The following is a 57,671-nucleotide window of genomic DNA, read 5'->3' on the forward strand; positions in this document are numbered from 1 at the left end:
CGTTTGAGCTTTGGTTCCCTCTGAAAACACAGTCAAGAGGAAAACAATTAAAAATGCCTTTAAAATTAGTTTCATAGTTTACTTATTAATAGTTGATTAGTATTGAAAAGCAATTGCCATTGAATCTGTTTCGCTGGATATTCATATCGAGATTTTCGAGCACACCATTCATATTCAAATCCCGTGAAGAATAGACGTCTAAAATTCCCTGATTAAATGAATTCCTGGTTTGATTGATATCTTGATTCTCTACCGCGAGGTTCTGATTGGGATCTCCATTGATCATGCACCAAACTCCATTTACAAGTTTCATTTGATCGGATGCAGATCCATCATTGTAAGCCTGCGCAAGCGCCGTAGTAAAATCATAGCTTACTGGCCCTACTCCGAATGTGGCGATGCTATTACTCATGATCGCAACGTGGTTCCGATGTTTGAGAACAATCCTGACCGGCTCTGCCTGGGGCGTAAACTTCGGGGTAGTGTTATCCGCATTGGTGATGAGACCATTGGGCCGTAAAAACAAGCTCTGACTTTCAAGTATTGCTGTCGGATTGGCTGCACTGCGTACTTCGACCCTAATCCAATCCACTACCTCCGCTGATATGGCGATGTTATTGATATTCGGTACAAAAAGCCCGCTACCATAAGGATCCGTTTCCGGTATTAAACCCTGATTGTTACCAAAATAGGTTTGCAGGTCATTGCGCATTTGTGGCAAGTTGGCATGCATCGCTCCCTGCAAATTCACTTTAACACTCAGCTGAACTTTGTCGGCACATGGATTAATCACTACCGTGATTTTTGCCGTGGAGTTGTCTGTATTCCAGCAATCATTCGGCATGTCGTAGAAAAATGCATAGTAATCTCCTGGGCCCGCTGTCTGTGGCGTTGGGTATGGATTACCCGAGTGATTGGGATTATCAAACCACACAACCTGAGCTAACGGAGGATAATTGACTCCAGTCAGCGTAGTACCAAGAGCGGCCGTTGTAGCCGGACATGAATTGGTCAGCGTAGTAATTGAAATCAAACCTACCTGTTCGGTGCCTGCATTACATACCGGCAAGCAGTCATCTATTGTTACTGTAACTTGTCCGGTAGAGTAATCTGTATTGAAACAGCTATTGATCTGATCAAAGAAGAAAGCATAGTAGGTTCCCGATACGCTTACGTTGATTTTCCCCTGTCCATTGATAACAACCTCCGGCACCATGGTTCCCGGCTGATGATCCTGGGTAGTGTAAAATACGAGTGTAGCTCCGTTAGGCACTGCGTTCTCGTACAAAGGTTTGAGGTTCACAACCTTCGACGGACAAATATTTTTAATCGTTTTTGCACTCAACACTACCTGATCTGTCGTGGCATTACAGGGCGGACAAATTACGTTTGTGAGAACGACTTTTGCGCTGGAATTGCTTGTATTATAACAGTTATTTACAGCATCGTATAAAAATGCATAGTACGTACCTGCTCCTGCCGAAAGCGGCGTTGGATAGGGAGATCCAGTGTGATTAGGATTTGTGAACCATACCACCGACAGACCATCTGGAATCACACCTGTCAGCAAAGTGTTAAGATTGAGTTTATTAGTGGGGCACTTGGTTGACGCTTTGTCACTAAATAACACCACCTGCTTGGTCCCTGCGTTACAAGGCGTCGGACATGGGTTGACAACTGCTGTAACCTTTGCCGAAGAGTTGTCTGTATTATAACAATCATTTACCTCGTCGTAAAAAAATGCGTAGTAAATACCCGCTTCCGCAAATGTGGGGTTGGGGTATGGCAATCCTGTATGATTTGGATTTGTAAACCAGACAATAGACGTCCCTTGAGGCGGGACACCGGCGATTGCCTTAGTGATATCTACCTTATTGGACGGACAGATATTATTTTCCAAAGCTGCGTTCAACGACACCTGCTCAGTACCTGCGTTGCAGGGAGCCGGGCAGGGGGTAATCGTTACAGTAACCGCGGCAGTAGAATTATTCGTATTGAAGCACTCGTTGATCTGGTCATAAAAGAACGCGTAATAGGTACCGGAAGCGAACACATAAATCTTGCCGGTCATCTGTACTTCCGGGATCATTGTACCGGGAGCATGATTTGGTGTACTGTAAAAAACAATTGCTGACCCGGGAGGCGCCACATTGGTCACCAGCGGTTTGAGATCAACAAGCGACGCGGGGCAGATGTTTTTGATTTTGTTGGTACTTAATGTTGCCTGCTCCGTACCCGCGTTGCAAGGAGGACATAACATGGCTGTCACCGTAACCACCGCCGTTGAATTGTCTGTATTGTAGCAATTGTTGACTGTATCATAAAAAAAAGCATAATAAGTCCCAGGTGCCGCTGCCTGTGGCGATAAATATTTAAATCCAGTATGATTAGGATTCGTAAACCACAGCACTTGTATGTCTGGTGGTATTTGGCCGACCAAGGCATTGTTCAGATTATACTTATTACTCGGGCAAACTGTTGATGCATTATGAGTAGAAAGACTTACCTGATCCACTCCCGCATTACATTGCTTCAAAGCATCAACTCCACCAATGTCGAGACCAATGATTCCCATCTCATCTGCATCACCCATAAAAGTGACTTTCGCTGTCGTCGCAGCTGCAATAAATGTCAAAGACCGGGATATCCATTGATTTGTGTTAATACCTTCGGTAAAATTTGTTGTATGGAGAGTGTTGACTCCATTATTTGTCAATCTTAAGATAGCATTTCTCGCGTATTTCCACACGTCAGGTTGATTCTTAAATCGGGGTGCTATGACCCTATATTTTAATGTGTAACCATTTCCTGGCACGAGTCCCGTTATTATTGTCGAAGCCTCTTCGTTAAGGACGACATTATTGTGTACAACCAAGGTTAAAAAAGTGCCGTTGCCTGAGGGTGTCGGAGGAACGATCAAATGCCATTTATAATCATCTGATTGCTCTCCCCAGTAAATATTATTCGAGATGTCCGGTGAGTACTTCTCAATAGTCCAACCACTCGGAACGCAAAATCTGCAAATTGGGCCCCCACCAGACGGACTTATGGACTGAGACATTACAAACGTCAAACCAATCAATAACAAAAATATCGTAGATAGAAGTATCCTTTTTCTCATAACTCAAGTGTGTTTAAATTTCATTTCCACAGATCAACCTCAACTGTGTACTTCAAATCGGTTTTTTAAAGGTGGTGTCCGTTGCTCCGGACAGATGAATGTTTTTCATGATGTTTTCATAATGTTTAAGTTTTGAGATTTATAAAATGAGTTATTCATTCGATGACTGCAGGTTCAAAGTGTCAATCCTTTCATGCCCAAGGTGGTCCCGTTAGCTAGGGTTCGATATGTGTAATTATTTTAGTTGAAGAAGAAAGATTAAACGCCGATGAATCACCAGCGTTAATCTGCTACACACAAAACCCTATACTTTATTTGGCAATTACAATTTTGTGATCACTGGTTGTATTATTCTTCTGCGTCACTTTAACCACGTACATCCCTCCTGCCAAATGTTTGAGGTCAATATGCCTGGCAGGTCTTTCTCCGGATTCATAAACCTCTTTACCCCGCATATTAAAGATCTGGATCCTTTTAACCTTGCTCCAGTCTTCGGGAGTTTTGATACTTAGCTGGTCGCTTAGCGGATTAGGAAACATGGTAAAATCGGTTTTCAGGTCAAACCTCACGCTCTGAATTTTACTATAAGCACTGGTTTTATCTTTGTCAATCATGTGAAGCCGATACAAGTTGTCACCATTCAAAGGATAGGGATCAACAGCGGAGTAGAAATGTTCTGTTACACTTTCCCCTGTTGCCGCCACAATTTGAATTGTTGTCCACTGCTTTCCATCCCTGCTTCGCTGTACATCGAAGTGATCGCTGTTTGTTTCTTCGGTTGTCGACCAGGTAAGATTAGTTGTGTTGCCTTCTTTCGCAGCTTGAAATTCTTTTAGTTTCACTGGAAGATTTATTTCTACCGGTACAGAGGTAGTACTGTTATCATTAGCCGTTAAATTTCCAGGTGTTTGAGGTCCCTGAAAACCTAATGTTGCGGTAACGACACCTGTCCCAACAGCGTTACCCTCAACATGAATGTAAAAAGTAAAACATTCAGCATTAGGTAAAGGAGTATTATTCAGCAGACGTACTGTATGATTTCCTGTCTCATTAGAAAACTGCTGTATTGTAAAGTTAGTAAGATCTGAACCATCTGGATTCGTTACAGATAATAGGGTCAAATTGTTTGGAAAGCTTATTTGAGGTCTCAATTTATTGGCTGGTGCAGTGACATTGTTAGCATCAACATTACAGATAACAACTTCAACAATCCCTTCTTCGTAGTTAAGAATGGAAGGTTGCAGACCTAAGATATTGATATCACAATCTTGCGCAAAGACAGGATTAGCTAAATTGCTTCCAATTATAAATAATGTTCCAAGTAAAAGGTTCTTTGATTTCATTGTTTGGGCTATTTTGATTGAAAACTGATTTAAGTCGCAGGATAATCACCTGCCGCGTTAAGCCGCAGATGATTTCCATTTGTAAGATTCTTTAACTAATTGGTTGCAATTGAGGTAACACTCGAGTTGTTTGCTGTATTTAATTCTCCGCCACTGCCTCCAATTATCGTAGCAGTAATATTTTGTTTGGTTCCTGATGGAATTCCAGCCTTTCTTTTTACATTAAACCCAATTACCGCCTGCCCATTTGCTGGCAATACTTTCGTTGCCGTGGCTGTTATGAAATTGGCGTTTTCCGTAAATGTCCAGTCTCCGTTTTCATTCGCAGTACCGCCAAACACATTTGACTGCCCACTGGTAGTCGGGTAGGTTATTGTAAAAGCGTTGATTTTGTTTACGCGAAATGATACATTTCCATTGGTCGGCAAACCATTGATTTCAAATAAATTGATGACGAAATCCCTACTTGCATTGTCATCAAAACTCAATCCGTCTATGTCGAGCGTCGGTGTCAGATCTGGTTCTGCATCAAGCGGACAATCGGTAATCGTCACGCTTACCATGGCCTGCGAATTATTTGTGTTATAACATCCTCCTCCATAATGAAAAAAAGCATAATAGGTACCGGCAGGAGCCTTCGACGGATCAGCAACTGGCGGGCCGCTATGATCTGATGTGCTATACCAAACCAGCGTCCCGCCCACAGGAATTACACCTTGATAAAGTTTAGTAAGGTTCGTTGTCGTCCCTGCACAAATTGGCACAGATTGCCCAGATAGAATGACCTCGGCGGTAGAATTTATCTTAACCGTAACTTTGGCACTTGACGTCGCAGTATTATAACAATTATTCTGACTATCGTAGATAAAAGCAAAGTAATCTCCAGCAAAGGCCACCTTTGTTGGATCTTTTACAGCTGGAAGGGTATGCATTGCATTGCTATACCAAACCAGCGAGGTTCCAACCGGCAAATTACCTGAGAAATAGCTGTTGAGATTTACCGTTGAACCGGAGCAAATAGTGACTTCCTGCTGATTTAACGCAATCTGGGCACTACCTGCTTTACAAGGCGGGCAAGAGGGATTCGCGACGGCTTGAACTTGTGCCAGTGAAGAGTTGGCTGTATAACAAGCATTTGCCACATTATATAAAAACGCATAATAGGTAAACCCGGTCGCAGCTACTAAGGGATCTGCGACAGGTTCACCGGTGTTATTATTACTTGTAAACCAATGTAATCGATAGCCCGAAGGAGCCGATTCTGAGAGGGTTGAATTCAAATTTACCGTCTGTACTGGACAAGTATTTGTAATCGAGGATACAGTTAAGGTTGGCGTCTTCCTATTAACTGATACTGTAGCATTTGAATTAGCCACGTTATAACATTCTGCATTCAAATCCTTGAAAAAAGCATAGTAAATGCCCGGGCCCACCGCATTCGGATCGGCAATTGGTTGACCTGAGTGAGAAGGATTATTAAACCATACTACCTTGGTACCAGACGGTGGACTACCCTGAACATATGTCGTTAAATCCGCAGTTTGATCTGTACAAATCAAGGTTTTATTTGCTGATCCATTTACTATTGGTACCTGATTCGGACTCAAATCACACTGTTGTACCAACGCTGATGACCCAGCCAAGTCTAGGCAAACAAAGCCTCCCGGAGTTATCTCATTATCATATGCTTCTCCAGTGAAAGTTATTCTAACCTTATCGCTTGGTGCAACAAAGGTTATAGTTTGAAGAATCCATTTGTTAAAAAGGCCAATACCAAAAGTCACCGTTTTTTTTGTTATCACATTAGCGCCGTTGGTAACCCACAAAGTTGCAGTTTTGCCATAATCCGTGTAAAAAATATCATCAAAGGTTTGGTATTTCGCTTTTCCGGATAATACGTGGTATGACAAGTTATATGTCTTTCCAGCCGTGAGGCCCGAAATCTCTGAGAAGGCCCCATTGTCTTTGTTTTGTATCGGCGTTGTCGGCGGGGGAACGTGAACGGTAAGCCACCTCACACCAGCCCCGCCGGACGGAGATAACGGCTGAGACAGATCTTCTCCTGCACCGTTTATCCAGCTCATAAAACAGTCATCAGGACAAACCGGATTTCCAATTGTATATGGATATGCTACATTTGGTGCGTTTGTCCATCCGGGGATGTTGCAGTTTTGGCCACAATTAGCCTGGGCGTTTGTCGAATAAACATTTTGCGCTTTCGCCCCATTTTTTAGTATTACTAATAATAATAATAATAATAATAATAGCGATTGAAAATATATCTTCCTCATAACTCAAGTGTGTTTAAATTTCATTTCCACAGATCAATCTCAGCTGTGTACTTCAAATCGGTTTCTTAAAGTTGGTGTCTGTTGCTCCGGACAGGTGAATGTTTTTCATGATGTTTTCATAATGTTTAAGTTTTGAGATTTATAAAATGAGTTATTCTGTCGATGACAGCAGGTTGCGATGTCATCCATACAAAAATTGAAAACAGAAAAACAGAATTAACAAAGCGATGAACTAACGGCAGGAGAAATAAACTAACGGTCAAGAAAAATAGACTTTGTACAATATTTTTGACCAAAAATCCATTATTGGATGGTTTTGATGACAAAGTGTTGTGAAATTATTGCATCCCACTGTCGCAACAGTGGGATGCAGCTGATCGCATTTTATCGCCAGCCAGGCTTGAACAAAATGATCAGCAGGATAAAGACCGCTGTCACAATCAACGGAACGGCGCTCATCCAGACCATAATGGTTGCTGGCTGCAGATTATCGTACCAAACCAGAAAGCCCGATACCACGATAACCAGGAAGAGGGCCACCCCTACTATGATAAGGGCCCGTTTTTCAAAGCGGCTCATCAGCTTGCCCCCGGTAAACTCGCTGTAAGCAATGTACCCCAGGATTACCATGAGCGAGAACAAGTCTATTGTCAGTCCTAAAAAATATGTTTGCATAGATCAAATTGTTATGAGGTTTAGTTACTGTGATGAATACCAGAAAATTTCCACGCGCGCAAACTATTTGCTATATACGTAGTGAAATTGCAGCGTGTTTTTTACTTTTATTTACCACATGCAAATATGATCCGTTAAATGGATTTCAACGAAAGCAATGAATAAACGGTACAGCAGGTTTTTCAAAAGGTAAATCGGCTGGTATTTCGCTCTGGAGTAGCAAGCAGGAAGCAGGCGCGGTGATTATTACCGATGGTTAGCTGAAACCAGCCTTAGAGTAATTTCATTTCCGTTTTTTACACGCCATTAGTAAATTATAACTTGTTTGAAGGTATACCTATCTGAATTGGACCATGTATCCAAGATTCCTTTGCCGATTGTGTTTTCTTTTTTTGCCATCGACGTTATCTGCACAATTCATTTTTCAGAATTTCAATCAGGAAGACGGCCTCAGCGCAAATCACGTACGATGTCTTTATAAGGATCAGGAGGGGTATTTATGGATCGGTACAACCAACGGGCTGAACCGTTTCGACGGCAGCCAGATCCGGCGTTTCAGAAGCAGCAAAGGCGAAAAAGACGATTTTATCAATGCAATCTACCCTTTTGACGACTACCGGCATTTATTGATCGCGACCAGTAAGGGAATCAAGATCTTTGATAAAGAAACCGGCACGTTCCGCTCCGACAAACGTTTTACTGTCTTGGACGGGAAAGTGGTCCTTGCCTTCCGGCCCGACAGCCGCGGGCGGTTGTGGGTTATCGCCCGATTTCAATTGTATATATATACCGAGGGAAAACTGGTCCAGGCAGATTCCATTATTCCCGCCCTCAAAATCATGGGTGATCAGGACTTCACGCATTCCGGGTTTGCAGCGTTCTGCTGGGACGCTGTAAGGCAAGGGTTCTGGGTAGGTGGAACCAGGAGCTTTTTCATTGACTGCAAAAAGGATATCGTTTTTAGCAAGGAAAATAATCCACATAAATATCCTATACTGGATTATTCGGATGTTGTTTCGATAGCGGTCGACAAAAAACAAAATCTGTGGTTCAGCTCTGGTACCGAACTGGGTTTGTACTTCTGGGATTCGACTAAAAAATCCGTTAAAAAATATTCGCAGCTTGACGGTAAAGAGCTAACAGACAGCTGTAACCGACTTTATGTTGACAGCTACAATCGGCTTTGGATTTCTACTTACTTACAGGCTGCGTACTACAAGCTGCCAGGTCACCCGATCAGAAAATTAGTATACGATCAGGATGAACCGTATTCGATAGGCTACGGGTATTTCCGCGAAATCATGGAAGATGCAGACGGGAATCTGTGGTTTGGGACGATGAACGGCGTCAGTAAGCATCTTAACGATGAGCCTGTCCAGGCTATTTACAATCTGCCCAGTTTCAAGTTCTTCCTGGAAGTCAACTTTGCCCCTGCCAATTCCATCACAGTGGACAAAAATGTGATCATGGCAGCAAAAGAAGAGGGCATGATCTCCTACAATATGGAAGACCATACCTTCAAAAGATATGCAGTTACTACCGATAGCAAGGAATACATACGCAATAAATTCCTGATGTCCCTAAAAGGTAAAGACAGATGGTGGTTCGCAGGGTATGATGGTGTGTATTATCTGAAACATGGAGAAAACAAGATCAGAAAATTTGACCGGGTCAAACCGGGAATGGTGTCAACTTCTGCCAATTTTATTTTTGAAGACAGCAAAGGAAAGATCTGGTTTCAGATCTACGATGACGCTTTGTATCGTTATGATCCGGTCTCCGACCATTGCGACAGATTTGACGGGACCCAGCCTGAAAGAGGTTTGTTCACTTATGCTTTCTGCAAAGCTTTCATAAAACTTAAAAACGGAAATCTGCTCTTTACAATTAATGGTGTCGGTTTTCTGAAATTCGATGCGGTTACTGAGAAATTCTCGATAGTACCCGTTGCCGACGCCCGGAAATTTGATGTGGCGAAGATGGTCGAAGACGCGCAGGGCAATATCTGGTCTGCGGTTTGGGGTAAGGGAATTGTCAAGCTCACTGAGTCAGGTGCCGATCTTGACAGTCTGAACACCAGTCACGGACTGCTCTTCGATCATATCGTTGGGCTATGCATTGATAAGAGGGGTTTTATATGGGCAGCCAGCAATGAGGGATTAATGTTCTTTGATCCGGCCACGAAGGCTGTTACCGAGGTAAAAGTGCAGTTTGGCAAAACACTTCAGGATTTCTGGAAAGATGTGATCATTGACGGTGACAAGGTATATGCGGTGATGATGGACCAGGTGGTCGTTTTTAATCCTGCCCATTTCCTGGCAGTTCCCATCAAAAAGCCGCCGCACATCACCTATGCAAAGATATTCGGAAAACAGGCTTCCCATATCAGAGAAATTACCGATTTCAACGACATTGCTACATTGACGCTTTCTCCTCACCAGGACTTTATTACATTTCAATTTGCTTCCCTTAACCACAAGGATGTACCTTCCCTGCAATACAGCTACCAGCTGGTAGGGAGTGACCAGGGGTGGATCAATGCAGGTCGGCTAACTACCGTTTCATACAACAACCTCACCCCGCGAACATACATTTTCAAAGTCCGGAGCACGGACGAAAAAGGGCGTTGGATGGATGATGTGACTGCATTAAGGATCCGGGTTTTGCCCCAATGGTGGCAGCGTTGGTGGTTCCTGCTGATCGTCGCTATGTTATCTGTAACATTTCTGATGCTGATTTTCCAAAGTTACCGTCGACGCAAGCAAAAATCGGCTTTCGCCCGGACGATCAACTACTTTGCGAACTCGACCTATGGTGAAAATTCGGTCAATGAAATATGCTGGGACATTGCGAGGAACTGTATTTCGCACTTACATTTCGAGGACTGTGTGGTTTATTTGTTGGATAAGGAGAAGAATAAGCTGGTACAGAAAGCCGCATACGGCCCCAAAAATATCAAAGGAAACGAAATAACAAATCCGCTCGAAATAGAAATGGGTCAGGGTATTGTGGGTACTGCCGCCGCCACCAAAAGACCATTGATCATACCGGATACCACCAAAGACCCCAGGTACATTGTTGACGACTACAGAAGGTTTTCCGAACTTTCCGTACCGATTTTGCACGAAGGCAGGGTGATCGGTGTGGTGGATTCCGAACACAGGCAGAAAGACTTTTTCACGATGGAACATGCCCGGACCTTACAGACCATCGCTTCTATCAGCGCCAACAAAATTGCCGAAGCACAAGCTGAAAAGCAGGCACAGGACAAAGAGATCATGCTCCTCGAAATTAACAAAATGCTTGCGGAGAGCCAGTTGATGGCCCTTCGTGCGCAAATGAACCCGCACTTTGTATTCAACTGCCTCAACAGCATTCAGGAATGCATCATTACCGAGAAATATGGAGAAGCAAGTGATTACCTCGGTAAGTTTTCCAAGCTGTTCCGCAATGTGCTTAACAACTCAGATAAAAATCTGGTGACTATTGAGGAAGAAGAGGATGTGCTGGAACTATACTTACAGCTCGAACAAATGCGTTTCGGGCGAACTTTTGACTACCAAATCACTACCGACGACGATCTGGAGAGCGAGGATATACTGCTGCCCTCCATGCTACTCCAGCCTTACGTAGAAAACGCATTATGGCACGGCCTGATGCACAAAAATGGCAAAAGAGATCTGCTGATCGCATTCAAGAGGATCAACGACGAAGTTTTTGAATGCAGGATTGAAGACAACGGGATCGGCAGGAAGCAGTCATTTGAAATCAAAAAAACAAACATCAATGCGAAGCGGCATAAATCAAAAGGTATGCAGATTTCAAAAGACCGGCTGAACCTGCTGCAAAGGCAGGGACAGCACGCATCTGTTGATATCATCGATAAATACAGTCCTGAGGGCGACCCGCGGGGAACTCTGGTGGTGATCAGATTATCTACATTTTTACAAAACACATAACACGTTATGATCAAAGCACTCATTATTGACGATGAATTGAAAGCCCGAAACGTTCTGAACCATTATCTCCAGAAGCTCATTCCAGAAATAAACGAAGTCAGACAGGCGGATTCGGTCACCGAAGCACTTACGATACTTGAAACCTATCAGCCCGATATGGTTTTCCTGGATGTGGAAATGCCGCATCAGAATGGCTTTGATTTCTTAATGGCCCAGAAACAACCGACTTATGATATTGTTTTTACAACAGCTTACAACCAGTACGCGATCCAGGCGATCCGGTTCAGTGCACTTGACTACCTGCTCAAACCGGTAGATCCAGACGAGCTGAGGGTGGCAGTTGACAGGCATTTGACCAAAATGAAACAAAAATTCCACGAGCAGAAGCAGCAGCTATATGATAATCTCGTTCAGAATATCGAGAAAAAAGATGTGCGGGATTTCCGGCTGGCTGTTCCTACGAGCAGTGGCGTTCATTTTTTTACTTTGGATGAGATACTTCGCCTGGAAGCAGACAAAAACTACACATCTATTCACCTGATCGGGAGAAGACCTTTTGTTTCCAGCAAAACGCTCAAACATTTTGATGAAATGCTGGGAGAATTCAATTTCATCCGGACGCACAAATCCCATCTGGTTAACCCGCGGCATATTACGCAGGTAACACACAATAATCAGTACGTACTGCTTACCGACGGTTCCAGAATCGAAGTGTCCCGAAGAAAGAAAGAAGAGGTGCAACAGCACCTCAACATCCGATAAAATTACCTGACTAACTGATCGAACAACTTCAAAAGTGTACTCCCCGGGTCCTTACAAAAGCCCGGGTGCACCTTTGATGCCTGGATAACGGTACTGCGCGTAGCAGTAAGCCAGCGAAAACGAGACGCCGGTGGCAGGCCTCCGATGGCTCCGCCAGCCGCCCCGCCAGTGCATATCTTCTCCAGTGCATGCAATGATGCCTCAACTTCTTCAATGTCAATATCTTTATAAAAGGCAGAAAGCCGGTTCCGGTCAGCTTCAAAGATAAATTTCAGGTAATTCTGCCTAGCACAATACAAAATAACCCCAACATTCATAAATTCCTCACGCTCTACCCTGGGCATAACGCGGATCACAGCATACTCAAATAAGTGATTTTCTTGCATCCTGCGCGCTGTTTACAAAGACCTCAGATACTGAGATCCGTGATTCCAAAAATTGACCGTAAGCCCGGCGGTGTTCCTTCGGCGACTCGAAAGGAGAATCCGCCGAAAGCCACTCGTCCGGTATCAGCGAAACAATGGAAGCGATCTTTTGTGGCGTTAAAACCGCCCGGAATTCTTTATCAACCTCATCCAGTTCGGAAGCATATTTTAATAACACATGGTCCTTAATCTGTGCAAAAGGCCTTTTCGCCTGTTCTTCCCAATTCTGCCATGAATGATGAAAATACAATGCCGCACCATGATCGATCAACCAAAGCTCTTTGTGCCACATCAGCATATTGGTATTCCTGACAGTCCTGTCCACATTGGTAATCAGGCTATCCAGCCAGACGATTTGGGAAGCCAGCCGGGAATCTATGTCATTGAGAACAGGATCAAATGTGATGGCACCTGACAAATAATGAACAGCCAGATTAAGGCCTGTACTGGCACGGAGCAAATCCTGGATTTCCTCATCGGGTTCGGTTCTGCCAAATGCCTCATTGAGATTAGCAAAAACGATTTCAGGAATCCGAAGACCCAGTAAACGGGCAATTTCTCCGCCTATGAGTTCTGCAATCAGCGCCTTTGTCCCCTGCCCTGCCCCTTTGAATTTGAGTACATACAGAAAATCATCATCCGCCTCGGCAATCGCGGGCAAAGAGCCCCCTTCACGCAGCGGCGTCACATACCGGATCACATTGACATTGCGAAGGTAAGGTTGAATATCAGTCATAAATTTTGTCATTAATTTGACCCGTCGGCAAAGTAACGGATTTTCTTTTTATCCCCTGCCGCCGGGCGTGACGTATGTGCACTTGACGTTTATCAAGCATCGCCTTGCTTTAACTTATTCGATGGGTTCCCGGCGATGAGCTGAATTTGGTTGGAACGGTATTTTAGTCCTCTTTACAAACATATATCAAACCATCGCATCAACTAAAATCTGAAAACCTATGAAATTCATGAAAACCATTCTGATCCTGGCCATAATATGTGCTCCTGTTGTATCGCAAGCACAATCCCGTTCCTCGCGAAGTGAAACCACTTACCAGAAAAAAACATCCAGCCGGAAAGTAACCACAGATACCTCCGACATTGGCACGATCCTGAAAGATTCTTCCAATGCAGAAACCGGGCCGATTCTGAATGATAATGGCAGCATCAGTACCACCGGGACCATCGACGGCAGAAGCAGCACCGGCCGCCCTGATGCCGATTCTACCACTTCCTACACTGCTAAAAGAACAAAGAGAACAATCCGTACCGGTGGGGCAGTTATGCCCGATACTACAAAAAGAAAACGCAGCAGGCCATAACTCAAGCCAAAAATCCCAACTCGGGGTTCGTTGTGTTTCCCTCCCGTATTGACTCCTTTTGAGAACACAGACTCAGGTTATGAAACACACATTTCAATTAAATACGGGAAATCTCAATTCAAGTTTCGACCGCGATCGCAGAAACTTACTGCACGGAACTTTATACTTTCAATGGTTTGGATTTAAAAAGAATTCAAAACCACAAAATACTCGTAATCAACATATTGTAACAAATCTCGTTTCCAGCTAGCACGAAATATCAGAATCAGTTAAAGTAAAACAGCGCCACTCTCGTCCTTGTTAATCAGGCGTATATGCATTCTTAGGCCTGCCTCAATTCCGAAAATTTCATTTTCAATATGTACCCAATTCTGCTATTTCTGCACTCGGTTGTACGCTGGCTGGTGGTGATTTCCCTTTTCATTGCCATTTATAAAGGATTCAGAGGGTGGAGAAAAAACCTCCCTTTTACCAAAACTGACAATTCCGCCCGCCATATTGCAGCCACATTTTCGCATATCCAACTGACGATCGGCTACCTGCTGTATTTCAACAGCCCGTTCATCGCCTATTTCCGGTCCAATTTCAGCGAGGCCATGAAACAATTTGACCTGATGTTTTTTGGCATCATACATATCACACTGATGACCATATCTATCATCTTAATTACAATCGGCTCCTCGCTGGCGGAAAGGCAGGAAACAAATCCGGCCAAATTCAGGACCATGACCATTTTTTATCTCATTGCCCTGATCCTCATTTTTATCGCTATACCATGGCCATTTTCACCACTTTCCGCAAGACCGTATTTACGGACGTTTTAACATGAGGGTAGATTTTAAAAAAGGGCGAATTGTCATTTGTAGTCAGATGTTGCCATTGGTAGTCATTCGGTCGTTTATATACCATAGTAACTATAAATGACCAACTCATGACTAAGAGACCTTCCCTCACTAACACATGACAATACGCAACCTGAACTGCGCAACACCTTCTCTCTCTTTTCAGACATTATTTCGACGGGTTGACGTTTAACCAATTAAGTTTCTTAATTTTTCGATCGGATTGATGCGGATATCGAAAAATGATATGGATACTTTAACAAATGAACTCAGACTGGCAGTACTCATCGACGCCGACAATGTACCCTACTCCAATATCAGGGAGATGCTGGAAGAAATAGCAAAAAACGGTACGCCTACCATCAAAAGAATTTATGCCGACTGGACGAAACCAACTGTCTCCGGCTGGAAAAATGTGCTGCTGGAAAATGCGATTACGCCCATACAGCAATACAGTTACACAACAGGGAAAAATTCGAGCGACAGCGCACTGATTATCGATGCGATGGATATTTTATACTCTGGAAAAGTGGAAGGTTTCTGTATCGTATCCAGCGACAGTGATTTCACCCGCCTTGCCACCAGGCTGCGGGAAGCAGGTATGAAGGTGATAGGCATAGGTGAAAAGAAGACACCGACGCCTTTTATCAGCGCATGTAACAAGTTCATTTACATAGAGATACTAAAAGTGGCGAGCGCTTCACCGGCAGAACCGGACGTCAAAACCAAAAACAAGCCAAAACCAAAAAGTATCCCGTTAAATAAAGTTGACAGGGAATTATTGAAACTTCTCACGGAAAGTGTGTCAGACCTGGCCGACGAAAGTGGATGGGCGTATCTCGGAGATCTTGGTAATTTTATCCTGAAAAAGAAAACCGATTTTGACTCAAGAAATTACGGATTTCCAAAATTGCTTCCGCTGATCAAAAGCCTGGACAAACAATTTGAAATCGATGAAAGGGAAACAGGCAGGAATAAGATCCGGCATATATATATCAAGATTAAATAAGCCAGGAACCAGTTTAAAGATCCATTCCGACCCAAAAAAGCGAACCCCGCCGGACTAGCTGTCTGACGGGGAATGCCTTCATTTAACGTTGAGAAAAAAATCAACTTAAATTATGTGGGGGATGGTAACTTATACCATCTAATACTTCCCACGATCCGGATCGTACTATGCAAAAGAAAATTTACTTTTTCTGCTGCGACAGGAAAGTGATCAAAGAGGCGAATTCTTCATAAGAAAGCTCATTGGCCAGTCCCGGAGGCATCATGGAGGTTTCGAGTTCTTTGCGGGAAGTGATATCTGCCACTTTGATCGTATAAACCTGTCCAATGATATCCCTCATCACCAACTTTTCAGCCGACTCTTCCGAAACAAAACCCATGTAACTTTTGTCGCCTTTTGCTGTAATCATGACCGATGCAAAACCCTGGGAGATAGAAGCATTGGGCTTCAAAATAGATTCCGCAATCTGCTCCCGGTTCATGATAGAGCCGATCTGGCCCATAAACGGCCCTTTCATCGTTTCTCCTTTGGCAATGCTGTGACAAGCCACGCATCCCTGTTTTGTAAATAATGTCTTACCGAGTGCAGGGTCCCCGTTGATTTTTGCCATAGCCAGCATTACATCTTCAATCGAAGACTCCCCTATCTGCCCCTTTTTGTTTCGGATTTTATTGAGGTCCACTTTCACCTCCTCTTTTACTGCAACCACTTCTTCTCCTCCGAATTCGGTTATTTCCAAACGATTACGACCATTCAAATCCGCATAAAACTCTTTACCCGCGTCGTCCGATTTATTGAATTGCTCCATCAGAAACTCCCTGATCCCGGGAGACGATTCCCAGGTTACAGCTTTGTAATACGGGCCGTGGGTATCCGGGCGGGTACTCCACCACCACGATCCGTCATAATCCGCCTCTTTTTTATAAATACGCGCGAGGGTGGTAATAATTTGCTTTTTCAGTGTTTCGTCCGGGCTTGTTTTATAAGCATTCATCAAACCCCTAACAGCTTTGGGATCATGCATATACCGCAAAGCCCAAAGTGCTATTGTGGAATTTTCAGAACCAATAGCAGCCACACAAGCATCTACGGCGTTTAATGCTACCAACGCGCGGACTGCAATGTGGGCGGGTACGATGGCAGAGTTGGGTGTAGCATGCGGCCCCTCGGTGCCCTTGGCCGGTTCTACAAAAGACGCAGGCACCTTTACTTTTAACAACTCTGATGCAACTTCCGGACGCCCCAGGCGGCCAAGACCAACGGTAGCAGCAACCTGTACACGCGGTGACGGATCAGTAAGTCCTATCAGAAAGGGTTCTGACGGCACAGTTTTCAAATAACCCTTCCGATCTGCCAGCGCACGCAAAGCATATTCCCTGAAATCATTTTCGGCCGTCAGCTTCACCAGATTTGAAACCCCGTTTTCTTTTGCGATTTGCGCATAGGTGTACATGCCGGCAACCCGGGCGTAAAGTGGCAGAGTTTTATCCGAAGCCACAGTCCATGAGGCTTTTATAGTTTTTTTGGCAGGACGAATAAGTAATTCCTGCTGGGCAGCAAGGCGTGCAGCAGCACTCTGGGATTTCAGAATCGTTATTAATTCTTTAACTGAGGCTTTTTTCAAATCCCCGAATGCCTTGTACTCCCAATTTTTAGGCACGACCCGCACCACAAACCCTTTGTCAGGATTACCCGAATAACCGGCCCCGTCCCAGGCAGATAGATAAACCCGGCCGGATGCATCGATATCGATGTCTGTTATTTGTGCCAATTTGATAAACTCCTCCTCTTTCTGTGTAAAAGTGGCTCCGTCCGGGGTCACGCGGTGGAGATAGAGCTGGCTCCTGCCCCAGTCTGCCATCATCGGTACATGATTGTATTTTTCGGGCCAGGTCGCATCATCCATATACAACGCGCCGGTTCCTGAGCCACCGCCAACATCAACCAGTGCAGGGATAATTTCATTTGTAAAGTGCTTGAAAAGAACCGGATACCCATATTCACCCGATTGGATCTGATTACTGAACCGGATATTCCAGCCGCCGCCGTCGTTGGTATTGTCCCTGGTAAAAATATTCATGTAAGGATCAATGGCCACATCATATATATTGCGCATCCCGTGGGTATACACCTCCATTTCCGTTCCGTCCGGACGTACACGTACGATCCCGCCCCCCAGCATCGTGAGTTTTTTACCTGACCGGTCAACCGCATCATGAAACCCAAAATCTCCCGCAGCAATATAGATCCAACCATCTATACCCATCCTGATTCCATTGGTAGCGTGGTCGGTACCGCGGCTTTGCAGGAATTTCGGAGAACTGATGTTTTGAATAAGCGGCTTGGAAAGCCCGTCGGCTACACCGTCATGGTTTTTATCTTCAAATACAACCAGGTCCATGCCGCTGGCTTTACCAGTTTCTTTGGAAAAAGTCGTATGAAGTACAAAGAGCTGATCTCCATTAGAGATGATCCCGCGTGGGTTATCGACCATTGCGTAGGTAGTATGCTTGTCTACTTTACCGTCATTATTTTCGTCGGTTAGCCGCACAATACTCCCTTTTCCAGGATCTTTTCCCAATGACCCGATCATATCCACACCAACATACACCTCGCCGGTGGCGGCAACCGCAATACATGCAGGGCTTGGATTAATGTCCGATCCGGTAAAATGTGTGATATTCAGTTCTTCCGGCCAGCTGGTTGCATTAGGCAAAGAATCGATCCTGCTTAGGGTTTTGGACGTTTTCGGAATTTGGGAGCCTTCGTCGGTCCACATGTTCCAGACCAGAATAAGAAAGGCAGAAACCAGCCCCAGCGTAATTTTCGACATAAATGAGCGCTATTAAAGAGGAATTGTTTATTAAAAATTCGGGATCAAAAGGACAAAATTATGAGAATCCGGCAAAATAGAGCCAAAAGCAAAACGATGTTCATTAAAAAATCGCAGCGATATCGGCAAAGCCACGCCGCTCCGCCCAGGCTTTGGGAAGCGCCCAGGGTTCGTCGCCGGGCAAATTGGGATTTGCCCCTTTTTCCAATAGCCATAGTACCATTTCTTTCTTTCCATTGCGGGCGGCCCAACCGAGGGGGGTAGCAGAAGCATCGGTATCTATTGCATCGATGTCCGTCCCAAACTCAAGAAGAACTTCCGCAAGAGCAATGTTCCCCTGAGACGCAGCCCGGTGCAAAGGCGTTGCGCCCAGCCAGTCCGCAAGTTTCGGATTGAGACCGCGCTCCATCAGCCAGCGCGCAAACTCCGGCGTACTTACATCGCGAAAAGCAAAATTTTTCAAAATATCAGGTTGAAACCGAAGAATCAGCTCTATGATTTGCTGCTTTCCCTCACTGATCGCGGCACCTAGTCCGCTGGTAAGGTCCAGTTTCGGATTGGCAAATAACATGGCTGCCAGGGTTACAGCATCCCCGTCGTAAGATGCCAGCTCCACATTGAGCGCCCCGCCATAAGAAGCGATCAGATTTTGCATTTCTATAGGTGCCCCTACCCGTTTTGCTATATAAAGACAGTTTCCCGATGATTCAACATCCGCGTTGGGGTCGGCGCCATGTTCCAGCAGCAATTTCACAACTGCGTTATGCCTACCCTGGACCGCGGCGTGCAGGGAACTGCCCCTCGGCGCTATGCCCGGCTCGGGTTCGTTAGGATTTGCGCCACGTGTCAGCAGGAATTTTGTGACCTCATAATGTCCGGCACCTGCCGCACAGCGTAAAGGAAGTCCTGCATAATATCCATAGTAATCCGGCAACCGGTTAACAAGCCCTGGATCTTCATCAAGCAATTCCTTTACCCGGTCCAGATCACCCACTTTTGCTGCCACGGTAATATCATAATATGCTCCTTTCGCGATCAGGTAACCGACGAGCACCTCGTGTTTGCGGAGTGCTGTCGGAGGTAAATCGCGGTAGGAGCTGCGGTAATGGTAATCGCCGTTGGTAAGGTCAAGTGCTCGGGCGCCGTCGGGACGTTTAGCATTGATATCCGCCCCGTGATCCAGCAAATAATCAATGACAGAAACTTGCCTCGTTAATGTAGCCCAGTGTATCGGCTGGTTACCTCTCGCGTCGGCAGCGTAAATCAGCTCCGGGTTGGCGTCGAACAGGCTGAATAATTTTTCGGTATCGAAACTCTTGATGATGTCGGCCACCTCATCCCCTTCCGGCACAATATGATATTGTTCTTTTAATTTTGATTCAAAAAGTGTCGTCAGTTCTTTGTAGCCCCGGTCTTTCGCAATTGTTAGCAGGGAATCTACGAATTCATAAGCCGGACTCACACCTTTTTCAAGTAAAAAATGAACAACTTCCCGATGATTTTCCCTCACAGCAAATCGTAGCGGCGTCAGATATTCATATTCACAATTCAGCAGTCCGGGATCACGGTCCACGAATGCTTTGATCGTCTCCAGATCACCGGCAATGGCAGCGCATAACATCGCCCACACATCCACTCCCCGGCCCCGCGACCAAGGCTGGTACGCCTCGGTTTTCAACGACTCCGGCTGGACCATGCGGGCAATTTTGGAAACTGATTTACTATCCATGATTCAAATTCGCCAGGGAGAAAAATGCACGGACATTAACACATGGCCGGAACAAGCCGGCATTTTATCTCCATATTATTGGATAAAGGCAGATGCAGGCGGCAAGTTATCGGCATCTGAAAATGCCTTTGCATACTGTGCCTTATACATATCAATACCCTTTTTATTCTGTGCCGCTAAGCTCTGATGCAGCCCCAGCAGCGACCAGCCATTTCCTGGATTCCGTTCCAGGTCTTCGCGATACACTTTTTCAGCAAGTACGGGCTTGTTTAATTTCATTAAATAGGCGCCTAAAAACTGACGTGCGGGCACGGGCCAGTCATTCGGTTCGGTGTAAATCAGTTTGTCTTCGATAGCAATTGCAGCCTCCAGTTTATGAATCGCATCGTCGTATTTTTTGCCGGAAAATAAAATCGCAGCATCCAGTATATTCTCTGCAATACCGGCCATCTGAACCGGTGAATTGAACGGAATGCGCCTTTTCTCCAATATCGGATCTTTTGCCCTCTCCCGTAATCTGGCAAGATGAACAACAGCCTGATCGGCCTTGCCAGTATTAACCATTGCCAGACCTTTGGCAAAATGGCCGATCACATTCGCATAAGGCCATTTTTCATCAGGTTGAATGCTGTCTTCCAGAATTTCCTTCCATTTTCCCATTCTTACCTGTGTAAGAACCGGGATCATAAACAGAAACTGGTCGTATGTATTTTCATAAACCGGCGAAACACTTTTCCGGCAGCGAAGCGCGCTGCGCATACCCGTCGTGTACATCCCACCGCTCAACGCGCAATAGCTTTGAACTGCGAAATAATGCGGCGAATGTTTGTTCAATGCCAGATTTTTAGCAAGAGCTTCATAGTGGATCAACTGGTTATCAGCGAGATCATTAACTTCCACACCTTTGGCATAAAGGCCATTTCGCTGGTATTCGTGGCTCGCCATGTGCACCATATGGGCTACTCCGGGCAGGAGTTTTTTCAAAGCATCGGCATTTGCAAGCGCCACTTCGGGATGCCGGGAAGCTTCCGTAAGATGGATATGATAATGCAATGCGGCCGGGTGGTCGGGATTGGATTTCAGTACGTTTTCACAAAGCGCAACCACTTCCGGCGTCCATTCTTTCGCAGTACCATCGTGGTTCCAGAAATCCCAGGCATGCATGAGCATAACAGCATCTACGTACCAGGTTTTTATGTCAAGATCATCGGGATATTTGTTAATCAATTCTCTCAATTCCAGCGCGTAAGCTTTGTCAAAAGTCTTGGTTTTAGCAACGGAAGGGTCAGAAGCATACCTCCGGTTCATGGCTTTGATCAGATGTTTTTCCTTTTCGGAAGCACTGCCCATATTCTTGTTCATGCCTGCCAGTGCCTCGGGTATTCTCTCCGGAATTGCATAGGAATGGGCTGCATTGTAATAAGGCCCCATCGCCAGTGCCTGGCCCCAGTAAGTCATTGCACAGCCGGGATCGAGCCGGGTTGCTTCCATAAAAGACGCAAATGCTTCCTTCATGTGGTAGCCATAATACATGTTCAGACCCTGATTAAAATAGAATTGTGCGCTGTCATTTGAAGTGGAAATTTTGTAGGAATAATTACCCCAGCCAGGAAGCGCAATCACAAACTTGCCACCGTCCGTCGGACTGATATCCCCAGCCGAAGCAGGCCCGCAAAGCACTATATCGTTAAAATCAGCTCGGTTTGAAACCGTGTTACCAAGGGGCCAGAACCTCCAGAAACCAAATAACAATAGCAGAAAAGCAATAGGAAGCAGCAGATATTTCATGTAAAATTTAGTTTTGAGCCAGGAAGAGCAAGCATGTGCTATGCAATTTAAAGTTATAAAACTTTATGGTCTTGTGTGGTGAAATGCGGCGGGATTGTCATAAGCCAACTTCAATAAAAGATTGACTTTCTCCTCGATTTGAGCAATCTTAGTATGATGAAAGAAAATAAACTTATAGACTGGGACGATCATATTGACAAAAAATACGGATCGGCAGGCAGTCCGGCACGGGAAAAATATGAACAGGAATTTCAAGCATTCTTATCTCATATTTTAGTCCCAATTGAAAAAAAACAAAAGAAATGAGCTCTCAACGATAGCGGTTGACTATCCGAGGCGTTATGGCAATTCGTAAATGACTATGGAAACAATAAAAAACCTTATAACCATCGACGAGGAAATTCTGGGTGGACAACCCGTTTTCAACGGAACCCGCGTGCCCGTGGAAACTTTATTTGTTCACTTGGAAAAAGGAATTTCCCTCAAAGAATTTTTAGAAGACTTTCCGTCCGTTACAGAAAATCAGGCTGTTGCTCTGCTTGAAATGGCTGAGAAAATCATCACTTCTAAAAATTTCGAAAAGTTGTATGAAGCTGCTGCTTGATGAAAATCTTCCAAAAAGGCTCAAAAACGACCTGTCAGAATATGAAATCTACACTGTGCGTGACAAAGAATGGAATGGCAAAAAGAACGGAGAACTTTTAAAGCTCATGATTGCGGACGGATTTGACGCATTGCTCACCTTTGACAAGAATCTTCAATACCAACAGAATTTTAACAAGTATTCTCTGCCCGTCATCTTGCTGAATGCCCCGGATAATTCCTACATAACGCTCCGTGAGCTTGTCCCGAAACTTAAAACAACCCTTTCTCAACCGCTTATCCCCGGACCAATAGAAATCACTAAGTGATCTTCAAGAGTAACAAAATCACTTCACCGAATGATGCAAAGCGAATTTCATAAATAACTCAGGCAGCGCTTCGGCCTGGCCGTGGAGAATTGTGAAATAGAAATACCGCTCAATATCAAGTCCTTCCACATCAACGATCCGGCATTCTTTGTTTTGTAATTCTTTCAAAACCGCATGAACGGAAAGGAAAGCCATAGAGTCTGAATGCAGCATGTACAGTTTCATACTTTCGCTGCTGCCGAGCTGCATTTCACTGGTGAGGTCCGAAATATTGATGTCGATCGCTTTCAAAGCATGGGCAATCACTTCCAGCGTACCTGAGCCGGGTTCGCGCAGCAGCAGCGGGATTTCTTTTAGTTTTTCGGGCTTGATGGAGCCGGCGGCGGCTAGTGGATTTTTAGAGCTGGCAACAAGGACGATCTCATCTTTTAAAAACTCTATGTATTTGATCGCCGCATTTTTGGAAAACCCTTCGATCAGGCCCAAATCAATTTCCTTGTTCTGAAGTGCCTCCTGAATTTCCTCGGTATTTTTAATGATCAGCGTTACCTGTACTTCTTTGAACTTTTTATGAAAAGCAGCCAGTATCGGGGGTAGAATGTACTGCGCAGTTGTCATACTGGCCCCAAGGCGCAATTTTCCGCTGTGACGCTGCGACAGACTGTTGATTTCAAATTCCAGGTTCCGGTAAATGGCAAAGATCTGCTCGGAGTGGTGCAGCAATATCTCCCCGGCCCTCGTCAGTTTAATTTTCGACCCATTTCTTTCAAACAGCTTGATTTTCAACTGATTTTCAAGCTCATGAATGTGTTTGGTAACTGCGGGCTGGGTTATATACAGTTCCGCGGCAGCCTTCGTGAAATTGAGGCGTTTGGCAACAGCGTGAAATACCCGAAGACGAAAATCAAATACCATGGTGAACTGTAAAATGATGCCAGATTGTACGAAGATAAATGGTCACAAAAGCTTCTTCCTAATTTTCGCTAAACTTCTTTGCCAGCAATCGAGGGCTTTCAACTGCATTCCCGTTTATTAGAACTACCTTCACAAACACGGCAATAGCTGCACGCGCCATTAACTCACTTTTATTGCAAACGGTCTTCAACACGCTCATCGATAGCTTCATCGACAATAAAGTGGGAATTGCAGAGAACTTTTTAAGCGGGCCTCTGGCCTCGAACTTAAAAGACAATTTGTTCGCGCTTTTTTCCCAAAATCTGCTCCTGTCCGCAGGAACCGGAAACGATACCCTGGTAGTACACGACAAGCTGTACCGCAGCGACATGATCTACTGGCTCGACCGCAAGCACAACAATCCACACGAAAACGATTTTTTCGACCTCATGGACAGTTTTGTACTGTACCTGAACTCCACTTGCTACACCGGAATAACCGGCTACGAATTTCATTATGCATTGTACCCGACCGGAAGTTTTTATAAAAAACACCTCGACCAGTTCCGCAACAATCCCAGCAGGCAGTATTCCATGATCATGTATTTGAACGCCGAGTGGGCGGAAGGCGATGGCGGGGAACTGTGCATCCATCACGCCGGTCACACCCAAAACATAACGCCGGTTAACGGTAAAAGTGTGTTCTTCAAAAGCAGCGAACTCGAACACGAAGTCCTGCCCACCCACAAGCCCAGGCTCAGCATCACAGGCTGGCTAAAAGTAAACTAACCCATTCCTCCTTCCTCCCTTTCCTCCTTCCTCCTCGCTCCTCCTGGCATCGTTATTTAACATACGACAACATCGTCACAAAAATTAAAGCCATGCCGGAAGGCCCATCCATAGTCATTTTAAGAGAAGCCGTAGAAGCACTCGATTTGAAAGGAAAGATCATCCGCCACGCGGAAGGCAATACCAAAATCGACAAGGACAGGCTCATCAATCAGAAGGTGACCGATTTAAGATCCTGGGGAAAACATTTCCTGATCTGCTTTAAAGACTTCACTGTCCGCATCCATTTTATGCTTTTCGGATCATATCTGATTAATGAACAGAAAAAGACACCACCCAGGTTAAGCCTGCAATTCAGCAAAGACGAGCTCAATTTTTACGCATGTTCTGTTAAGATTATCGATAAGCCCGCGGATGAAATTTACGATTGGAGCGGCGATATTATGTCCGGTTCCTGGAAACCGGCGAAGGCCCTGCAAAAACTGAAAGAAAAGCCCGATATGCTCGCCTGCGACGCATTGCTGGATCAGGATATATTTGCGGGAAGTGGTAATATCATCAAAAATGAGGTGTTGTTCAGAATTAAAGTTCATCCACTCAGCAAAATCGGAAAGTTACCGGAAGCGAAGCTAAAAGAGTTGGTAAAAGAAACAAGAAAATACAGTTTTGATTTTCTGGAATGGAAAAAGGAATTTACCCTCAAAAAACACTGGCTGGCCCACACCAAAAAAATCTGCCCGCGCTGTGACATTCCCTTTCACAAAGAGTATATAGGTAAAACAAAACGAAGAAGCTATTTCTGCGAAAATTGTCAGGTTTTGTACTAGGTGAGGATTTTGCTTTTATTCTAACCGGGTATATCTTTCTTCCAATACCGATTTGTAAGAGTTTTTTGTTTCTTCAGACAAAAATGAGTTGTCAAGCCATTGAAAGGCGACAAGCCTGTTTTTTAACAAACGACGAAATACGCCGTTGACCTGTTTGTCATTCAATCCAAAACTTTTTCCCAGCCTTTCAAAATGAGCCCGCTGCAACTTGCTTTTTTTCCCTTCCAATGTCAGCGCCAGTTCTTCTCTATCATCAGGGTTGACGATGGTAACGTTCAAAAGATCGTACGCCGGGGATAAAGACCAGTCATTTCCATTGTTGATCATTGAGAAATTTTTGAGATGCATATCATTATTTCCCGTGAGGAAGCTGAAAACAGCCAATTCCAGAAAGGAAAGCTGATCCAGCAAAGTGTTGGCTGCGTATTGGCCCAAAGCCTTGCCTATACGTTCCATGGAACTTTTATATTTATCAAAAGCCTCCAGAATCTGAAACATGTCCAGCATATGGATTTTTTCACCGCTTGCAGTGCGGTCTATTCGTTTGGTTATATAAGAAAGTTCGCCGGACTCAAGTCTGATCAGGCTTGATTTTACCGTTTTTATCCCAAAAGCCTCGGCAATCCGCATGGTTACGTGTTCATTTTGAGGCATTTCCGGATATTTTTCCATGGGCGGTTTGAAAATATAATTCCCACCCAACGCTCCGACTACTGTAAGCCTGCCACGATTTCCATTTTCCAGCGCTTCGTTCACAACCGACAATGACAACTTGGGCTGAACACCCGGTACCGCTATACTTCGCTCCACCACATTTTTTGCCAGCTCCGCCATTTCACTCAATGAATACGAAAAAACAGGCGGCTCGGCGGAACCGAAAAATTCCCGGCTGCAATGCACATGAAAATCGCCTTTATCTTCTGCGCCTAATTCCTTGTAGCAGTACAAACATCTCCTACTCATTTTCTTCCTCAATTGGTTGAACACTTACCGCGCCAATGCAATTTTGACAGCAGGCCAGCAATAATCCCATGCGGTCATTCGGATTAATTTTCCAGCTTTTGGACGCGATATCGAGTAACCAGCCTTCCGGGATCAATCCTTCGAAAAAAGGAAAAAGCCGGTTATCCGAGTATTTTTTTTCGGTTACAGGCATGGTAAAAGTCAGAAACTGTTTTGGATAGTTTGCTACATATATTTTATCATACTCAAAGATGTACTCGCCCTGGTCGGTTTCCGTAAGCACACCGGCTAGCAAATCTTTATAGTGTATAGCAGCGCGCCTCATGATCCGGTCGTCTCTTTGGGTTCCAATTCCTTGCTACTGACCGGGACAAGCACATTTCCAAACATTCTCAACACCTGATTGACTTTGTCGAGGTTCAGATTTTCCTTACCCTGCTCTATTTTTCTAACGACCGTCAGAGCAACCCCTGCCTTTTCGGCAAATTCTTCCTGGGTAAGGTTTACCTCTTTTCTTCTGTCTTTAACAAATTGCGCAAGTGATTTCATTATATGCTTTTGCAATGATTTACTTCATTTATTAAATACTATATGCAAATACATATAATAATCAATAGAACTCAAATTCTATATGTATTTGCATACAATTTACTAAAATTAGCAAATATTATATGCCCTTACATATAAATAATTTAACCAAGGAAAATGGTGGATTTGAAAGTATAGCAGCTAAGGTTGAAACAGATCCAGCTGAACCGGAGGCGCGCTATTTCCTGTCAGCGGCAACATATCCACGACTTCATATTGCCGCCGCTTCTCATTGAACTTGCGAATCACAAATGCATCGCATAAAAAGCTTTCTTCAAACCCCGGAAACAGCGAATATGCAAGAGCAACCCACTCTCTGGTCAACCGTCGCCCTATGGAAATATGCGGGTTTTTAGATTCGTCCGCCCATTTTCTGATGAATTGTTTTTTCAGTTTTTTATCGAAGCTTTTCATTACCTCCTCAGTCCGTTCCCGGATCGAAGCCGAAGACTCATCCGTCGGTCTCACGTAAAATGCAGAATAATTGCCTTTATCAAAATCACCAAAACCCGAAAATGCAATTGTAAACGGTGTCATACCGGAGACAATCCGTCGGTATTCAGCCAGAATGTAAGGATAATTGTCATCGTCCGCCTCAAAACCATCCAGCGAAATATGCGCGTCGGCATTGGCGCTGCCATAACTTTTACCGATCTCAGCACGAAGCAATAATTTGAGATCCTTCACCATTTCGGCAATCGGCGCGCTGGGCATGATGGCGAGGGAGTATTGGGATAGTTGAGATTCCGGCATTTTTGAAAAACATTTATTTTCAATGAAAAACACTTACAAATAAACATTTTTCGGGAAAAACGCATACCATTCTTTTGATACCCACCGACAAATTTCTAGTTAAACTCTCATTTGATCTGTTACTATTTTCTCCTTTTTCCGTATTCAGTTCAAGCAAAATAGTGTCGAACACTATTGTTATGTTGAATAACAAATTGTATTTTTAAATACCAATCAAATGAACATCTTTGAATTAAGAATGCTTCGGGCAGCTTTAAAACAAGGGTTACGGGATAGTTCGGAGTGGCTAACGCAGACGGAGATTGACAGTATACTGGATCAAATAATCAAACTAACCAAAATTATCGATGAACTTGAAGGAAAAAACAGACATTGAAGCGGAAACAAAGGAAGCTTCTCGCGCCAGGATGCTTGGCTTGATGAATGAAGCAGCCCATGCTATCAACGAAGCGAGCGATTACCTCATCCGGCAAGGCAAAGTGCTCGATCTAACAGAATGGGTGACTATTAAAGAATATTGCCGGCGTTTCGGAATCAAAAACACAGAAACCGTAAGCAACTGGATCAAACGCGGTATCATCCCGGCAGAAGATACAATGGTAATCGAAGAATTCAATAGTATCCGGATGATCAGAGCGAAATCGTATGCGATGGGGACGGGACGGACGGCGTAACGTATGACATTGCTAATCATGTGATGGTCATGAATTGTAGGTATTGATCCGGCCAATCAATCATTAAAACAGAGGAACGCTAGTATGAGTCATTTTTGGTCACTCGTTGTCATGTTTTGAATTTCCTTGCCTCTTCCTCCACCTTCTGAAAGAAAAACACCAGATCACGAAAGGTGCAGAAGATGTCGGAGGCGTGCTTGTCGCGGCCGAGTTCTTCCTGGGCGAGCATGTAGCCGCCGTAAATCGTCCAAAGGTGATCGACCCAAACAGCCGGTTCGCTCATGCTGAGCAATTCTTTGACCTGTTCACCGTAGGCCATACACGTCGAGTCCGGAGACCCGCTTGAGTGTGCTTTTGTGTTCATAAAATTACTTTTTTGGATGAATAAAAAATGCCCTGCCTAAGGTGTCCAAGCGAAGTAATCTACGCTCGAGGGACTTTCGCCGACCTCACACCATAACAGGGCAATAACTCTAAGATTTTTCATAATAATTACTTTTTTGGAATGCGAATATTCGGAAGAATTTGGGTGGGAAGCAAGTTGGGGGGCGGGGAATTTTCTAACGGTCGACAAGCAGATTCGTCGTAAAACAAAAAGCCCCTCCCACCTGGCAACTCCGGGCTTCAGCCCGGAGAGGGCCAATCCAACATCAAACCGCCGCAGGCGCGTCCTTAAACTTACTGTCCAACCCGCGCAGCCGTCCAATAAAAAGTATAATGGGGAAAATAACCTTTTTTACCAGCCACGGAATGCCTAGCATGTCGAATTCTGTGCGGTATTTTTGGAGCAGGTAGGCCGCGTCAAATGCTGCTGGCTGCCCTTTGCCATTTTGTCGGCCGGACTCAAAAATTTCGGCGAGGAAGTATTCAATATTGTGCGGCGGCCAGATTTCGCCGGTGCAGCGCAGGGTCGTATTGCCAGCGTTCCAGAACCGATGCGCGATTCCGCTGTGGAAAGTAGCCGAATCACCCTGATTCAGGAAATAGGGCTCCTGACCTTCGATCTGAACTCCCATTTTGCCTTCATTTATATATAAACTTTCGTGTTGCAGATGATGCACATGCATCGGTGGGCCAGCCCCAGGACTAACCTGATTTTCAAGCTGTATATATTCAATACCTTCCCGGATTTCCCGGCCCAAAAACGTCAACCGCTCGCCGTGACCATTATCGATCATCACAGGATATGTCTTTTTGATGGTGCTTTCCATTATCTGGCCTCGGTTTGGATGCTTAAACTACGCAAAAGAATTCCAGCCAATACTAATAACATGCTTAAACGCAGCAAACTAAGCTTTTCCCACATATTTGCTCTAACTGTCAGATCAGCGCTCATGGCAGCAGAGTAAGTAGATGTCGTGATAGCCAGCAGCTCGGGAACAAAATAGGCGGCTGTGATCACAAGAATCAATAGGTAGCCACAAAAAACGATCAAAATTTGTTTGCGGCGGGGCTGTTTCCAATTGGCGATCATCGCAGCGGCAAGCAACAAGATGGTCACAGGATGCACCGGCATCCAGAAGTTGGTGGGCTGAATCCCATATTCGCCCTGGAACATGCTGAGCGACCTGGGTGGCGCAATGCTCCACACGGGCACAATTGTGGCATGTTCATAAATTGCCGCGCCAATGATGGTGATAAAGGCGATCGACGCCATGATCAGCAAGATGTTGGAAAATGATTTCGTCATACGGTTTAAAAGTTATATTTTTGGACAACGACCTAAAATTAAATACATTTAGGACATTGACCAAATACTGTTTTAAAAAATGAATGCAACTGAGGAAAAAATTATTAACCGGGCATTGGAGATATTCAACCTGAAAGGAATTGAATATGCGGGAATGCGTGAGCTGGCAGCGGATCTGGGGATGAGGATTGGAAATCTTACCTATTATTTCCCGACAAAGGACGATCTGGTTTTCAGGCTCAGCGAAACGTATTCCAACTCTAATTCTCAAATCCATCAGGAATTCCCCGTGAAAAGCTTGTATGATTTCCTCAAAATGAGTGAGTTGCTTTTCAAAAATGGCCTGAAATATCAATGCCTTCACTTGAGTATGGTGCATTTAATGGAGCAAAACCAGAAAATGGCCCAGAAATATGAGGGAGTCAGGGATGCACGTCAGGCCGCACTGCACCAGAATATGAAGTTTTTGGTGGAAAATAAATACCTGAAATTCAGCTCGGAAAACGATGAATTACTGATTATTTCAAGTAATAGCATACAAAACAGATTCTGGCTGTCGGAAGCCGTGTTATCCGAAAAACGCCAGAATTTGGGAAGCCAGATGAATTATTATCTGAAAATGAAAGCACATTTGTTCAGACCTTATGCGACAAAAAAAGGATTGGATGATATTGAGTTGTTTTTAGGGGAGATTGATTGATGTAACCTAAGCCCTCTTATCTGCTGAGTCCGGTGTATTGAGATTATCAAAATATGTGAAGAAAAACTCAATGTTGGGGATGCTTTTAATAGGCCAGCAATCTCCCGCATGCAATGACGCTTATCCACACTATAATAGAAACACAGGCGGAAATCTTGGCAGAAAAGCGCAGCTCCCCGCCAATATGGGTATTGAGCCTCAAAATGAAGTTGCGAAAAATAAAGACATTCAGTCCGGCGACAAGCAGTAAACCCATTTTAAGCCAGAAAACCGGATCGTTTCCGAGGGTCTTGGCATTGGTAATAAAAAGCAATACGCCGGAGGGAATAATGAGCAGCAATCCGCGCCTCGACCAAGGCAGCAGGTGGGTGGACAGTCCCGCCACCGGAAGGCTCCGGGAGAAGCCCAGCAGCCGCAGGTCAAACATGAAAGCCGGCCCCACCAGCAAGACTATACCCAGTATATGGACGATTTCCAGCACTGGGTATAGCCACAAAGACTGACGGATGTCCGCAGCCCAGGAAGTTTTTTCAAGCCATTCGAGATATTCCTGGAAGATCAACGCAATTCAAATTTTTTACCGTCCACAAATATCCTTTCTGCCCGCATTTCACCTTTTTCGGTTTTATGGGGATAGGCTACCAATCGTACCGACGCGCCTTTTTTGATCATATCAGCAGTGAGCCCGCGGTCGGTCATGCGGCTGGTGGGTGCCAGGAACACGGTGTACATTTCTTTTTTGTACTTCACTTTGGCCAGCACGTGCGGATTTTCGTAGATAGATTCTTCTATTGTTGTTTTAAAATCCTGAGGTTTTGTCTGATCGTAATCAGCCCAGCCATGGTGAAGCACTGTAAACGACAAGCACAGCAAAAAAGCAAATGCCAATGAGATGTTTCTGAAAGATTTCATAACCTGTTGAGTTTAGTGTTAGTTAAAATTAACAAAAACCTCGGGTTATCAAAACTTCAATTGCAATCTCTTTACATCAATCCTTTAAAAATATACTGCTCGTCGTAGTCGATGCCGTGCTGGATGAGCATCTCAATGTATTCTTCGGTAAAGGAAATTCCCCAGTGATGCTCTTCCTGATTCTGAATGTATCTGTAGATTCTATCAATGTGCTCCCGGCTGTAAGTGAAGGCCCCGAACCCGCTCTGCCATTCGAAACGATGCTGGAGAAACCCGCTCTCATTAATCCATTTTGAAGATTTCGCTTTCGCATTTTTCATCACATCCGACACGCAGATGGAGGGTTTTATCCCAAAAAAACAATGGATATGGTCTTCAACACCATTGACAATGATCGTCTTGCAGCCCGTTTCATTGATCAGATTGCCGATCACGGCAAGCAGTTCCGGTTTCCATTTCTGATCTATTACCGCCCGCCGGTATTTCACGGCGAAGACAGTCTGGACGTACATTTGAGAGTATGTATTTGCCATTTGTGTGTGTTATCTCGGCGGAATGAATTCCGCCGTTAGGATGTTTGTCGTGGCAGAAGGCCCGTTTATTAGTGGCGGAAGGCCCGACAAATATTTTAGCGCAGGGTTTTCAATCCTGAGAATTGGTTTTGCAATATTTATTTTTCTTCAAGCCACTTTCTGGCATTGACAAAGGCTTCCATCCAGGGGGAAACTTCGTCTTTTCTGCCTTCGGGATAATTGGCCCAGTGCCATTGGAAGAGGGATCTTTCAATATGCGGCATCATCACCAAATGTCTGCCCGAATCATCACAAAGCATGGCTGTGTTGAAATCAGAACCGTTCGGACTGGCCGGATAAGTGTAATAGGCATATTTGGCAACGATCTTGTATTCCTCCTCTTCATGGGGCAGATAAAAACGGCCCTCTCCATGGGATACCCACACACCAAGCGTACTGCCCGCCAGGGTCGAAAGCATCACCGAATTGTTTTCCTGAATGGTCAGCGAGGTAAAAATGCTTTCGTGCTTGCCACTGGCATTGTGCAGCATTTTTGGTTTTTCGTCATGATTTGGATTGATCAGTCCCAATTCAATAAAAAGCTGGCAACCGTTACAAACCCCAACTGACAACGTATCCTCCCGTTTAAAGAAGTTTTCAAGGGCCACCTTTGCTTTTTCATTGTAAAGAAAGGCCCCGGCCCAGCCTTTGGCAGAACCCAGTACATCAGAATTGGAAAAACCACCCACAGCTCCGATAAACTGGATATCTTCCAGTGTCTCACGTCCTGAGATCAGGTCGGTCATGTGTACATCTTTCACATCAAAACCGGCCATATACATCGCGTTTGCCAGTTCTCTTTCCGAGTTACTTCCTTTTTCGCGAAGTACTGCCGCTTTGGGACGAGGTTTAGAAGGATCGATAACCGGTTTCTTTCCGTCAAAATGTTCCGGGAAAGTGTATTTGAGCAAATGGTCTTTATAATGGTCAAAACGTTCTTTTGCCAAAACCGGCTCTGTTTGTTTTTTGTCTAGTAAATAGGAAGTCCTGAACCAGACGTCGCGCAACCGCTTCACATCCAGTCCCAACACACCCGATTTACTTTGTATTTCCAGGGTTGCCTTTGGGATTACCTGTCCTATTTTATGGAAAACAACACCATTCGCTTCAAGAACCGCCTCTGCGGCTTCATCCGCCTGGAAAACAATACCAATATTTTCAGCAAAAACAGTATCGATGATATGCTGGTCTCCCAAACTTGACAGATCGACAGATGCGCCAAGGTCGAGATCGGCAAAACACATTTCCAGCAAAGTGGTAATCAGGCCACCGCTGCCTACATCATGTCCGGCCTGTATTTTCCCATCTTTGATCAGCTCCTGGATTGTATTGAATGCCTTTTTAAATTGATCTGCATCCACTACATCCGGTGTTTCCGTACCGATTTTATTCAATATCTGGGCAAATGAAGAACCGCCCAGCTTGTAGCTGTCTCCCGAAAGATTGATATAATAAATAGCCCCTCCGCTCTTGCGCAGAACAGGTTCCACCACAGCTGTAATATCGTCGCAATGCCCGGCAGCTGAAATGATCACAGTACCCGGTGCGATCACCTCACCATCCTTATATTTCTGCTTCATCGAAAGCGAATCCTTGCCCGTAGGAATGTTGATCCCCAGACTGATCGCAAAATCGGAACAAGCCTGCACGGCCTTGTATAAACGTGCGTCTTCGCCTTCATTTTTGCAAGCCCACATCCAGTTCGCTGAAAGCGAAACGCTGGCAAGGCCGTCTTTCAAAGGTGCCCAGATAATGTTGGAAAGTGCCTCTCCGATCGCATTGCGACTACCCGCCGCAGGATCGATCAGGGCAGAAAGCGGTGCGTGCCCCACTGAGGTAGCGATACCGTCCTTTCCCTGAAAATCCAGCGCCATAACGCCGCAGTTGTTCAAAGGCAGTTGCAGCGGACCGGCGCATTGCTGTTTGGCGACGCGGCCGCCCACGCAACGGTCCACTTTGTTGGTAAGCCAGTCTTTGCACGCAACAGCTTCAAGCTGCAGCATTTGCTGAAGATACTCGGTTAGCTTGGAAACATCGTAGGTTACCGGCTCGTAGCTCCTTTCAACGGTGTTGTCATGCATCACAACCTTCGGCGAGCTTCCGAACATATCATCCATTTCCAGGTCCATCGGTTTTGCACCGGTAGATGACGACTCGAATGTGAACCGGTGATCGCCCGTCACGTCTCCAACAGTGTACATTGGCGCCCGCTCGCGATCGGCGATTTTTTGCAGAGTATCGAGGTTTTCTTTGCTAATAACCAATCCCATACGTTCCTGGGATTCGTTACCGATTATTTCTTTAGCCGAAAGTGTAGGATCCCCTACCGGCAATTTATCAAGATCTATATGTCCGCCCGTTTCTTCGACAAGCTCCGAAAGACAGTTCAAATGTCCGCCTGCGCCGTGGTCGTGGATGGAAACAATCGTATTATTATCACTTTCCACCATACCGCGCACGGCATTGGCAACGCGTTTCTGCATTTCAGGGTTGGAACGCTGAATTGCATTAAGTTCGATACCCGACCCAAATGCACCGGTATCAGCAGAAGAAACTGCCGCGCCGCCCATTCCGATCCGGTAATTTTCTCCGCCCAGTACCACGATCTTGTCGTCTACCTGCGGTTGTCCTTTTTTCGCCTGATCCGCCTTACCATATCCGATACCACCCGCCTGCATGATCACTTTATCATAACCAAGCTTTCGCCCCTCTTCTTCATGTTCAAAAGTAAGTACTGACCCGACGATCAGCGGCTGACCGAATTTATTGCCAAAATCAGTAGCACCATTTGAAGCCTTGATCAGGATGTCCATCGGTGTCTGGTAAAGCCACTCTCTTTCTTCCACACCTTTTTCCCAAGGACGGTTTTCTTCCAGACGCGAAAGTGCGGTCATATATACTGCGGTTCCCGCAAGCGGCAATGAACCCTGTCCGCCAGCCAGCCTGTCGCGGATCTCTCCGCCCGATCCCGTGGCAGCACCATTGAATGGTTCTACTGTTGTCGGGAAATTATGCGTTTCCGCTTTCAGGGATATAACCGACTGAAAATCTTTGATCTCGTAGTATTCAGGAACATCTGGACGCTTCGGCGCGAATTGCTGAACTACCGGTCCTTTTACGAAAGCTACATTGTCTTTATAAGCCGAAACAATACCGTTTGGATTGGTTTCGGAAGTTTTGCGGATCAGCTTGAACAATGAAACTGGCTGTTCTTTCCCGTCAATCACAAATGTTCCGTTGAAAATTTTATGACGGCAGTGTTCCGAATTAACCTGCGAAAACCCGAAAACCTCCGAGTCCGTCAGCTTACGACCTATTTTTTCAGAAAGCTTATTCAGGTAATCCACCTCTTCCTCACTGAGCGAAAGGCCTTCCTGTTTGTTATATTCAGCTATATCATCAATTTCCAGGATAGGTTCCGGCTTGATGTTGATCGTATAAATATCCTGGGTCAGCTCCGAATACTTTTGGGAAAGCATCGGATCAAAATCTGTAAAATCTTCCGCTACCCGTTTGAATTCCTCAATCCTGACGATACCCTGAATATCCATATTCTGGGTGATTTCCACAGCATTGGTACTCCACGGGGTGATCATCGCAGCACGCGGGCCAACAAAAAAATCAGTCAGGAAGGTTTCTTCTTTGAGCTGCGCCCCACCAAAAAGCCAGCTTAATTTTGAAACATCCAGGGGTGACAGAGTCTGCTCTGTTTGCAGGGCAAAAACTGTGTTGAGTTCGTCAGTGAAGAAATAAATCATGGGATCGTTTTATGGTGCAAAGGTAATTCAAAATTTCCCCGATGTCCATTTACATGAGGAAAAATGCACAGGTACGGTCTTTTTTTCTTCTATCTTTACCCGAAACATCGATCGACATTTTGAAATACATCACATCAATTCTGCTTTGCTGGATTTGCCAGACCGCCTTCTGCCAGGACGGCTTTTTGCCCGTCAATGAGCAAAAAAATATCTATTACTCCGACTTTGGCACTCCTGATAAGAACAAAGCCGAGATCTACAAAGCTGTCCAGGACTGGGTGGGCCACACTTTCGGGAATTACCAAAATGCTGTAAAACAACAGGATCCTGCGGAAGGAAAGCTACTGATCAGCAGTTACCTGCGGGTCGCCTCTTCGGTATATGATTATATCGGATTTGATCTCATTATTGAGTGCAAAGACAATCAGTACCGGGCCTATATCGAAAAGCTGGATGGCGTTTCCACACAGCATTCACCGGTGAGGCTGAGCAACAAGGAAAACGAAGCGATCACCACCAAAGAAGTTGCGATCAAAAAAGAGACCGGCCGAAAGGCCAGAGCAGAAGCCGAAGAGGCTTTCAAAACTGCCAAAGCCGACAACGAGAGTATCAACAAGGCCATGTACAGTCTTCTGGCAGGATTAAAACAATTTATGGTTGACGGAAAAACCGAGTAGCACTCCGGTTATTTGAGGCCTTTCCATTTTGCGGCAAGCATATCGGCAATCACCTGATAACCTTTGTCCGAAGGATGCAGGCCATCATAGGTCATGTTCACAGCTTCCTGCGGATATGGATATTCATCTGTTTCCGGACTGAATGGTATTTCCGTGAAGTCGGGATAGTTATAATTTTTGTACGCTCCGGTCGAAGGATCTTTCAGTTTTTTGAAATTAACAATGTTGTCCATATTCATACCGCTGTCGTGGTAAAGGTCCACCACGGGGATTTTTTCCAGCTTCCCGATTTCTACTATGGCATTGGCAAACTGTTCCAAAGTTTGTCCGTTTTTATCCTTGTATGAACCGTACGCATTGTTTTTTGTATTGTTGATATATACAAAATCTCCCCGCTGCATCGGTGTGATCAATATGATCCGTGATTTTTTATTGAGCTGTTTCAGTTTCCGGATAATTACCCCAAAAGCGCCGTAAACGGTGCCAGAGCCGGTATTTTGTTCATAATTGGAAATGCTGCCCAGGGGTTTTCCCTGCCACCAGTCATTTGTCCCCAAGAAAACGGTGTACACATCCGCTTTTACCAGCCCCAGCTCTTCTATTTTATCAGCAATGTTGATGGACGTCCAGCCATTATGTCCCTGATTAGTATATGTTATCTGCGGATATTTTTCCGAAATCAGCGTCATATATCCCTTTGTAACCCGGTTTCCGGTTTCGTCCTGATGATCGTTCAGGTACGTGATAGAATCCCCGATGGCTACCCAGCTGATCTTGCGCGGAGCCAGCGCCAGGGAAACAAAAATGCATAGCGTAAGTAAAAGAAGCTTTTTCATAACAGGCGGAATAGCGGATATTTCGGCACCTAATATAGTAATTAGTCTTTTCAATGGCATAGTATGCAAAAATCCCGGGTAACTATTTGCTCCCGGGATTTTGCTATATGTAAAAACAATCACCTATACTCCAGCCAGGTGGTCGCTTCACATGCCTTGTCCGTTTTAAAGCGGACCCACCGTGCTGCGAAGTCTTTCGGGAAATCAAAAGTTACCGTTTGCCCAGGTGCCACCGTGATTTTTTCGGCAGGCATCCACGGTCCGTTCCCTACCGGATCCACCTCCATGGTAAAGGTGACCGGCGCAGTTGCTTTGTGGGAAAGCCTCAGTGTTTTTTTGTCATAAAAACCGATGAGGTAAGGGTCGGAAGGCTCGTTGGCATGTACCGGAGTATTCTTCCATGGCCCACCTTTCCCGGTCGGTTTGCCCAGCTTCCAGAGATCATCGATCGCCCCGGCCCAGACAGCCGCTTTTTGATCATCAGAAACAATAATGTGCTCATTCCCCTTCACGCTTTTAGCATCGACGCCCGTCATCACGAGCAGCCCGCGGTACGAAGCATAGTCGTTGATCCGCAGATTATGGGACGAAACCGGCCTGATCTTGGCATATCCGTCTGCGTTCTCAGCCGGCAGTTCGTAAAAAGTCCCGTGGCAATTAAACAGATCGCGCTCGGTGGATACTTCGCGGCAGATCCTTAATGCCCCGCTATTGGTAAGTCCGGTAAAACCGTCGTTCCCCAGCGGCAAACGCCAGCGTCGGCCTTTATCATCTACCACAAGTACCGACGATTCGTCCACTGTAACCACTTTTTGCGGGATAGCAAATTTACTTTTGATAAATGAAAGCGTTTTGGCATCATCCCGGCGGGTCATTTTCATATTTCCATCCAGCTCGTAATAACCAGTCTCACTCGGCTTTACGCCTGTATAATCCATGGCAGCAATACCCAGCGCCCGGCGGTTATCACCCAGGCCATAGAGCAATCCACCCGAAGTTCCGGCAGCAGTAACATGGCTCAGGCCGCTAAAGATCGGATCTGCGGCAACAGTACGTTCGTCGTCGGAAATGTAGGAGAAATGTGCAGAGGCATTGGTAGCACGGCTGGCTTTGATGCGGACCCACTCACCGGAATCGCCGGTGGAAAATGTTGCTTTTGCAGCACTTTTCGGTCCTACTTTCAATGAATTTAACACAACCCAGGAACCATTGCCTGTTTTGTCCACCTCGAATGTGAAAGTAATTTCTTCACTGCCATTGTTCTGCACCCAGGCCGACCGGTGTGCCCAGCCTGCAAACAAAAATGGTTCCGAATATTCATTCTCCTTCACATTTTCGTTCAGCCATACCGCACCTTCCGCCGTATTTGGCCCGAGCAGGTCAGGCTGTTTCAGGGATGTAAACCAGAGATTGGAATTGGACTGGCCTGGGCCTTCTATATTTCCCTTAGCTTTTCTTTTGTTCAAAAATTCCCTTTGAGCCGAATCGTCACAGCCGAAAACCAGCTGATCATTCCAGCGGGTATAGTCGCCGATCACTTTCAGATAAGCCGATCTTGGGCGTATTCCTGCGGTGTTTTTGGAAGAAAACCTGTCCGGGAAAGTCCAGAACATTCCGTGCATGGTCATCAGATAATCCGATTTCTGCGCGGTACCGACATCCCTGATACGCGGCCACTCGGTGTTCCAGCCATGTGCGCCGTCGTAGCTGTGGCTCGCTTTGGGCAATCTGAAAAATGTCCATTTCCCACTGTCGCGTACACCCAGAAGCAGCGATTTATGATCCCAGCCTGTTGCCCAGATCGGGTCGCTTTCCGGGTTCTTGTTTCCGTAAATACCTCCCGGGCCGGTCACCTCCACAAACTGGTTTCTGCGTACCACTTTCCAGTTTTTCCCATCCCATTCCGACAGAGACCCCGATTCGATATCGAATTGTTTTTCAGCCAGTTTTCCGGGTTCGCCATTGTTGGAATATACCGTCACACCCTGCCCGGAATAGTAGCCTTTTCCGTGCGTTCCGGGCAGCAGGTTATTGTATTGATAGGGCTGCTGCTCTCCATTGCTTTTGTTGTTTTTAACATTCCCATCCTCATACAACTGTTTTACCGCCAGCGTTTTTACATCTACTTCATAGAAACCTTCTTCCATGGTTCCATAGTAAATTTTATGGGCGGGATCGGTCAGGTGGCGGGCATTTCCGGTATGGCGGCCGGGCATTGTTTTATACGAAATAGCCCGCACAGCCCCTTCGCTGTCGATCGCGTAAGGCCCGATAAACAGCTGGTTGCTTTCGCGGTGGATCATCCGGTTGGCAGGCGTTCCCCCGATGCTTTCCGGCCTGACTGTCTGCGTCAGGTCCTGGCCGATCTCGTACAATTTGTCGGATGAGCCAAACGGCAAATGCGGTGCATAGGTAATCGCCCAAAGCTTGCCAGCCCAGGGAACAACCGCACCAGTACCACATTCGCCTTCATTGTTATACATCGCGAGATGCGGGTAAATGCCGCTGAACGAAGGTTTTCCTTTGCGCTGGGCGGATAAATTAAGGGTTAGGAACAGCAGTAATCCTGTCAGCCAGAGATTATTTTTTTTCATCAATACAATAGGTTAAGCGGAGTGCCATGCACTAAGCATCTGATTATGAACAAATTTATTATTAAAACTAATACCCTGCATTCTGGGTAATACCGGTATTGACACGCCTTTCGACCGCCGGAATCGGCCAGAGGTATTGCCTCGTTTTATCAAAACTGCGCTGGGCAAGTACTTTCACGTCCGTTCCGAACCCAGAATAATCGGCTATCCCGTCACTATCGATGGGCGTAACACCCGGGAAGGGCCATTTAGCGCGGTTTTGTGCAGCGGGATCGGGCAGACCTATAACCGGTTTCGTCAGTATTTTTTCAGCCAGCTTCCAGCGGATCAGGTCCATGTAACGGAGGCCCTCACGTGGGAATTCCACCCGGCGTTCGCGGCGGAGCACATCTCGGAGCACGGCCGCGCTGGCCATTTTGACAGCCGGATACCCAGTAACCTGATCGGCAGCGACTCCATAAGCGCGCGCCCGTACCTGATTGATCGCATCCAGGACAGTTGCGTCGACCTCGCCCAATTCAATTTTAGCCTCGGCATAAGTCAGCAGGATTTCAGCATACCTGACGATGATCGCATCATTGTCCTCCACTCGCCGGTCGGGCCAGGTCTGGTCAATCCCTTTTTTCCAAAGAAATCCGGTAAAGCTCGCAAACGCGGCTACCGCACGGTTGTCTTTGTTGGAAACCTTTTTGTTTTCTTTTGAGCTAAAAACCAGGAGAGAGTCAGGATGCGGGGTGTAGTTATAGCCCAACCACTGTGTGTTGAACTCTACAACCGTCGCTGTAAGCCTGGGATCGCGGTTTTTGAATGGAGCCTTCGGATCATACAGCGTTGATTCACTGATCAGTTTTCCGTCCGTACACTCGTAAGCATCGACCATATCCCTGGTAGGCAGCTGCGCGCCAAAGCCCCCCGCATTTCTTGAAATATTGTCCAGCACGTAGCCTGACCCGTTGAAAACCTGCTGCTTTTCGTCCCTGGCAATGCTCACTATCAGCTCCCGGCTGGTTTCACCGGCTTTCAGGAATAGCTGCGAATAAGAACCATGCAGCGCATACGCACCTGATTGGATGACTGCGTCGGCAGCTTCTTTTGCCAGCTGCCAGTTACCGGCATATAATGCAGTACGTGCTTTGATCGCGAGAGCCGCTCCCTTGGTCAGTCGCTGGGTTTCGGAAGCTCCATATGAAACCGGCAGATTGGCTGCGGCAAAATCTAGCTCTTTAAAAACGAAAGCAAGGATCTCGTCTTTGCCTGTGCGCGTGATACCGTAGGATTCTTCCAGGGTCACGGGCGATAACAGCAACGGAACATCACCAAAATGCGCAACAAGCCTGGCATACTGATAGGCCCGGATCAGCCGCATTTCCGCTTCAAGCTTCAGAAGAACGGCCGCCGGGGTGTTTGAGGAAGCTTTGTCTTTATTGGCAAGAAATGAATTGGCCCTTGCTATGGCTTTGTAGCCATTGAGCCAGAAGGTTTGCACATTGGCATCATCGGCATTCATCGTACCGCCGATCACGGCGTTGGTCAGCTGGCCGCGGTGCCATTCGTTGTCGCTGAACAATTCGTTGTCGTTCCCCCAGAATGCGAGCCGGTACAAGTCGTTCACAGCCAGTTCCAGTTCGGTCTGATTGGAATAAAACGTTCCGGTAGATGCTTCGGAAAGCGGGTTGAGGTCCAGTGTATGGCAACCGGTAAGGGCCGTCAGCAGCGATAATATTAAAGTTATTTTTTTCATGATCTGCGATTAGACTTTTTACAAAAACTCCTCAATTAAAACCGGATCGTTGCGCCCGCCATCAAAGTTGTGACGATCGGGTAAGAGTAGCTTCCGGATTCAGGATCAAGGTATTTGGGAAACTTACTGAATGAAAAAATGTCGTTGGCCGAAACGTAGAAACGCAGCGACTGTACACCCGTTTTTTTCACCACAGATTGTTTTAGTGTATAACCCAGTGTAAGATTCTTCAACCTGAAGTAAGCCCCGTTGATCAGCCAGTAATCGGAAAGCGAATAATTGGCCGAATTTGAAGTACGTGAAAGGCGCGGGTAGGTGGCGCGCAGGTTTTGGTCTGCTGTATTGTTGAGGCTCCAGAACTTCCCGATCATGTCCGCGGGCATGTTCCCAAAAGCTTCGGCAAACGGCTGCACCACCTCACTGTTCAGGCGGGAGCGTTTTTTTGCAACGCCCTGGAAAGTCACCCCGAAATCAAAACCCTCATATTCGGCACGCAGGTTTCCGCCATAGAGATATCTCGGTAAAGCACCACCCAGGAGTACTTTATCGTCGGTGGTGATCTTTCCGTCTTTATTCACATCCACATAGCGGACATCGCCTGGCTTGGTAGTTACGTTCAATACCGGCGCACCGTTGATTTCATCCTGGGTCTGGAACAATCCGTTGGAAAGATACCCGAACCATTCGTTGTATTCACTGCCGTTCCTGATGATCTGATCTCCCCGGAATTCGGTCCCTTTGAGGTCACCGACCGTGGACCGGGCATCTGAAAGATTGGCAGCTACCGAATAGTTCAGCTTGTTGATCCGGTCCCGCCAGGCGAGTTCCAGCTCCCACCCTTTTACATCCAGCACCCCGGCATTTTGGTTGGGCTTGTCGTAGCCCAGGTAAAGTGGAATGTCCAGCGGTAAAAGGATATCAGTTGTTTTTTTCATGTAATAATCCGCTCCCAGCGTCAGGCGGTCGTTCAAAAACGCTGCATCCAATCCGATATCCGTGGTCCGGCTGGTTTCCCAGCTGATGTTCTCCACAGCATATACCTGCTGGCCGCCGCCTGTGAGGGGCACAACGCTTCCGTTTTGGTAGAACAGGGCCGTCGAGAAATCAATAGTGGCCATGTAAGGATAGTAGGCAGGGTTTCCGTCTTTGTTCAGCAGGCGTTCGTTGCCGGCTTGTCCCCATGAGCCCCTTACTTTCAGGAACGAAAGCCAATTGACATTTTTCAGGAATTCTTCCTCAGAAACTGTCCATCCTGCCGAAAGAGAAGGATATACTGCTCTTCTGTAAGCCGGCGCAAACCGGGACGATAAGTCGGAACGAAGGTTTCCCTGGATGAAATATTTGCTTTTGTAATTGTACTGCAGTCTCCCGAAGAAAGAATGAAGGCCCGATTCATTGGCACTGCCTGAATTGTCCCTTAGCTCGGTGGAGCCGGAATTCAGGTAAGGAAATCCAGTCAATGCGAACCCGCTCCGTGACGCGCCCAGCAATTCCAGCGACCTGTAGTTCTCTTCAAAACCTGCCAGGATATCGATCGTGTGGCCACCCCGGATATCTTTGACATAATTGGCCAACACCTGGCCATTCATCGTCACTCCCGTCGACCGGCCTTCGTTTAAAGTGGTCCTGGCCTGGTTCACAACCGTGCTGTTGGTACCGTCCGGGTTGGTATACCTGATCTGCTTTGAAAAATATTTACTCCTGTCAAAATCAAATACCGGGGCAACCAGTGCTGTAAGCGTCAGCCCCGCTACCGGCTTGTAATTCAATGACATCCTTCCGCCGATCTGATTGTCGAGTGTTTTTGAAAACCCTCCATCCCGTACCTGTGCCAGAGGATTTCTTCCGTCTTTTCCTAGTGCCAACCGTCCGTCCGAATACACATCATCGTAAATCGGCGGCATGATACGGGCTTCGTATATGGGATTGTAGGTATTATCAGGAAGCTCGTTCGCATTACCCTGATTGGCCGTTCTTTTGTAAAAAACGTCGAGGTTGATCCCTATTTTTTCATTGACCTGCAAATCGTTATTGATCCTGAAAAGATAGCGGTCGTAGGAACGGTTACTGTAAAATGCCCCGGAACTTGCATATCCCAGCGACGCCTTTGTTTTGATCTTGCCGGTACCCATTGTAAACACAATATCATGGCGCTGGCGGGGCGCACTGCTCCTGTCTATGACAGATCTCTGCCAGTCGGTATTGGGAAAACCATCCGGATTGACACGGTTACTGTCCAGATAAGATTCGATGAAAGCCAGCGGAAAAGGGCCCGTGCTTGCTCCATCATTGGTAGCCTGTTCGTTGAAATACCGCATATAATCCTGCACCCCGGCATATCCCGGCTTGGCTGTGGCGCGCTGTACGCCGTATTCGTAGGTATATTCCAGGCTGCTTTGCCCGGATTTAGCCCTTTTCGTGGTGACCAGTATGACGCCCGCCGCACCTCTGGAACCGTATATCGAAGCCGAAGCGGCATCTTTCAGCACGGTAATGTTGTCCACATCGCCCGGGTTTACATTATCGATGCTCGCCACAGGCACGCCGTCGACAATCACAAGCGGGTTATTGGTACCAATGGTGGTGATACCGCGGATCAGAATGGATGAACCTGAGCCGGGCGCACCGCTGCTGCGGCTTACCGATACCCCTGCCACACTCCCCTGAAGCGCATCCGAAACCTGTAATGTCTGGCGGCCGGCCACATCCTTGGAGCCAATCGTCGAAATAGCGCCGGTAAGATCTTTTTTCTTCTGACTGCCGTACCCGACCACCACGACCTCCGTCAGCGAATTGTCGCTGGGCTTCAATACAACATCCAGCACCGACCTGCCCGCCACATCAATGTCCTGGCTCTGGTAACCGACAAATGAAAACGTCAGCGTAACGGCATCAGCATCGGGAAGGCCCAAAGTGAACTGTCCGTTGACATCCGTAACGGTACCCTGCTGCTTTCCTTTCACCACAACGCTCACGCCCGGAAGCTCTTTGGCTTCCTCATCGGTGACTTTTCCCGTAAGCTGGCGGGTCTGGGCCACCAACGGCCCGAACCACCCGAAAAGCAGGACACACCCTAGTAGAATTTTTTCTCTCATAAGTTTTGAATATTTTAGAGTTTCAGGCCGGAACCGATCGCAAACCAGTCTGATCCAGAATTTAAGTTTGCAAATATAATTTTGCATATTTTGGCGATCCGATTATCTGCTTGATCAGTTGATTATCCAAAACTATGGACAACCTAACCAATTGATAAAAAGCGGTTTATAGTGCATCTATTATGGAGAATGGACAATACAAGGCTAGTTCTTTGGAGCATCTGGATTACTGTTGCCAACTGATCGGTGAGCTTTACGGCAAGCCCGATATTTCTGCCTGGACAAACAGTGACTTTGTACGGCTGGGATATATACTTTTTAAGAAGACACAGGTACAGATCAGCCCGAACACCTTGAAGAGGATCTTTGGAAAAATCAAAACCGATGTCCGCTATTATCCCCAGAAAGCCACAAGAGATGCGCTGGCCCGCTACATCGGATACAGCGACTGGGACACCTTCACCTATGCCAGGCCGCTCCCCTCAAAAGTCGCTGATACACCGCCCGAAACATACACGTATCCACAGCCTGCTGTCTCCGAAACACCGACGCCTTTCATATCCCGGAAGAAAAAGGCAACAGCCGGAAGTATCATGCTGGCTGCGCTGGTTTTGGCTGGCGTTGTAGCTTTCTGGGCTTACAAAAGCTTTTTTGTACAAAATGAATCGACTGCTCCTACACTAACCTGCACAAATCCGGTTGGTGAAAATCCGCACTCGGCCATGTTCGTGATCAATAACATGCCGTCCCTCAGCCATACCAAAGATCATTTTACCATTGATTTCGGCGACAGCAAAAGAATATCCCTGATTGCAGGCGACAGCCTATATTCGCATTATTATGAAGTTCCGGGCAGATACCTGGCTATCTTGAAACAAAACGGAGAACCACTGGATACAGCATCGGTATACCTGGAAACAACGGGTTGGACGGCCACTGCCCGGATGATGTACGACACCACCCGGGTATATCCGATAGAGATCCAGAACCTGTTCAAAAGCGGAAAAAAGAGTGTGAGCGCAGTGGAAGTTGCAAGGGCCGGCATTGACACGAACCGTACTTTTTTTGTCGATTTTATCAATAGCTATGTTGCGGATATTGACGGCGATAATTTTGAGCTGCTGATCAACCTGAAAACCTCCCCATCCCGGCCTGGCGTGCGCTGCTCACAAGTGCGGGTTACGGTGTTTGGCGAATCGTCCAAACATCTCTTCGATGTTATGAAACCCGGCTGTGTACACTGGACGGACATGCAGTTTTCGGAAGTCGCGAAACAGGGTGAAACGAATGAGCTGCATTTTCTGGGTGCCGATTTACATGAAGGAGGTTCTGTCGGATTAAAAGTGGCCGAAAAACATGCGAGCATTTCTATCAATTCAAAACAGGTATACGAAACCGATTACGTAAAGCCTTTGAAAAAGGTATATGGCATAGGGGTGACGTTTTCAGGTATCGGGGCTATCCATTCTGTCGTGCTCAAAGACCTCAAAACGGGACAGACTTTTGACGGGAATTTCCAATGAACCGTTCAAGAATGGAAACCCAAGGTGGAGCAAAATAGATCACTATTTACATTATTTGGAATTATTGCAATATTGAATTATAATATTTTACAAAAATTGACTTTTTACAAATTATAATAAGGTAATTGTCGAGGGATAGGAGCAAAAAACTTGTCTAAGTATCAAGAGGGCAAGTAAAACGATTCCCAAGAATGACGACACCATTACCAGGTAATTCAGAAGAAAAGGAAAGCCGCAATCAGCCGCCGTTTTCCTTCCGGGGAAAAGAAAAAACCGCTATCCAAGCGGATGACGAACGTTTGCTGCGCGAAACATTTGCAGTAAGCCCCAAAGACGGATGTTCATTGCTTTTCAGACGGTATTATGTAACGCTCTGCAACCACGCGGTACGTTTTGTGCATTCTCAGGAGGTAGCGGAGGACATCGTGTCTGAACTGTTCGAGGCATTCTGGCAAAACAGGACCTTCGAACAAGTCAAGAGTTCGTACCGCGCCTATCTGTACAAGGCCGTCCGCCACAGAACGTATAATTACATGAGGTGGCAGCTCGAACCCACCGATCCGCTGGAATCCATCGGCATTTCCCCTGTTGCCCAAACCGTCAATCCCGACGAAGCACTTCAGTACACGGAGCTTTACCTGAAAGTAGAGAGCATCATCCAGAGCCTGCCTCCGCAGTGCCGCAGGGCATATCTGTTAAAAAGGGTCGAGGGCAAGAAATACGACGAAATCGCACAGGAGCTCCAGATCAGCCCCAAAGCTGTGGAAGGACTTGTCAGCAGGGCTTTATTAAAATTACGCACCGGCCTGAAAGAAAGCTGGTTCCTGACCTTGCTCATCCCTATGCTCCTGTAACGGGCTTTAAAAAATTAACCACATACTGATATCCATATCCAGCTTCAATGAACGAGTTGATAACCAGACAGCTCCTGTTTGATTTTTTCGAAGGCAAGGCTACGTCTATGCAGCGAAAACTGATTGAGCAATGGCTCGAAAATAGCGAAAATGAGGAGCAGTACTACAGCTGCCTGGACGAATGGGAGCGCGCCCACCCGCAGCTTTTGATTGACCCGGAAAAGCCGCAGCTGAAGTATGACCGGCTGCTGGAAGGTGAAATCCTGCCTGAAAAACGCACGGAGCTTTCATTCTCTCAAAATAACATCTGGCTGACTATGAAGCGACCGCTGTTGGGAATGCTGGCGGCGGCGGCAGTTTTTACGCTGGCTTTTGTGTTTCGTTCTGAGCTGATGTATAAATCCTTCGAATCCCCAGCGGGGCATTTCATCAGCTTTTATCTGAGCGACAGCACCGAGGTAACCCTGAATTCCAACTCTGTACTGAAGGTGCCGCGGTTTGGTTTTGGAAAAGATGTGCGACAAGTAAGGCTGACAGGAGAGGCAGATTTCAAAGTAGCCCACCAGAAGGACAATCTCCGGTTTGAAGTATGGATGGACGGAGGATACCGCATCGAAGTTCTGGGTACTGAATTCAATGCTTTTTCGAGAGCCAGGGGCAAAAGGGTTTTTCTCACCAAAGGAAAAGTAAAGCTCAACCTGCCCGAAGGAAAGGAGGTATACCTGAGCCCCGGTAATTATTTCACGGCCGACGCCAAAGGCAGCTTCAAAGTGGTGATCCCGGAAGAGCCGCTGGCCATCACCGCCTGGAAAGAACAGACTTTTTACTTCGACGACGCCACACTGACCGAGGTAGTGGAGCAGATCAACGAACGTTTTGCCGTCAGGATCAGAATTGCCGACCGCGAGCTGGCGGCCAGAAAGATCGGCGGGATCTATCAGGCCAAAGATCCCGATGAGCTTCTTGAAATACTATCTGCCCTGTTCGATTTGGAAATTACCCGCGCTGCGGACGAAATAGAATTGCGTACACCCAAAAAACAAGACTTATGAAAATCCCTATTTTACGAACGTGCCTGATCGGCACCGGTTTGCTTGCAGCGAGGGTTGGTTTTTCGCAGGACATCGCGCTGGTACACCCTGCATTGTTCCAGGAAAACCAGAAAACAGAGCGGGTGAGCCGCCTCAAAGACGTCCTCATGGACCTTGGCAAAAAACACCATGTAAGCATTTTGTTCGAGCAATCCAGCGTACAGGGTATATCGGTATCGTCCGGGCCATCGGAAAAGCCGGGGAATCTGGAAACTGAATTGAAAAACCTGCTGGTCCCCAGCGGTCTGGAATTTATCAAAACCGGTAAAAAGGCCTATCTGATCCGTAAAAAAGAATCCAGGGAAAAACCGCAGCAGGCGTTGGCCAAACCTGTTTTATTGGCTCCCGAACCCCAACCGGAATGGGCCGAGCCAACCACATTGGCTAAAACGCCGGTTGATATCGGCGTAAAGGGAAAGGTTACGGATGAGAAAAACGAAGCCCTGCCCGGTGTAAGCGTTTTGGTGAAAGGCAGTAACAAAGGGACTGTCACGGACATGGAAGGAAATTTTTCACTGGGTGTGCCCAATGAAAGTGCCGTGCTGGTTTTTTCATTCATCGGTTATGTCAGCAAAGAAATCACGGTTGGAAACCAGACTACGATCAATGTCCGGATGGATGCGTCTGTAAGCAGTCTGAGCGAAGTGATGGTTGTGGGTTACGGAACTCAGCGAAAAGGAGATATTACCGGAGCAATTGGCTCATTGTCGGCCAAAAACATCCGGGAAGTGCAGGTTACCAATTTTGAAAATGCTATTCAGGGACAAATCGCCGGGGTACAGGTACAGGAGCCCAGTGGGGAGCCTGGGGCTGCCACTACCATCAGAGTGAGGGGCTTGGGGTCTGTGTCGGCGGGCAATGAACCTTTGTATGTGATAGACGGGTTTCCGGTGACGAAAAATATGGATCCCGGCATCCAGGGTGACATTACGCGCCGGACAACGGCCTTTGCTTTACCTCCTTCCAATCCGCTGGGGACGATCAATCCAAACGACATCGAGTCGCTGGAAGTATTGAAAGACGCTTCCGCCGCTGCCATTTACGGTTCGAGAGGATCAAACGGTGTGATCCTGATCACCACCAAAAAAGGCAAAAGGGGTTCCAAACCTGTGGTGGGTTTTGATGCCTATTTCGGTATACAATCTGTTGCGAAAAGGGTAGAACTGATGAACTCGGCCGAACTTACAGCCTACGTTAAAGATTCCAAAAACAACGCCTATCTGCAGGATGTCCCTGGCGCGAACATCAATGACAACAATGCGACCCGCTACACCAAAACGACCAACGGAAGCTATTTCATTCCGGACGATTTTGTTAATCCGACCGGTACCGACACCGACTGGCAGGACCTGATCTTCAAATCGGCACCGGTACAAAGCTATAATGCATCCGTTTCCGGGGGTACCGAAACCATGAACTACTACTTCTCGGGAGGTTATTTCAATCAGAAAGGGATCATAGACCGCAGCGGTTTTGAACGTTACAGTTTCCGGGCCAACATGGAGGTGAGCCCGGTGAAAAAGATAAAAATCGGCTTTGGATTGAGCCCTTCTTTTACCAATACCGACCGTTCGCCCGCCGGCGCGCCTTATTTTGCTGATCCTCCGGGTATTGTGTACTCGGCTCTGGTCACGTCACCCACCGTATCCCCTTACCTGCCCGACGGAACCATCAACCAGACAGATAACCAGTCGCATTTGCTAACGGAAGACGGGCGCGGCGCGAACATGACCGCGGCGAGTAACCCGCTGGCGATCACAAAATATGTAACGGACGACCTGAAACAATTCCGCACTTTCGGAAATGCATTCGTGGAATATGAGATCATCGACGGACTGAAATACAAGCTGTACACCGGTATCGATGTGAACAGCTATAACAGATCGTTTTACATGGCGCGGGCCTTCCTCAACCGCAACGCCACAGTTGGTGATCCTTACGCGCAGTCGAATGCCTCTCTGAATTACAACTGGCTCGCCGAGAACACATTGTCGTATGATAAAACATTTGGCAAAGACCATCACGTTTCTGCTGTTATAGGATACAGTGCGCAGAAAGACCGGCTTGATGCCAACCAGGTCTATGCGCAGAACCATCCCGATGACCTGGCTCCTTCCATCAGCGGTGGACAAGTTACCAGTGGCGGCGACAACCGCCAGGAATGGTCGCTGGTGTCGGCTTTGGCCCGTGTGAACTATGCTTTCAGGGATAAATATTTGCTCACAGCTACTGTACGGTCCGATCGCTCGTCCCGTTTCGGGGCCGGTAACAAAACCGGTACATTTCCTTCGTTCTCGGCAGGCTGGCGTTTGTCGGAAGAGGCTTTCATGAAACCACTGACCGTGGTGAGCGATCTGAAACTGAGAGGAAGCTGGGGTAAAACAGGGAACTTCCTGATCCCGAATTATGCTGCCATCGGGTTGCTTAGTCCTTATAATTACATATTCAACAATGTGATCGTCAACGGAATTGCCCCTTCTACGATCAGCAACGATAAGCTGACCTGGGAAAAAACAACGCAGGTGGATTTTGGTATCGACCTCGGTCTCTTCCGCGATCGTCTTTTCATCTCGGCGGATTGGTATAAAAAAACAACTTCCGACCTGCTGCTGAACGTGCAGGTACCCGCCTCGGTAGGTTTTTCAACGGCATTACAGAACATTGGTAAAGTTGAAAACAAAGGTGTGGAACTCACCATCAACAGCCGCAACATTGTTGGCGCATTTACCTGGTCGACGGATTTCAATTTTTCTGCCAATCAGAACGAAGTACTGCAGCTCGGGCCGACCGGCGATCCGATCCTGAGCTCAGGTGGTGCGGGTATCAGGCATATCACCCAGATCGGCGCTCCGATCGGCAGCTATTATGGCTATGTGGTGGACGGGATCTACCAGACCCAGGCGGAAATAGACGCGGCCCCCGACGATGCTCTGGCACCTGCTGCCCGTCCCGGCGATCTTCGTTTCAAGGACGTGAACGGCGACGGTAAGGTAGATGCCAGCGACCGCACCGTGATCGGCAACTACATGCCCGACTTCATGTACGGGATCACCAACCGTTTCAGTTTCAAAGGGCTGGATCTGAGCGTGTTCTTCCAGGGTGTACAAGGTTCCAAAATCCTTAACCTTACCCGCCGCCACCTCGGCAACGGGGAAGCTGCTACCAATTCTTACAAAGACTGGACCGGGCGCTGGATCTCTCCCGAAAATCCCGGTAACGGAACTATCCCCCGCGCCGACCGCCTCACCGACCTGCACGGAGGCAATAACCGCCCCTCCTCCTATCAGGTGGAAGACGGTTCTTATTTCAGACTGAGAAGTATCACACTGGGATATACATTTCCTAAAACCATGCTCGGAAAAGTACAGTCTCTCCGGGCCTATGTTTCGGGTACCAACCTTTTTACCAATACCAAATACATTGGCTACAACCCGGAAGTCAATAACCAATCGGGCCTGACCGGCGTGCAGGGCGAGGACTATGGCGCATACCCATTATCCCGCAACTTCACTTTCGGGTTGAATGTGACATTCTGAAACTACTGTACTGACTTTAAAGCGAAAAAGATATGAAATTAAAAAACTTCTGTTTGGCGTCTTTGATAGCAGGAAGCCTGCTGTCGTGCAGCCAGGATTTTACAGACCTTAACCCCGTTACCCAGCGGAATGTGAATGGTTTTTACCTCACCGCGGGTGATATGAACACGGCTATCAATGCAGCTTACAAAGCATTGCAAATGAACGGCACCTATAACCAGAGCTACTGGGTTATGCAGGAAATGCGTTCCGACAATTCCGACCAGGGACCCGACGGAACGGGACTTGGCGCAGAACTGACGGTGATCGACAATTTTTCGGAAATAGCGACCAGTGAAATGATCACAGCTGCATACACAGACTCCTACCTGGGAATCGCAAGGTGCAATATCGTGCTCGACAGGATCGGGGCGATAGATATGGACGGGGCATTGAAAGAACGGATCAAAGGTGAAGCATTGTTTTTACGATCGCTGTTCTACTACAATCTGGCAATTTCCTTCGGGAACATCCCCATGCCGCTTACGGAAGCCAAATCCGTAGCCGAAGGAAGTTCGCTGCCGCAGCTGCCTGCTTCTGAAATTTACAAGCAGCTGATCACCGATTTACAGGCAGCTGAAAATGCCCTGCCGATCAAACATGCCGCAGCAGCAGATCTGGGCCGTGCTACCAAAGGCGCCGCGGCCGCATTGCTTGGAAAGGTCATGCTGACAGCCGGTGATAAGGCCGGCGCTGCAACAGCTTTGAAAAGGATTGTCGACGGTTACGGATACAGATTGGTGGCTGACTACGCCGGTTTATGGGGACTTGCCAACAAAAATAATGTGGAATCCATTTTCGAAGTACAGTTCAAAGGCGGCGGTACCGGTACCGGAAATGCATTCACCAATGCTTTTTCACCTTTGTTGAGGCAAACTACCGGTGCCTACAAAAACCGACCGACCGTGAATATGATGAACACATACGAAACAGGCGACGACCGTTTTCTGAAATCAATGGATACGAGTTATGTCAACAGTTCGGGCGTGCTGATCAGCAGTTCGCGGAACGATATGCGTTTTATCACCAAATACGGAAAGGAAAATTCGTTCAATGAAAATGACGCTTCCTACAACTTCGTGGTGCTGCGTTATGCCGACGTACTGCTGATGCTGGCCGAAGCCCTGGGCGAAACGACGGAAGCTTACGGTTATATCAATCAGGTCCGGGCGAGGGCAAAGCTGGCAGCGATCAGCGCCGCCACGCCGGGTACTTTTGAGGAAAAACTGCTTCGCGAACGCAGGGTGGAACTGGCTTTTGAAAACCATCGCTGGGCCGATCTGCTCCGTTTCGGAAAAGCAACCGAGGTCATGCAGCTGCAAGGTAAAACTGCCCGTCTCCTTTACCTGATCCCGCAGCGGGAACTTGATATCAATTCATCTTTTCAGCAAAATTAACCGGTAAAACCGAATCGTTTTCCATTTATTCCTTTACAAATGATGCGCTTTAACCTCAAAAACGCGGTGGTATACCTATGCCTGGCCGCCAGCATTCAGGTCCATGAAACGCAGGCCCAGATGCCGGCAAAACCTTCCGCCGCAAAGATCCTGCACGACATGCAAAAGCTGAACGTCCTCGGAAATGTGCTTTACATGGCGGCCCACCCGGACGACGAAAACACGACTTTTATTGCCTATATGGCCAACGAAAGGCAATACAATACCAGCTACCTGGCCCTAACCCGGGGCGACGGCGGTCAAAACCTGATCGGCCCGGAGATCCGCGAGCAGCTTGGGCTGATCCGCACCCAGGAACTTTTGCAGGCCAGGCGCGTAGATGGCGGAAAGCAGTATTTTTCGAGAGCCAATGATTTTGGTTTTTCCAAAAATCCCGAAGAGGTATTCACGATCTGGGAAAGGGAAAATCTGCTGGCAGATGCCGTATGGGTGATCCGAAATGTAAAACCGGACGTGATCGTCACCCGGTTCCCGCCCGATGCACGCGCAGGCCACGGTCACCATAGTGCCTCGTCGATCCTGGCAGAAGAGGCGTTCGATGCCGCCGCCGATCCGAAACGTTTTCCCGAACAATTGAAATATGTGGAACCCTGGCAGGCCAAACGGCTGATGTGGAACATCGGTTTGTGGGCAATGAGAAACAGGGAGGAATTCATTAAAAGCGCAAAAAATTTCATGCAGGTCGATGTAGGCGGCTATAATGCGCTGCTGGGAAAATCGTACGGGGAAATTTCGGCGGAAAGCCGGAGCATGCACAAAAGCCAGGGCTTCGGCTCCATCGGCGACCGTGGCATTTCGATCGAATATCTGCAGCATACCAAAGGGCCAAAAGCAGCAAAAGACTTGTTTGAAGATATTAACACTACCTGGGCAAGAGTAAAAGGCGGGGACAAGATCCAGCCGCTGGTCACTGCGCTGATCGCGGCTTACAAGCCTGCCAATCCTGCCGCGAGCGTTCCGGCTTTGCTCAAAATAAAGACCGAACTGACCAAGCTGCCTGACGGGTTCTGGAAAACCACGAAGCTGAACGAAGTAAATGAGATCATTAAAAATACGCTGGGACTTTATCTGGAAGCTACCGCAATGGACTATGCTTTTACGCCCGGCGAGGAAATGAAGGTTTCTGTAGAAGCGATCAACCGTTCCGGTGAAAATGTGGTTTTGCAAAAAACGGTATTCCCTTTCCAGTCGGGTGATACCATCCTGGCAAGCCCATTGAAAAAAAACAGCGGGTTCGATTTTGTGTTTAAAACAAAAATCCCTGACACCACGCCCATTTCACAACCCTACTGGCTTCGCAAGCCCATCGGCTACAAAGGCCTGTTTTCGGTAGAAGACCAGATGGAAATAGGCCGGGGTGAAAACCCGCCGGTGGCCAAGGTTTTGTTTGAATTATCGGTTGACGGTCAGGCACTGCAATATGAAACGCCGGTTGTATTCAAGAAAAAAGATCCGGTAGCGGGCGAGGTTTATCAGCCGCTGGTGGTGACGCCGCCATTGTTCGTCAATATCTCACAGGATGTATATATGTTTGAAGATGATCAGCCCAAAAAAATAATGGTGGCGATCAAAGCAGGAAAAGACGAATGCTCCGGAAAGGTGAGCCTCGACCTGCCCACAGGCTGGAAGTCGGTGCCGGCCAATATCCCCTTTACCATGCAGCTGAAAGGTGCCGAGCAAACTGTGGAATTCCAGCTTTACCCACCGGCCCGTTCGCAGGAAGCTGAGATCAAGGCTGTGGTGGAGGTGGACGGCAAAAGTTACGACAACAGCTTCGGGATCATCAGTTACAGCCACATCCCGGCCCAGGTATTTTTTCCCAAAGCGACGGCACGGGCAGTCAAACTAGACCTTATCAAAAAAGGCAATAACATCGGCTACCTGATGGGAGCCGGCGACTTGATACCCGTAAGCCTGAGACAGATCGGCTACAATGTCACGATGCTCGATGACAAGGATGTTACACCGGAAAAACTGCGCCAATATGATGCGATCGTGGCCGGCGTACGTGCGTACAATACCAACGAGCGCATGAAACATTACCAGAGCACCTTGATGGATTATGTCAAAAACGGCGGAAACCTGATCATCCAATATAACACTGACATGGGACTGGTAATGAATGACATAGGCCCCTACCCTTTTGTACTCACCCGGGACCGCATCACCGTGGAGGGTTCCGAAGTACGCTTTTTAAAACCTGAAAGTCCGGTATTGAACACGCCCAACAAGATTACCCCGGCAGATTTTGAAAACTGGGTGCAGGAACGGGGCCTTTATTTCCCGCAAAAATGGTCACCCGAATATGAAGCTGTCATATCATCCAATGACCCCGACAGCCCGGCGCTGGATGGCGGGATACTTGTAGCGAAATATGGCAAGGGCAACTACGTTTACACCAGTTTGTCGTGGTTCCGGGAGTTGCCTGCGGGAGTACCGGGAGCGTATAGGGTGTTTGTGAATTTGCTTTCGCTGGGGAAGTGAATTTCTAATTGTCATGTGTTGTCACTTTTGTTCATTTGTAGTCAGGGGGTTAGGGGGGCAGGTGTAGTCAGGGGGTCAGGTGTGGTCATTTGTAGTCATAAGGTCATGTATTTTTTTTTGAAAACTGGTCAGTGAATGACCATACCTGACTACAAATGACTCAATAACTAACAATGACCCAATAACCATACCTGACCAAAAATGACCCAATGACTAACAATGACCATACATGACCAAAAATGACCCAATGACTAACAATGACCATACCTGACCATACCTGACTACAAATGACTCATTGACTAACAATGCTCACCCATGACCTTGTAAGGCGGATTTAAAAATTGGGATGACGTTTGAGAGTAGATTAGATTTGCTTTCCTTTTTTACTCAACACGTTCCTAAAACTCGATTTTGATGATCCGTTGGCTCTTTTTTCGTTACGTGGTATTTGCCGCGTTAATGATTTCCGGCTTTGCTGCCAAAGGGCAAATCGCTCCGACGGGCAAAAATCCCGAATATATCATCAGTAAACGACTGCTTTCCATTGAAGACGGGCTGGCATCTCATGAAGTGTTTTCCGGCGTACAGGACGATGAGGGGTTTATGTGGTTTGGGACCCGGAACGGGCTCAACCGCTATGATGGCAAAAACTGTCTGCTCTTCACGCGCCAGCGAAACAACCTGCAGGACAACAAAGTAGTACAGCTCGCAAAAGACAACGCCGGCAACCTTTTCATTGAATATGGCAGCACGGGGTTTCAGCTTACAACCAATGGAAAAGTTGATGTAATGAATATTACTACGCGGGAGGTAAAAACACTCACCGCGGCTTTCCCGAAGCTTCCTTTTAAAGAGCAGGACGTCTACTGGATATCGAACGACGGAACGGACGACATTAATTTTCTGACAGCCAATCCTTTCAGACTCTGGAAATATTCAGTCAAAAAAGGGTTTACCCTGCGTTATGAAATGAGCGGCTGGACCGAAAAGGATTCTGTCGGTTTGTCCCAATATCGCAGCAGTGGCCCATTATGCATGTTCGCCGATGGAAACGCGCTGTTGAAATTATCCAAACAGTCAACCCAATATTTCGTCGGGGGCAATTCCGTAACTGCATTTATCCAAAAAGATATATTAAGATCACTACCTGTCGGGCTGAGCGACGAGGATGATTTACTGATCATTTTTAACAACAGCACCAATTCAAATTCATTTCAAACCGGCGAGCTTACCGGCGAGGGGAAAATCCAACCCAACCCGGACTGGGCCAAATACGATTTAAACGGACTGGCGGGCAGGTACTGGTATCAGGTATCGAGCGCCGTGACCGGCAAATCCTGTGCATTTTACATCGGTAACGACGCGCTTTATCTCTGGCATGAAAATGCATTTCTGAAGATAGTGGACAAATCGGAGCTGAAAGCTTTTGAAAATTTATTCGTCTACAGACTCTTCCCCGACAATACGGGTAACCTCTGGCTATGCACTTCATCGGGCATATTCCAGTTGAAAATTGAGAAAAACCGCTTCCGCCAATACTTCACGACCGCGCAGCAAACCGCCCAGCCCAACAGCCAGGCCCGTGGTATCTATGCAGATCCGTCGGGAAAAGTGGCTG

The 57,671-nt window shown here is 46.8% G+C and carries 46 protein-coding genes (2 of these 46 cut by a window edge); 20 read left to right on the plus strand and 26 right to left on the minus strand.

The features are described from left to right. From FBF61_RS04755 to FBF61_RS04775, 5 genes are all read right to left on the minus strand, one after another. Nucleotides 1-75: the 5' end (the start) of a T9SS type A sorting domain-containing protein gene (locus FBF61_RS04755; protein ID WP_138475998.1), read on the minus strand. It extends 1,011 nt beyond the left edge of the window; 75 of the gene's 1,086 nt are visible here — the first part of the coding sequence; the start codon lies at nucleotides 73-75; its stop codon lies beyond the left edge, outside the window. A gap of 10 nt (nucleotides 76-85) precedes the next feature. Then, entirely contained in the window at nucleotides 86-2,635 is a 2,550-nt protein-coding gene (locus FBF61_RS04760; RefSeq protein ID WP_138475999.1) for a hypothetical protein, read from the minus strand. A 797-nt stretch (nucleotides 2,636-3,432) separates the two neighbouring features. After that, the gene (locus FBF61_RS04765; protein ID WP_138476000.1) at nucleotides 3,433-4,464 is read right to left on the minus strand and encodes a T9SS type A sorting domain-containing protein; all 1,032 of its coding nucleotides are present in this window, start codon (nucleotides 4,462-4,464) and stop codon (nucleotides 3,433-3,435) included. A gap of 95 nt (nucleotides 4,465-4,559) precedes the next feature. Continuing rightward, entirely contained in the window at nucleotides 4,560-6,755 is a 2,196-nt protein-coding gene (locus tag FBF61_RS04770; protein ID WP_138476001.1) for a hypothetical protein, read from the minus strand. Nucleotides 6,756-7,139: 384 nt separating this feature from the next. Beyond that, a complete protein-coding gene (locus tag FBF61_RS04775) occupies nucleotides 7,140-7,430 on the minus strand; it encodes a hypothetical protein (RefSeq protein WP_138476002.1) in 291 nt (96 codons plus the stop codon). A 353-nt stretch (nucleotides 7,431-7,783) separates the two neighbouring features. On the opposite strand from FBF61_RS04775, the gene FBF61_RS04780 reads away from it, so the two are divergent. Both FBF61_RS04780 and FBF61_RS04785 read left to right on the plus strand, forming a co-directional pair. Next, nucleotides 7,784-11,389, plus strand: coding sequence for a sensor histidine kinase (locus tag FBF61_RS04780; RefSeq protein ID WP_138476003.1), 3,606 nt, complete (start codon nucleotides 7,784-7,786; stop codon nucleotides 11,387-11,389). Nucleotides 11,390-11,395: 6 nt separating this feature from the next. Further along, complete coding sequence (locus FBF61_RS04785) at nucleotides 11,396-12,151, plus strand: LytR/AlgR family response regulator transcription factor (RefSeq protein ID WP_138476004.1); 756 nt, start codon at nucleotides 11,396-11,398, stop codon at nucleotides 12,149-12,151. A gap of 2 nt (nucleotides 12,152-12,153) precedes the next feature. Here FBF61_RS04785 and FBF61_RS04790 read toward each other — a convergent pair whose 3' ends face one another. Together FBF61_RS04790 and FBF61_RS04795 are read right to left on the minus strand one after the other, a co-directional pair. Then, nucleotides 12,154-12,537: a DUF3037 domain-containing protein gene (locus FBF61_RS04790; protein ID WP_138476005.1), complete on the minus strand. Its 384-nt coding sequence runs from the start codon at nucleotides 12,535-12,537 to the stop codon at nucleotides 12,154-12,156. Next, complete coding sequence (locus FBF61_RS04795; protein WP_138476006.1) at nucleotides 12,515-13,312, minus strand: HipA family kinase; 798 nt, start codon at nucleotides 13,310-13,312, stop codon at nucleotides 12,515-12,517. Before FBF61_RS04795 ends, FBF61_RS04790 begins: the two co-directional genes overlap by 23 nt. A 229-nt stretch (nucleotides 13,313-13,541) precedes the next feature. On the opposite strand from FBF61_RS04795, the gene FBF61_RS04800 reads away from it, so the two are divergent. The 3 genes from FBF61_RS04800 (at nucleotide 13,542) to FBF61_RS04810 (ending at nucleotide 15,746) form a co-directional block, all read left to right on the plus strand. Further along, complete coding sequence (locus tag FBF61_RS04800; protein ID WP_229214916.1) at nucleotides 13,542-13,895, plus strand: hypothetical protein; 354 nt, start codon at nucleotides 13,542-13,544, stop codon at nucleotides 13,893-13,895. A gap of 359 nt (nucleotides 13,896-14,254) precedes the next feature. Then, nucleotides 14,255-14,719: a hypothetical protein gene (locus FBF61_RS04805; RefSeq protein WP_138476008.1), complete on the plus strand. Its 465-nt coding sequence runs from the start codon at nucleotides 14,255-14,257 to the stop codon at nucleotides 14,717-14,719. A gap of 265 nt (nucleotides 14,720-14,984) precedes the next feature. Continuing rightward, nucleotides 14,985-15,746, plus strand: a complete 762-nt coding sequence (locus FBF61_RS04810) for an NYN domain-containing protein (RefSeq protein WP_138476009.1) — start codon at nucleotides 14,985-14,987, stop codon at nucleotides 15,744-15,746. Between the two features lie 181 nt (nucleotides 15,747-15,927). Here the strand turns inward: FBF61_RS04810 and FBF61_RS04815 are convergent, their stop codons facing one another. The 3 genes from FBF61_RS04815 to FBF61_RS04825 all read right to left on the minus strand — a co-directional run bounded on the left by FBF61_RS04815 (nucleotide 15,928) and on the right by FBF61_RS04825 (nucleotide 22,096). Further along, entirely contained in the window at nucleotides 15,928-18,579 is a 2,652-nt protein-coding gene (locus FBF61_RS04815; protein ID WP_138476010.1) for a DUF7133 domain-containing protein, read from the minus strand. 103 nt (nucleotides 18,580-18,682) lie between these two features. Continuing rightward, nucleotides 18,683-20,308, minus strand: a complete 1,626-nt coding sequence (locus FBF61_RS04820) for an ankyrin repeat domain-containing protein (protein WP_138476011.1) — start codon at nucleotides 20,306-20,308, stop codon at nucleotides 18,683-18,685. Nucleotides 20,309-20,383: 75 nt separating this feature from the next. Then, nucleotides 20,384-22,096, minus strand: a complete 1,713-nt coding sequence (locus FBF61_RS04825; RefSeq protein WP_138476012.1) for a tetratricopeptide repeat protein — start codon at nucleotides 22,094-22,096, stop codon at nucleotides 20,384-20,386. A 153-nt stretch (nucleotides 22,097-22,249) separates the two neighbouring features. On the opposite strand from FBF61_RS04825, the gene FBF61_RS34460 reads away from it, so the two are divergent. From FBF61_RS34460 to FBF61_RS04835, 3 genes are read left to right on the plus strand one after another with little or no spacing between them, the layout of a single operon-like run. Next, entirely contained in the window at nucleotides 22,250-22,402 is a 153-nt protein-coding gene (locus FBF61_RS34460) for a hypothetical protein (RefSeq protein ID WP_166444420.1), read from the plus strand. Nucleotides 22,403-22,457: 55 nt separating this feature from the next. Continuing rightward, nucleotides 22,458-22,700, plus strand: coding sequence for a DUF433 domain-containing protein (locus tag FBF61_RS04830; protein ID WP_138476013.1), 243 nt, complete (start codon nucleotides 22,458-22,460; stop codon nucleotides 22,698-22,700). After that, entirely contained in the window at nucleotides 22,684-23,007 is a 324-nt protein-coding gene (locus tag FBF61_RS04835) for a DUF5615 family PIN-like protein (RefSeq protein ID WP_138476014.1), read from the plus strand. Before FBF61_RS04830 ends, FBF61_RS04835 begins: the two co-directional genes overlap by 17 nt. A gap of 18 nt (nucleotides 23,008-23,025) precedes the next feature. Here FBF61_RS04835 and FBF61_RS04840 read toward each other — a convergent pair whose 3' ends face one another. After that, nucleotides 23,026-23,922, minus strand: coding sequence for a LysR family transcriptional regulator (locus tag FBF61_RS04840; protein WP_138476015.1), 897 nt, complete (start codon nucleotides 23,920-23,922; stop codon nucleotides 23,026-23,028). Between the two features lie 173 nt (nucleotides 23,923-24,095). Here FBF61_RS04840 and FBF61_RS04845 point away from each other — a divergent pair, with 173 nt between their 5' ends. Next, nucleotides 24,096-24,689: a 2OG-Fe(II) oxygenase gene (locus FBF61_RS04845; RefSeq protein WP_138476016.1), complete on the plus strand. Its 594-nt coding sequence runs from the start codon at nucleotides 24,096-24,098 to the stop codon at nucleotides 24,687-24,689. A gap of 92 nt (nucleotides 24,690-24,781) precedes the next feature. Further along, nucleotides 24,782-25,516, plus strand: a complete 735-nt coding sequence (locus FBF61_RS04850) for a DNA-formamidopyrimidine glycosylase family protein (protein WP_138476017.1) — start codon at nucleotides 24,782-24,784, stop codon at nucleotides 25,514-25,516. A 15-nt stretch (nucleotides 25,517-25,531) separates the two neighbouring features. On the opposite strand, the gene FBF61_RS04855 is transcribed toward FBF61_RS04850, so the two are convergent. The 4 genes from FBF61_RS04855 to FBF61_RS04870 all read right to left on the minus strand — a co-directional run bounded on the left by FBF61_RS04855 (nucleotide 25,532) and on the right by FBF61_RS04870 (nucleotide 27,820). Beyond that, on the minus strand, nucleotides 25,532-26,479 hold the full coding sequence (locus tag FBF61_RS04855) for a HipA domain-containing protein (protein WP_138476018.1): 948 nt from the start codon (nucleotides 26,477-26,479) through the stop codon (nucleotides 25,532-25,534). Beyond that, nucleotides 26,472-26,804, minus strand: a complete 333-nt coding sequence (locus FBF61_RS04860; RefSeq protein ID WP_138476019.1) for a HipA N-terminal domain-containing protein — start codon at nucleotides 26,802-26,804, stop codon at nucleotides 26,472-26,474. Before FBF61_RS04860 ends, FBF61_RS04855 begins: the two co-directional genes overlap by 8 nt. After that, complete coding sequence (locus FBF61_RS04865) at nucleotides 26,801-27,028, minus strand: helix-turn-helix transcriptional regulator (protein WP_138476020.1); 228 nt, start codon at nucleotides 27,026-27,028, stop codon at nucleotides 26,801-26,803. Before FBF61_RS04865 ends, FBF61_RS04860 begins: the two co-directional genes overlap by 4 nt. 180 nt (nucleotides 27,029-27,208) lie before the next feature. Further along, nucleotides 27,209-27,820 carry a 2'-5' RNA ligase family protein gene (locus FBF61_RS04870; protein WP_229214917.1) on the minus strand — a complete coding sequence of 204 codons (612 nt, stop codon included), beginning with the start codon at nucleotides 27,818-27,820 and terminating at the stop codon, nucleotides 27,209-27,211. A 347-nt stretch (nucleotides 27,821-28,167) separates the two neighbouring features. Here FBF61_RS04870 and FBF61_RS04875 point away from each other — a divergent pair, with 347 nt between their 5' ends. Next, nucleotides 28,168-28,494 (plus strand): hypothetical protein, encoded by a 327-nt coding sequence (locus tag FBF61_RS04875; RefSeq protein ID WP_138476021.1) that lies wholly within the window; start codon nucleotides 28,168-28,170, stop codon nucleotides 28,492-28,494. Between the two features lie 109 nt (nucleotides 28,495-28,603). Here FBF61_RS04875 and FBF61_RS04880 read toward each other — a convergent pair whose 3' ends face one another. The 3 genes from FBF61_RS04880 to FBF61_RS04890 form a co-directional block, all read right to left on the minus strand. Beyond that, on the minus strand, nucleotides 28,604-28,858 hold the full coding sequence (locus FBF61_RS04880; RefSeq protein WP_138476022.1) for a hypothetical protein: 255 nt from the start codon (nucleotides 28,856-28,858) through the stop codon (nucleotides 28,604-28,606). Between the two features lie 286 nt (nucleotides 28,859-29,144). Continuing rightward, nucleotides 29,145-29,705: a cupin domain-containing protein gene (locus FBF61_RS04885; RefSeq protein ID WP_138476023.1), complete on the minus strand. Its 561-nt coding sequence runs from the start codon at nucleotides 29,703-29,705 to the stop codon at nucleotides 29,145-29,147. Next, nucleotides 29,705-30,184, minus strand: coding sequence for a hypothetical protein (locus tag FBF61_RS04890; protein ID WP_138476024.1), 480 nt, complete (start codon nucleotides 30,182-30,184; stop codon nucleotides 29,705-29,707). The genes FBF61_RS04885 and FBF61_RS04890 overlap by 1 nt, the downstream gene beginning before the upstream one ends. 79 nt (nucleotides 30,185-30,263) lie before the next feature. On the opposite strand from FBF61_RS04890, the gene FBF61_RS04895 reads away from it, so the two are divergent. Further along, the gene (locus tag FBF61_RS04895) at nucleotides 30,264-30,884 is read left to right on the plus strand and encodes a TetR/AcrR family transcriptional regulator (protein ID WP_138476025.1); all 621 of its coding nucleotides are present in this window, start codon (nucleotides 30,264-30,266) and stop codon (nucleotides 30,882-30,884) included. 85 nt (nucleotides 30,885-30,969) lie between these two features. Here FBF61_RS04895 and FBF61_RS04900 read toward each other — a convergent pair whose 3' ends face one another. From FBF61_RS04900 to purL, 4 genes are all read right to left on the minus strand, one after another. Next, a complete protein-coding gene (locus tag FBF61_RS04900) occupies nucleotides 30,970-31,446 on the minus strand; it encodes a DUF6644 family protein (RefSeq protein ID WP_138476026.1) in 477 nt (158 codons plus the stop codon). After that, complete coding sequence (locus FBF61_RS04905; protein WP_138476027.1) at nucleotides 31,443-31,796, minus strand: DUF6152 family protein; 354 nt, start codon at nucleotides 31,794-31,796, stop codon at nucleotides 31,443-31,445. The genes FBF61_RS04900 and FBF61_RS04905 overlap by 4 nt, the downstream gene beginning before the upstream one ends. Nucleotides 31,797-31,867: 71 nt before the next feature. Next, the gene (tnpA, locus tag FBF61_RS04910; RefSeq protein WP_138476028.1) at nucleotides 31,868-32,329 is read right to left on the minus strand and encodes an IS200/IS605 family transposase; all 462 of its coding nucleotides are present in this window, start codon (nucleotides 32,327-32,329) and stop codon (nucleotides 31,868-31,870) included. Between the two features lie 137 nt (nucleotides 32,330-32,466). Next, nucleotides 32,467-36,126, minus strand: coding sequence for a phosphoribosylformylglycinamidine synthase (gene purL / locus FBF61_RS04915; RefSeq protein ID WP_138476029.1), 3,660 nt, complete (start codon nucleotides 36,124-36,126; stop codon nucleotides 32,467-32,469). A 41-nt stretch (nucleotides 36,127-36,167) separates the two neighbouring features. Here purL and FBF61_RS04920 point away from each other — a divergent pair, with 41 nt between their 5' ends. Continuing rightward, nucleotides 36,168-36,803 (plus strand): DUF4468 domain-containing protein, encoded by a 636-nt coding sequence (locus FBF61_RS04920; RefSeq protein ID WP_138476030.1) that lies wholly within the window; start codon nucleotides 36,168-36,170, stop codon nucleotides 36,801-36,803. An 8-nt stretch (nucleotides 36,804-36,811) separates the two neighbouring features. Here the strand turns inward: FBF61_RS04920 and FBF61_RS04925 are convergent, their stop codons facing one another. The 4 genes from FBF61_RS04925 to FBF61_RS04940 all read right to left on the minus strand — a co-directional run bounded on the left by FBF61_RS04925 (nucleotide 36,812) and on the right by FBF61_RS04940 (nucleotide 45,069). Then, nucleotides 36,812-37,639 (minus strand): SGNH/GDSL hydrolase family protein, encoded by an 828-nt coding sequence (locus FBF61_RS04925; protein WP_138476031.1) that lies wholly within the window; start codon nucleotides 37,637-37,639, stop codon nucleotides 36,812-36,814. Between the two features lie 119 nt (nucleotides 37,640-37,758). After that, a complete protein-coding gene (locus FBF61_RS04930; RefSeq protein WP_138476032.1) occupies nucleotides 37,759-40,233 on the minus strand; it encodes a hypothetical protein in 2,475 nt (824 codons plus the stop codon). 67 nt (nucleotides 40,234-40,300) lie between these two features. Then, the gene (locus FBF61_RS04935) at nucleotides 40,301-41,974 is read right to left on the minus strand and encodes a RagB/SusD family nutrient uptake outer membrane protein (RefSeq protein ID WP_138476033.1); all 1,674 of its coding nucleotides are present in this window, start codon (nucleotides 41,972-41,974) and stop codon (nucleotides 40,301-40,303) included. Nucleotides 41,975-42,009: 35 nt separating this feature from the next. Next, nucleotides 42,010-45,069, minus strand: coding sequence for a SusC/RagA family TonB-linked outer membrane protein (locus FBF61_RS04940; RefSeq protein ID WP_138476034.1), 3,060 nt, complete (start codon nucleotides 45,067-45,069; stop codon nucleotides 42,010-42,012). A gap of 182 nt (nucleotides 45,070-45,251) precedes the next feature. Between FBF61_RS04940 and FBF61_RS04945 the strand changes: the two genes are divergently transcribed. The 7 genes from FBF61_RS04945 to FBF61_RS04975 all read left to right on the plus strand — a co-directional run. Continuing rightward, nucleotides 45,252-46,592 (plus strand): hypothetical protein, encoded by a 1,341-nt coding sequence (locus FBF61_RS04945; protein ID WP_138476035.1) that lies wholly within the window; start codon nucleotides 45,252-45,254, stop codon nucleotides 46,590-46,592. Between the two features lie 191 nt (nucleotides 46,593-46,783). After that, complete coding sequence (locus FBF61_RS04950) at nucleotides 46,784-47,446, plus strand: RNA polymerase sigma-70 factor (RefSeq protein ID WP_138476036.1); 663 nt, start codon at nucleotides 46,784-46,786, stop codon at nucleotides 47,444-47,446. A 47-nt stretch (nucleotides 47,447-47,493) separates the two neighbouring features. Next, nucleotides 47,494-48,498 (plus strand): FecR family protein, encoded by a 1,005-nt coding sequence (locus FBF61_RS04955; protein WP_138476037.1) that lies wholly within the window; start codon nucleotides 47,494-47,496, stop codon nucleotides 48,496-48,498. Next, the gene (locus FBF61_RS04960) at nucleotides 48,495-52,073 is read left to right on the plus strand and encodes a SusC/RagA family TonB-linked outer membrane protein (RefSeq protein WP_138476038.1); all 3,579 of its coding nucleotides are present in this window, start codon (nucleotides 48,495-48,497) and stop codon (nucleotides 52,071-52,073) included. The genes FBF61_RS04955 and FBF61_RS04960 overlap by 4 nt, the downstream gene beginning before the upstream one ends. 32 nt (nucleotides 52,074-52,105) lie before the next feature. Further along, the gene (locus FBF61_RS04965; protein ID WP_138476039.1) at nucleotides 52,106-53,509 is read left to right on the plus strand and encodes a RagB/SusD family nutrient uptake outer membrane protein; all 1,404 of its coding nucleotides are present in this window, start codon (nucleotides 52,106-52,108) and stop codon (nucleotides 53,507-53,509) included. A 39-nt stretch (nucleotides 53,510-53,548) separates the two neighbouring features. Further along, complete coding sequence (locus tag FBF61_RS04970) at nucleotides 53,549-56,053, plus strand: PIG-L family deacetylase (RefSeq protein WP_229214918.1); 2,505 nt, start codon at nucleotides 53,549-53,551, stop codon at nucleotides 56,051-56,053. Between the two features lie 414 nt (nucleotides 56,054-56,467). Continuing rightward, a protein-coding gene (locus FBF61_RS04975; protein ID WP_138476040.1) for a histidine kinase dimerization/phosphoacceptor domain -containing protein crosses the window boundary here: on the plus strand, nucleotides 56,468-57,671 show its start. Its footprint extends 1,955 nt past the window's final position; the window shows 1,204 of its 3,159 coding nt (coding positions 1-1,204); the start codon lies at nucleotides 56,468-56,470; its stop codon lies beyond the right edge, outside the window.

The sequence above is a fragment of the Dyadobacter bucti genome (assembly GCF_005869225.1).
In the GTDB taxonomy this organism is placed as follows: domain Bacteria; phylum Bacteroidota; class Bacteroidia; order Cytophagales; family Spirosomataceae; genus Dyadobacter; species Dyadobacter bucti.

Coding starts and splice junctions, on each gene's coding strand:
- FBF61_RS04930 (WP_138476032.1), bottom strand. CDS start 40,233: ATGAAAAAAAATAATCTCTGGCTGACAGGATTACTGCTGTTCCTAACC.
- FBF61_RS04815 (WP_138476010.1), bottom strand. CDS start 18,579: ATGTCGAAAATTACGCTGGGGCTGGTTTCTGCCTTTCTTATTCTGGTC.
- FBF61_RS04945 (WP_138476035.1), top strand. CDS start 45,252: ATGGAGAATGGACAATACAAGGCTAGTTCTTTGGAGCATCTGGATTAC.
- FBF61_RS04770 (WP_138476001.1), bottom strand. CDS start 6,755: ATGAGGAAGATATATTTTCAATCGCTATTATTATTATTATTATTATTA.
- FBF61_RS04850 (WP_138476017.1), top strand. CDS start 24,782: ATGCCGGAAGGCCCATCCATAGTCATTTTAAGAGAAGCCGTAGAAGCA.
- FBF61_RS04880 (WP_138476022.1), bottom strand. CDS start 28,858: ATGAACACAAAAGCACACTCAAGCGGGTCTCCGGACTCGACGTGTATG.
- FBF61_RS04875 (WP_138476021.1), top strand. CDS start 28,168: ATGAACTTGAAGGAAAAAACAGACATTGAAGCGGAAACAAAGGAAGCT.
- FBF61_RS04765 (WP_138476000.1), bottom strand. CDS start 4,464: ATGAAATCAAAGAACCTTTTACTTGGAACATTATTTATAATTGGAAGC.
- FBF61_RS04920 (WP_138476030.1), top strand. CDS start 36,168: ATGTCCATTTACATGAGGAAAAATGCACAGGTACGGTCTTTTTTTCTT.
- FBF61_RS04865 (WP_138476020.1), bottom strand. CDS start 27,028: ATGAAATCACTTGCGCAATTTGTTAAAGACAGAAGAAAAGAGGTAAAC.
- FBF61_RS04780 (WP_138476003.1), top strand. CDS start 7,784: ATGTATCCAAGATTCCTTTGCCGATTGTGTTTTCTTTTTTTGCCATCG.
- FBF61_RS04965 (WP_138476039.1), top strand. CDS start 52,106: ATGAAATTAAAAAACTTCTGTTTGGCGTCTTTGATAGCAGGAAGCCTG.
- FBF61_RS04810 (WP_138476009.1), top strand. CDS start 14,985: ATGGATACTTTAACAAATGAACTCAGACTGGCAGTACTCATCGACGCC.
- FBF61_RS04905 (WP_138476027.1), bottom strand. CDS start 31,796: ATGAAATCTTTCAGAAACATCTCATTGGCATTTGCTTTTTTGCTGTGC.
- FBF61_RS04895 (WP_138476025.1), top strand. CDS start 30,264: ATGAATGCAACTGAGGAAAAAATTATTAACCGGGCATTGGAGATATTC.
- FBF61_RS04955 (WP_138476037.1), top strand. CDS start 47,494: ATGAACGAGTTGATAACCAGACAGCTCCTGTTTGATTTTTTCGAAGGC.
- FBF61_RS04825 (WP_138476012.1), bottom strand. CDS start 22,096: ATGAAATATCTGCTGCTTCCTATTGCTTTTCTGCTATTGTTATTTGGT.
- FBF61_RS04805 (WP_138476008.1), top strand. CDS start 14,255: ATGTACCCAATTCTGCTATTTCTGCACTCGGTTGTACGCTGGCTGGTG.
- FBF61_RS04775 (WP_138476002.1), bottom strand. CDS start 7,430: ATGCAAACATATTTTTTAGGACTGACAATAGACTTGTTCTCGCTCATG.
- FBF61_RS04935 (WP_138476033.1), bottom strand. CDS start 41,974: ATGAAAAAAATAACTTTAATATTATCGCTGCTGACGGCCCTTACCGGT.
- FBF61_RS04885 (WP_138476023.1), bottom strand. CDS start 29,705: ATGGAAAGCACCATCAAAAAGACATATCCTGTGATGATCGATAATGGT.
- FBF61_RS04890 (WP_138476024.1), bottom strand. CDS start 30,184: ATGACGAAATCATTTTCCAACATCTTGCTGATCATGGCGTCGATCGCC.
- FBF61_RS04790 (WP_138476005.1), bottom strand. CDS start 12,537: ATGCAAGAAAATCACTTATTTGAGTATGCTGTGATCCGCGTTATGCCC.
- tnpA (WP_138476028.1), bottom strand. CDS start 32,329: ATGGCAAATACATACTCTCAAATGTACGTCCAGACTGTCTTCGCCGTG.
- purL (WP_138476029.1), bottom strand. CDS start 36,126: ATGATTTATTTCTTCACTGACGAACTCAACACAGTTTTTGCCCTGCAA.
- FBF61_RS04970 (WP_229214918.1), top strand. CDS start 53,549: ATGATGCGCTTTAACCTCAAAAACGCGGTGGTATACCTATGCCTGGCC.
- FBF61_RS04795 (WP_138476006.1), bottom strand. CDS start 13,312: ATGACTGATATTCAACCTTACCTTCGCAATGTCAATGTGATCCGGTAT.
- FBF61_RS04855 (WP_138476018.1), bottom strand. CDS start 26,479: ATGAGTAGGAGATGTTTGTACTGCTACAAGGAATTAGGCGCAGAAGAT.
- FBF61_RS34460 (WP_166444420.1), top strand. CDS start 22,250: ATGATGAAAGAAAATAAACTTATAGACTGGGACGATCATATTGACAAA.
- FBF61_RS04940 (WP_138476034.1), bottom strand. CDS start 45,069: ATGAGAGAAAAAATTCTACTAGGGTGTGTCCTGCTTTTCGGGTGGTTC.
- FBF61_RS04870 (WP_229214917.1), bottom strand. CDS start 27,820: ATGCCGGAATCTCAACTATCCCAATACTCCCTCGCCATCATGCCCAGC.
- FBF61_RS04950 (WP_138476036.1), top strand. CDS start 46,784: ATGACGACACCATTACCAGGTAATTCAGAAGAAAAGGAAAGCCGCAAT.
- FBF61_RS04785 (WP_138476004.1), top strand. CDS start 11,396: ATGATCAAAGCACTCATTATTGACGATGAATTGAAAGCCCGAAACGTT.
- FBF61_RS04925 (WP_138476031.1), bottom strand. CDS start 37,639: ATGAAAAAGCTTCTTTTACTTACGCTATGCATTTTTGTTTCCCTGGCG.
- FBF61_RS04960 (WP_138476038.1), top strand. CDS start 48,495: ATGAAAATCCCTATTTTACGAACGTGCCTGATCGGCACCGGTTTGCTT.
- FBF61_RS04860 (WP_138476019.1), bottom strand. CDS start 26,804: ATGAGGCGCGCTGCTATACACTATAAAGATTTGCTAGCCGGTGTGCTT.
- FBF61_RS04835 (WP_138476014.1), top strand. CDS start 22,684: ATGAAGCTGCTGCTTGATGAAAATCTTCCAAAAAGGCTCAAAAACGAC.
- FBF61_RS04840 (WP_138476015.1), bottom strand. CDS start 23,922: ATGGTATTTGATTTTCGTCTTCGGGTATTTCACGCTGTTGCCAAACGC.
- FBF61_RS04830 (WP_138476013.1), top strand. CDS start 22,458: ATGGAAACAATAAAAAACCTTATAACCATCGACGAGGAAATTCTGGGT.
- FBF61_RS04820 (WP_138476011.1), bottom strand. CDS start 20,308: ATGGATAGTAAATCAGTTTCCAAAATTGCCCGCATGGTCCAGCCGGAG.
- FBF61_RS04800 (WP_229214916.1), top strand. CDS start 13,542: ATGAAAACCATTCTGATCCTGGCCATAATATGTGCTCCTGTTGTATCG.